Annotated in this window: 50 protein-coding genes, 2 tRNA genes and 4 pseudogenes (2 of these 56 only partly in view); 23 read left to right on the top strand and 33 right to left on the bottom strand. The window is 70.6% G+C overall.

The genetic code is table 11. The features are described 5' to 3' along the window. From sbnB to ACFV7R_RS08250, 4 genes are all read left to right on the top strand, one after another. Positions 1-515: the end of a 2,3-diaminopropionate biosynthesis protein SbnB gene (gene sbnB / locus ACFV7R_RS08265; RefSeq protein WP_385261290.1), read on the top strand. It extends 556 nt beyond the left edge of the window; the window shows 515 of its 1071 coding nt (coding positions 557-1071); its start codon lies off the left edge, out of view; its stop codon occupies positions 513-515. 79 nt (positions 516-594) lie between these two features. Beyond that, on the top strand, positions 595-1680 hold the full coding sequence (sbnA, locus tag ACFV7R_RS08260) for a 2,3-diaminopropionate biosynthesis protein SbnA (RefSeq protein ID WP_385261287.1): 1086 nt from the start codon (positions 595-597) through the stop codon (positions 1678-1680). A 16-nt stretch (positions 1681-1696) separates the two neighbouring features. Continuing rightward, complete coding sequence (locus tag ACFV7R_RS08255) at positions 1697-1948, top strand: holin (protein WP_385261285.1); 252 nt, start codon at positions 1697-1699, stop codon at positions 1946-1948. Beyond that, on the top strand, positions 1945-2202 hold the full coding sequence (locus ACFV7R_RS08250; protein WP_385261283.1) for a hypothetical protein: 258 nt from the start codon (positions 1945-1947) through the stop codon (positions 2200-2202). Before ACFV7R_RS08255 ends, ACFV7R_RS08250 begins: the two co-directional genes overlap by 4 nt. 65 nt (positions 2203-2267) lie before the next feature. Here the strand turns inward: ACFV7R_RS08250 and ACFV7R_RS08245 are convergent, their stop codons facing one another. Both ACFV7R_RS08245 and ACFV7R_RS08240 read right to left on the bottom strand, forming a co-directional pair. Then, positions 2268-3710, bottom strand: a complete 1443-nt coding sequence (locus ACFV7R_RS08245; RefSeq protein WP_385261419.1) for an amidase — start codon at positions 3708-3710, stop codon at positions 2268-2270. 25 nt (positions 3711-3735) lie between these two features. Continuing rightward, positions 3736-4704: a D-2-hydroxyacid dehydrogenase gene (locus ACFV7R_RS08240; RefSeq protein WP_385261280.1), complete on the bottom strand. Its 969-nt coding sequence runs from the start codon at positions 4702-4704 to the stop codon at positions 3736-3738. A gap of 153 nt (positions 4705-4857) precedes the next feature. Here ACFV7R_RS08240 and ACFV7R_RS08235 point away from each other — a divergent pair, with 153 nt between their 5' ends. The 3 genes from ACFV7R_RS08235 to ACFV7R_RS08225 all read left to right on the top strand — a co-directional run bounded on the left by ACFV7R_RS08235 (position 4858) and on the right by ACFV7R_RS08225 (position 7605). After that, on the top strand, positions 4858-5703 hold the full coding sequence (locus ACFV7R_RS08235; protein WP_385261279.1) for a decarboxylase: 846 nt from the start codon (positions 4858-4860) through the stop codon (positions 5701-5703). Beyond that, positions 5700-6431 carry an aspartate/glutamate racemase family protein gene (locus ACFV7R_RS08230; protein WP_385261277.1) on the top strand — a complete coding sequence of 244 codons (732 nt, stop codon included), beginning with the start codon at positions 5700-5702 and terminating at the stop codon, positions 6429-6431. Before ACFV7R_RS08235 ends, ACFV7R_RS08230 begins: the two co-directional genes overlap by 4 nt. An 85-nt stretch (positions 6432-6516) precedes the next feature. After that, the gene (locus ACFV7R_RS08225; protein ID WP_385261275.1) at positions 6517-7605 is read left to right on the top strand and encodes an LLM class flavin-dependent oxidoreductase; all 1089 of its coding nucleotides are present in this window, start codon (positions 6517-6519) and stop codon (positions 7603-7605) included. Here ACFV7R_RS08225 and ACFV7R_RS08220 read toward each other — a convergent pair. Next, positions 7584-9437 carry a putative bifunctional diguanylate cyclase/phosphodiesterase gene (locus ACFV7R_RS08220; RefSeq protein WP_385261273.1) on the bottom strand — a complete coding sequence of 618 codons (1854 nt, stop codon included), beginning with the start codon at positions 9435-9437 and terminating at the stop codon, positions 7584-7586. The two genes, ACFV7R_RS08225 and ACFV7R_RS08220, sit on opposite strands and share 22 nt — an antisense overlap. 353 nt (positions 9438-9790) lie before the next feature. On the opposite strand from ACFV7R_RS08220, the gene ACFV7R_RS08215 reads away from it, so the two are divergent. Beyond that, a complete protein-coding gene (locus ACFV7R_RS08215; RefSeq protein WP_385261270.1) occupies positions 9791-11053 on the top strand; it encodes a M6 family metalloprotease domain-containing protein in 1263 nt (420 codons plus the stop codon). Positions 11054-11112: 59 nt separating this feature from the next. On the opposite strand, the gene ACFV7R_RS08210 is transcribed toward ACFV7R_RS08215, so the two are convergent. The 7 genes from ACFV7R_RS08210 to ACFV7R_RS08180 form a co-directional block, all read right to left on the bottom strand. Continuing rightward, a tRNA-Lys gene (locus ACFV7R_RS08210) sits at positions 11113-11186 on the bottom strand. After that, on the bottom strand, positions 11177-11824 hold the full coding sequence (locus ACFV7R_RS08205; protein WP_385261268.1) for a bifunctional DNA primase/polymerase: 648 nt from the start codon (positions 11822-11824) through the stop codon (positions 11177-11179). Before ACFV7R_RS08205 ends, ACFV7R_RS08210 begins: the two co-directional genes overlap by 10 nt. 135 nt (positions 11825-11959) lie before the next feature. Further along, entirely contained in the window at positions 11960-12322 is a 363-nt protein-coding gene (locus ACFV7R_RS08200; RefSeq protein ID WP_385261265.1) for a hypothetical protein, read from the bottom strand. A 104-nt stretch (positions 12323-12426) separates the two neighbouring features. Then, positions 12427-13767 carry an AAA domain-containing protein gene (locus ACFV7R_RS08195; RefSeq protein WP_385261264.1) on the bottom strand — a complete coding sequence of 447 codons (1341 nt, stop codon included), beginning with the start codon at positions 13765-13767 and terminating at the stop codon, positions 12427-12429. Next, positions 13764-15359: a hypothetical protein gene (locus tag ACFV7R_RS08190; RefSeq protein ID WP_385261262.1), complete on the bottom strand. Its 1596-nt coding sequence runs from the start codon at positions 15357-15359 to the stop codon at positions 13764-13766. The genes ACFV7R_RS08195 and ACFV7R_RS08190 overlap by 4 nt, the downstream gene beginning before the upstream one ends. After that, the gene (locus tag ACFV7R_RS08185) at positions 15350-16516 is read right to left on the bottom strand and encodes a hypothetical protein (protein ID WP_385261417.1); all 1167 of its coding nucleotides are present in this window, start codon (positions 16514-16516) and stop codon (positions 15350-15352) included. The genes ACFV7R_RS08190 and ACFV7R_RS08185 overlap by 10 nt, the downstream gene beginning before the upstream one ends. Next, positions 16467-17456 carry a phosphatase PAP2 family protein gene (locus tag ACFV7R_RS08180; RefSeq protein ID WP_385261261.1) on the bottom strand — a complete coding sequence of 330 codons (990 nt, stop codon included), beginning with the start codon at positions 17454-17456 and terminating at the stop codon, positions 16467-16469. The genes ACFV7R_RS08185 and ACFV7R_RS08180 overlap by 50 nt, the downstream gene beginning before the upstream one ends. 227 nt (positions 17457-17683) lie before the next feature. Here ACFV7R_RS08180 and ACFV7R_RS08175 point away from each other — a divergent pair, with 227 nt between their 5' ends. Next, positions 17684-18277 carry a histidine phosphatase family protein gene (locus tag ACFV7R_RS08175; RefSeq protein WP_385261260.1) on the top strand — a complete coding sequence of 198 codons (594 nt, stop codon included), beginning with the start codon at positions 17684-17686 and terminating at the stop codon, positions 18275-18277. A 156-nt stretch (positions 18278-18433) separates the two neighbouring features. Here the strand turns inward: ACFV7R_RS08175 and ACFV7R_RS08170 are convergent, their stop codons facing one another. After that, positions 18434-19873, bottom strand: coding sequence for a hypothetical protein (locus tag ACFV7R_RS08170; RefSeq protein ID WP_385261258.1), 1440 nt, complete (start codon positions 19871-19873; stop codon positions 18434-18436). A gap of 297 nt (positions 19874-20170) precedes the next feature. Between ACFV7R_RS08170 and ACFV7R_RS08165 the strand changes: the two genes are divergently transcribed. Together ACFV7R_RS08165 and ACFV7R_RS08160 are read left to right on the top strand one after the other, a co-directional pair. Further along, positions 20171-20569: a hypothetical protein gene (locus ACFV7R_RS08165; protein ID WP_385261414.1), complete on the top strand. Its 399-nt coding sequence runs from the start codon at positions 20171-20173 to the stop codon at positions 20567-20569. A gap of 55 nt (positions 20570-20624) precedes the next feature. Next, on the top strand, positions 20625-21494 hold the full coding sequence (locus tag ACFV7R_RS08160; protein WP_385261256.1) for a spermidine synthase: 870 nt from the start codon (positions 20625-20627) through the stop codon (positions 21492-21494). A gap of 10 nt (positions 21495-21504) precedes the next feature. On the opposite strand, the gene ACFV7R_RS08155 is transcribed toward ACFV7R_RS08160, so the two are convergent. After that, complete coding sequence (locus ACFV7R_RS08155; protein WP_385261253.1) at positions 21505-22029, bottom strand: hypothetical protein; 525 nt, start codon at positions 22027-22029, stop codon at positions 21505-21507. A gap of 128 nt (positions 22030-22157) precedes the next feature. Between ACFV7R_RS08155 and ACFV7R_RS08150 the strand changes: the two genes are divergently transcribed. The 7 genes and pseudogenes from ACFV7R_RS08150 to ACFV7R_RS08120 form a co-directional block, all read left to right on the top strand. Continuing rightward, the gene (locus ACFV7R_RS08150) at positions 22158-22862 is read left to right on the top strand and encodes a response regulator transcription factor (RefSeq protein ID WP_129803825.1); all 705 of its coding nucleotides are present in this window, start codon (positions 22158-22160) and stop codon (positions 22860-22862) included. Continuing rightward, positions 22859-24268 (top strand): sensor histidine kinase, encoded by a 1410-nt coding sequence (locus ACFV7R_RS08145; protein WP_385261250.1) that lies wholly within the window; start codon positions 22859-22861, stop codon positions 24266-24268. The genes ACFV7R_RS08150 and ACFV7R_RS08145 overlap by 4 nt, the downstream gene beginning before the upstream one ends. A gap of 111 nt (positions 24269-24379) precedes the next feature. After that, the gene (locus ACFV7R_RS08140) at positions 24380-25840 is read left to right on the top strand and encodes a cellulose binding domain-containing protein (RefSeq protein WP_385261247.1); all 1461 of its coding nucleotides are present in this window, start codon (positions 24380-24382) and stop codon (positions 25838-25840) included. A gap of 212 nt (positions 25841-26052) precedes the next feature. Continuing rightward, positions 26053-26445 (top strand): hypothetical protein, encoded by a 393-nt coding sequence (locus tag ACFV7R_RS08135; RefSeq protein ID WP_385261244.1) that lies wholly within the window; start codon positions 26053-26055, stop codon positions 26443-26445. Next, positions 26432-27058 (top strand): annotated as a pseudogene (locus ACFV7R_RS08130) (caspase domain-containing protein); the annotation flags it as partial. The gene ACFV7R_RS08135 and the pseudogene ACFV7R_RS08130, both read left to right, overlap by 14 nt. 321 nt (positions 27059-27379) lie before the next feature. Further along, positions 27380-28813 (top strand): annotated as a pseudogene (gene dnaK, locus ACFV7R_RS08125) (molecular chaperone DnaK); the annotation flags it as partial. 33 nt (positions 28814-28846) lie between these two features. Next, positions 28847-29776, top strand: a pseudogene (locus ACFV7R_RS08120) (serine hydrolase domain-containing protein); the annotation flags it as partial. 323 nt (positions 29777-30099) lie between these two features. Here the strand turns inward: ACFV7R_RS08120 and ACFV7R_RS08115 are convergent. The 4 genes from ACFV7R_RS08115 to ACFV7R_RS08100 all read right to left on the bottom strand — a co-directional run bounded on the left by ACFV7R_RS08115 (position 30100) and on the right by ACFV7R_RS08100 (position 34879). Beyond that, positions 30100-31527, bottom strand: a complete 1428-nt coding sequence (locus ACFV7R_RS08115) for a GH1 family beta-glucosidase (protein WP_385261241.1) — start codon at positions 31525-31527, stop codon at positions 30100-30102. Between the two features lie 99 nt (positions 31528-31626). After that, positions 31627-32529 carry a carbohydrate ABC transporter permease gene (locus ACFV7R_RS08110; RefSeq protein ID WP_385261238.1) on the bottom strand — a complete coding sequence of 301 codons (903 nt, stop codon included), beginning with the start codon at positions 32527-32529 and terminating at the stop codon, positions 31627-31629. 11 nt (positions 32530-32540) lie between these two features. Next, positions 32541-33551 (bottom strand): carbohydrate ABC transporter permease, encoded by a 1011-nt coding sequence (locus ACFV7R_RS08105; RefSeq protein ID WP_385261235.1) that lies wholly within the window; start codon positions 33549-33551, stop codon positions 32541-32543. Positions 33552-33556: 5 nt separating this feature from the next. Continuing rightward, a complete protein-coding gene (locus tag ACFV7R_RS08100; RefSeq protein ID WP_385261233.1) occupies positions 33557-34879 on the bottom strand; it encodes an extracellular solute-binding protein in 1323 nt (440 codons plus the stop codon). A 321-nt stretch (positions 34880-35200) separates the two neighbouring features. Between ACFV7R_RS08100 and ACFV7R_RS08095 the strand changes: the two genes are divergently transcribed. Together ACFV7R_RS08095 and ACFV7R_RS08090 are read left to right on the top strand one after the other, a co-directional pair. Beyond that, positions 35201-36244: a LacI family DNA-binding transcriptional regulator gene (locus ACFV7R_RS08095; RefSeq protein ID WP_385261231.1), complete on the top strand. Its 1044-nt coding sequence runs from the start codon at positions 35201-35203 to the stop codon at positions 36242-36244. Between the two features lie 89 nt (positions 36245-36333). After that, positions 36334-36630 carry a hypothetical protein gene (locus ACFV7R_RS08090; protein WP_385261229.1) on the top strand — a complete coding sequence of 99 codons (297 nt, stop codon included), beginning with the start codon at positions 36334-36336 and terminating at the stop codon, positions 36628-36630. A 33-nt stretch (positions 36631-36663) separates the two neighbouring features. Here the strand turns inward: ACFV7R_RS08090 and ACFV7R_RS08085 are convergent. From ACFV7R_RS08085 to ACFV7R_RS08070, 4 genes are all read right to left on the bottom strand, one after another. Beyond that, positions 36664-36736 (bottom strand) — tRNA-His (locus ACFV7R_RS08085). A 108-nt stretch (positions 36737-36844) separates the two neighbouring features. Further along, positions 36845-37447 (bottom strand): oligoribonuclease, encoded by a 603-nt coding sequence (gene orn, locus ACFV7R_RS08080; protein ID WP_385261227.1) that lies wholly within the window; start codon positions 37445-37447, stop codon positions 36845-36847. Positions 37448-37652: 205 nt separating this feature from the next. After that, positions 37653-38903 carry a helix-turn-helix domain-containing protein gene (locus ACFV7R_RS08075; RefSeq protein WP_385261225.1) on the bottom strand — a complete coding sequence of 417 codons (1251 nt, stop codon included), beginning with the start codon at positions 38901-38903 and terminating at the stop codon, positions 37653-37655. 377 nt (positions 38904-39280) lie between these two features. Then, complete coding sequence (locus ACFV7R_RS08070; RefSeq protein ID WP_385261222.1) at positions 39281-39610, bottom strand: hypothetical protein; 330 nt, start codon at positions 39608-39610, stop codon at positions 39281-39283. Between the two features lie 340 nt (positions 39611-39950). Here ACFV7R_RS08070 and ACFV7R_RS08065 point away from each other — a divergent pair, with 340 nt between their 5' ends. Together ACFV7R_RS08065 and ACFV7R_RS08060 are read left to right on the top strand one after the other, a co-directional pair. Further along, positions 39951-40478: a universal stress protein gene (locus tag ACFV7R_RS08065; RefSeq protein ID WP_129802469.1), complete on the top strand. Its 528-nt coding sequence runs from the start codon at positions 39951-39953 to the stop codon at positions 40476-40478. A gap of 150 nt (positions 40479-40628) precedes the next feature. Continuing rightward, on the top strand, positions 40629-41195 hold the full coding sequence (locus ACFV7R_RS08060; RefSeq protein WP_385261219.1) for a GPR1/FUN34/YaaH family transporter: 567 nt from the start codon (positions 40629-40631) through the stop codon (positions 41193-41195). 149 nt (positions 41196-41344) lie between these two features. On the opposite strand, the gene glmS is transcribed toward ACFV7R_RS08060, so the two are convergent. The 9 genes from glmS to ACFV7R_RS08015 all read right to left on the bottom strand — a co-directional run bounded on the left by glmS (position 41345) and on the right by ACFV7R_RS08015 (position 51622). Beyond that, positions 41345-43162, bottom strand: coding sequence for a glutamine--fructose-6-phosphate transaminase (isomerizing) (glmS, locus tag ACFV7R_RS08055; RefSeq protein WP_129802471.1), 1818 nt, complete (start codon positions 43160-43162; stop codon positions 41345-41347). Positions 43163-43177: 15 nt separating this feature from the next. Next, positions 43178-43435, bottom strand: coding sequence for a hypothetical protein (locus ACFV7R_RS08050; protein WP_129802545.1), 258 nt, complete (start codon positions 43433-43435; stop codon positions 43178-43180). An 86-nt stretch (positions 43436-43521) separates the two neighbouring features. Next, complete coding sequence (locus ACFV7R_RS08045) at positions 43522-44406, bottom strand: DUF4429 domain-containing protein (protein WP_385261216.1); 885 nt, start codon at positions 44404-44406, stop codon at positions 43522-43524. A 116-nt stretch (positions 44407-44522) separates the two neighbouring features. Next, entirely contained in the window at positions 44523-46292 is a 1770-nt protein-coding gene (locus ACFV7R_RS08040; protein ID WP_385261214.1) for an IucA/IucC family protein, read from the bottom strand. Next, the gene (locus ACFV7R_RS08035; protein WP_385261211.1) at positions 46289-46837 is read right to left on the bottom strand and encodes a GNAT family N-acetyltransferase; all 549 of its coding nucleotides are present in this window, start codon (positions 46835-46837) and stop codon (positions 46289-46291) included. Before ACFV7R_RS08035 ends, ACFV7R_RS08040 begins: the two co-directional genes overlap by 4 nt. Beyond that, positions 46834-48138, bottom strand: coding sequence for a lysine N(6)-hydroxylase/L-ornithine N(5)-oxygenase family protein (locus ACFV7R_RS08030; protein WP_385261209.1), 1305 nt, complete (start codon positions 48136-48138; stop codon positions 46834-46836). Before ACFV7R_RS08030 ends, ACFV7R_RS08035 begins: the two co-directional genes overlap by 4 nt. Then, positions 48095-49537: a lysine decarboxylase DesA gene (gene desA / locus ACFV7R_RS08025; protein WP_385261206.1), complete on the bottom strand. Its 1443-nt coding sequence runs from the start codon at positions 49535-49537 to the stop codon at positions 48095-48097. The genes ACFV7R_RS08030 and desA overlap by 44 nt, the downstream gene beginning before the upstream one ends. A 154-nt stretch (positions 49538-49691) precedes the next feature. Further along, positions 49692-50549, bottom strand: coding sequence for a siderophore-interacting protein (locus ACFV7R_RS08020; RefSeq protein WP_385261203.1), 858 nt, complete (start codon positions 50547-50549; stop codon positions 49692-49694). A 26-nt stretch (positions 50550-50575) separates the two neighbouring features. Then, positions 50576-51622: an ABC transporter substrate-binding protein gene (locus tag ACFV7R_RS08015; RefSeq protein ID WP_385261201.1), complete on the bottom strand. Its 1047-nt coding sequence runs from the start codon at positions 51620-51622 to the stop codon at positions 50576-50578. Between the two features lie 825 nt (positions 51623-52447). On the opposite strand from ACFV7R_RS08015, the pseudogene ACFV7R_RS08010 reads away from it, so the two are divergent. After that, positions 52448-52897 (top strand): annotated as a pseudogene (locus ACFV7R_RS08010) (pyridoxal-phosphate dependent enzyme); the annotation flags it as partial. Positions 52898-52975: 78 nt separating this feature from the next. On the opposite strand, the gene ACFV7R_RS08005 reads toward ACFV7R_RS08010, so the two are convergent. From ACFV7R_RS08005 to ACFV7R_RS07990, 4 genes are all read right to left on the bottom strand, one after another. Beyond that, positions 52976-53914 (bottom strand): hypothetical protein, encoded by a 939-nt coding sequence (locus ACFV7R_RS08005; protein WP_385261198.1) that lies wholly within the window; start codon positions 53912-53914, stop codon positions 52976-52978. Positions 53915-54016: 102 nt separating this feature from the next. Beyond that, complete coding sequence (locus ACFV7R_RS08000; protein ID WP_385261197.1) at positions 54017-55177, bottom strand: acyl-CoA dehydrogenase family protein; 1161 nt, start codon at positions 55175-55177, stop codon at positions 54017-54019. 6 nt (positions 55178-55183) lie between these two features. Then, entirely contained in the window at positions 55184-56131 is a 948-nt protein-coding gene (locus tag ACFV7R_RS07995; protein WP_385261196.1) for a hydroxymethylglutaryl-CoA lyase, read from the bottom strand. Further along, positions 56128-56255: the 3' end of an acetyl/propionyl/methylcrotonyl-CoA carboxylase subunit alpha gene (locus tag ACFV7R_RS07990; protein ID WP_385261193.1), read on the bottom strand. It continues 1789 nt past the right edge of the window; the window shows 128 of its 1917 coding nt (coding positions 1790-1917); the start codon falls outside the window, past its right edge; its stop codon occupies positions 56128-56130. Before ACFV7R_RS07990 ends, ACFV7R_RS07995 begins: the two co-directional genes overlap by 4 nt.

The following is a 56255-nucleotide window of genomic DNA, read 5'->3' as shown; positions in this document are numbered from 1 at the left end:
ACGACCTGTCCGCCGACAGCGCGGCCGGGTTCCGCTGCTATCTCGAGCAGTCGGGCACCACAGGCCGGATCACGGTGCACGACAGCGCCGAGGGGCTGATCTGCTTCAGCGACCTGGTGGTCTTCGCCACCGTCGCCGGTGAGCCGCACGTCAGCGACCCTACGTGGTTCTCGCACAATCCTGTGGTTCTGCACGTGTCGCTGCGCGACCTCGCGCCGGAGATCGTTCTCGCCTCGACCAACATCGTCGATGACGTCGAGCACTGTCTGAAGGCCGACACCTCGCCGCACCTGACCGAGCAGCTCACGGGCAACCGGGACTTCCTGCAGGGCACGTTGGACGACGTGATGGCCGGGCGGGTGACGGTGCCGGCGGACCGGCCGGTGGTGTTCTCGCCCTTCGGCCTCGGGGTGCTCGACCTCGCGGTCGGCAAGTACGTCTACGACGAGGTGGTCCGCTCCGGAGAGCTGCACGTCATCGACGACTTCTTCCACGAACTGCGCCGGTACGGATGACCGTCCGAGAGGCCTTCAGCTCTGGCCACGGCCGGAGGGACGTTCCGAAAGTCCTGCTGCAGATGAGGAGGAGGCCGTCGTGCCCGTCATATCCGCTCCCCATGCCTTCAACGAAGCACAGCTCTATGTCGACCTTCGGCCCGTCTTCGGGCGTTCCCTGTTCCTGAAGTGTGAGGGCTTCAACTTCGCCGGCTCGATCAAGCTGAAGGCCGCGACCGAGATGGTGGAGGCCGCCGAGCGGCACGGAGTCCTCAAGCCGGAGTCGATCCTGGTCGAGTCCTCGTCGGGCAACCTGGGCGTGGCGCTGAGCATGATCGCGGCAAGCAAGGGCTACCGGTTCCTGTGCGTGACGGACTCCCGCTGCAACTTGTCGACCAGACTGCTGATGGAGGCATTGGGCAGCCGGGTGCACACCATCGCCGACCTGGACGCCGGCGGCGGCTTCCTGTGCGCGCGGATCAACTACGTCCGCGCGCTGTGCGATTCCGATGACCGGTACGTGTGGCTCAGTCAGTACACCAATCCGGGCAACTGGAAGGCGCATTACCACAAGACGGCGCCGGAGATCACCCAGTGCTTCCCGCGCCTGGACGTACTGTTCGTCGGCGCCGGCACCACCGGGACTCTGATGGGCTGCGCACGCTACTTCCGCCAGTGGCACCGGCCGGTGCGGATCGTCGCAGTGGACAGCGTCGGCTCGGTGATCTTCGGTGGTGCGCCGGGCCGCCGCATGATTCCCGGTCTCGGCATGAGCATGCGTCCGCCGCTGCTCGACGAGTCCTACGTGGACGAGGTGATACGTGTCGAGGAGACGGACACCATCCGTGCCTGCCATCGTCTGGCCAGACGCGGATTCCTGTTCGGCGGCTCCACCGGCACGGTCGTCAGCGGCGCGATGCGTTGGCTGGCCGACCATGACACGCGTGAACTCACCGCGGTGGCCATCGCCCCAGACCTCGGCGAGCGCTACCTCGACACCATTTACCAATCCAACTGGCTGCGGGATCTCTATGGCGAGGACGTGCTCGACTCCGACGAAACGGCCGACGGTTCCTGGGCAGCCAGCCCCGTGCCAACGCGGCAAGGGAGCCGCCCACCGCACCACCCGCAGACCGGCGACGGCGGCGGTAACCAGCACCGTCGGCACCAGGACCGTAAAGCGTAGGTGTTCTGTCCACGCAGTGGCGGGGTTGCGTCCAGTGAAGTTCCTTGATCTCGATCCTACCGCCCAGACCCTCCTGGCCTTGCCCGGTCTCGACGCCACCGACCTGCTCGCCCTCCCCTGGGAACGCGCCTTCGCCCTTGCCGGCGTCGCCGCCGTCCTCTCCGTGGCCACCTCCCTCGTCACCGTGGGCACGGGCAGCGACGGCCCCGGCGTCACCGAGACCCCCTACGACACGCGCCCGACCACAGCCACGGGCGGTAACCCGTGACCGACGAGCAGCCCGCCCCGGTCGTCACCATCACCGCTGCTGAGATGTACGGCGAGCTGCGCGCCACCCGCGAGAGCGTCAGCCGCATCGAAGGCAAGCTCGACGGCCTCGCCGGCATCAACGAGCAGCCCGACGACCACGAGGAACGCCTCCGCCGTCTCGAATCCCGCCAGTGGCCCTGGCCCACCATCGCCGCACTCGCCGCCGCCGTCGCCGCGGTCCTCGTCGCTCTCCTCCAGCACTGTGAGCCTTGAATGTGCGGAGCCGGTCCCTGATGTGCTACGAGTGCCGCAAGATGGTCACCGCACCTCGGTCCGAGCTAAGAGGGGGAAGGCTCGGACCGCTCGTCGTACCTGGTGACCTGCGGAGACGGAGTTGCGACCCCGGCCACCCCGGCCTCGTACAGCGCATGCGCCGTCTGCAGCACCAGGTCGTCCCTGTGCCGGGCCGCCACGATCTGCATCCCCACCGGCAGCCCGTCCCCGTCCGCCCCCACCGGCACCGTCGCGGCCGGCTGCTGCGTCATGTTGAACGGGTACGTGAACGGCGTCCACCCCGTCCAGCGCCGGTGGCCCGAGCCCTTCGGTACCTCGGCGCCCGCCTCGAACGCCGTGATCGGCACGGTCGGGGTGACGAGCAGGTCGTAGGACGTGTGGAAGCGGCCCATCCGGCGGCCCAGGTCCATACGGACGTCCACCGCGGCCAGGTAGTCCAGCGCCGAAAGGCTTTCACCGGCCGTGCAGATCTCCCGCAGGCCGGGGTCGAGCAAACCCCGCTGGTGCGGCCCGAGATGCTGGATCACCCGGGCCGCCCCGGTGAACCACAGGGTGTGGAAGGCGTCCACCGGGTCGGTGAGGTCGGGGTCGGTCTCCGTGACGTACGCGCCGAGGTCGGCGAGCCGCTCCACCGCCCGCCGTACCGCCGTCGCGACGGCCGGGCGCACCGCGACCTGGCCGCCCAGGCAGGGCGAGTAGGCGACCCGCAGCCCGTGCACGCCGCCGCGCAGCCCCGCGGTGAAGGAACCGGGCGGCGGGCCGAGCGCCGACCAGTCGCGCTCGTCGGGCACACCGATGACGTCCAGCAGCAGCGCCGCGTCGGCGGCGTCCCGGGTCATCGGCCCCACGTGCGCCAGCGTGCCGAAGGCGCTCGCCGGGTAGAGCGGGACCCGGCCGTACGTCGGCTTCAGCGCGAAGATCCCGCAGAACGCCGCCGGGATACGCACACTGCCCCCGCCGTCCGTGCCCAGCGCCAGCGGCCCCGCGCCGAGCGCCACGGCCGCCGCCGCGCCCCCGCTCGATCCGCCGGCGGTGCGGGAGTGGTCGTGCGGGTTGCGGGTCACCCCGGTCAGGGGGGAGTCCGTGACGCCCTTCCAGCCGTGCTCGGGTGTCGTGGTCTTGCCGAGGAACACCGCGCCGGCCTCGCGCAGCCGGGCGACGGAGGGCGCGTCCTCGTCCCAGCGGCCCTCCGGGTCGATGGTCCGCGAGCCGCGCAGGGTCGGGGTGCCGCGCAGCAGCAGCAGGTCCTTGACCGTGACCGGGACCCCGTCCACCGCTCCGGCCGGTTCCCCGCGCCGCCAGCGCTGCGCCGACTCCGCTGCCCGGGCGAGGGCGTCCTCGGCGGTGAGGTGGACGAAGGCGTTCACCTCCGGCTGGATCCGCTCGGCCCGCTCCAGTGCCGCGCGGGTCGCCTCCACGGGGCTGAACTCGCCCTTGCGGTAGCCGTCGACGAGTTGTACGGCGGTCAGTTCGGTGAGCTCGGTCAGCTGGGTCATCCACCCTCCCGGGGCGTCAGTGTCCGGGTACGTATCCGCGCTTCTTGTCGACCACGTTCGACAGCGGCCTGCCCGCCTCCCATCGCTCGTACAGCTCCACGAACTGGGCGCCCAGCTCGTCCCGCCAGCCGACCGTGTCGCCGCTCATGTGCGGGGACACGATCAGGCCCGGCGCCTGCCACAACGGGCTGTCCGCCGGAAGGGGTTCGTCCGTGAAGACATCCAGTGCGGCGCCCGCGATCCAGCGCTTGGCCAGCGCCTCGGCCAGCGCGTCCTCGACGACCAGCTGCCCGCGCCCGACGTTGACGAACCGGGCGGAGGGCTGCATCACCCCGAACCGGCGCGCGTCGAACATGCCCCGGGTCTGCTCCGTCAGCGGCGCGGCCGCGATCACCCAGTCGGCGCGGGAGAGCAGCCGGTCCAGGTCGTCGGGGCCGTGGACACCGGGGCGCGGAGTGCGGCCGACCAGCGCGGTCGTGATGTCCAGCGCCTTGAGCGTACGGGCGATTCGGCGGCCGATCGGGCCGGAGCCGACGACGCAGGCCCGGGTCCCGGCGACCTTCCGGGACTCGCGGTGCCGCCAGGTCCGCTCCCGCTGCAGCTCCCAGGTGCGGGGCAGGTCCTTGGCCATCGCCAGGACGAGCGCGGCGACGTACTCGGCGATCGGCTGGTCGAAGACGCCGCGCGCGTTCGTGACCACCGTGTCCGAGGCGACGAGCTCGGGGCACAGCAGATGGTCCACACCCGCGCTCGCCGTGTGCACCCAGCGCGGTCGCGGCCCGCCGCCCGGCCAGGCCTTGCGGACCGCGTGCGAGGTGAAGTCCCACACCAGCAGCACATCGGCGTGCGGCAGCCGCTCGGCGAGCCCCGACTCGTCGGTGTGCTCGATCCTGGCGCGGCCCGTGAGACGCCCGAGGCGGGGGAGCGGATCGGCGTCCAGGACGAGCAGGGTGGGAGTGCCGGTGGGCGGGGGAGCGGCGGTCATGCGGAAGCCGTTTCTCGGGGCGAAATGGAGGGGTGGCGGCCGTCTGACATGCGAGGTTTGACCACGCTCGCACCCGAACCTACCTTCGTCAACACGGGCGTGCGTGCAGTCTGTTGCTCACCCCCTTTTCTCTGTGTGAGGGAGGTGCCTGCCATGGACGTCTCCTTTCTCGGCGGACCAGGCCCACAGCGCGGTGTCGGCGTCGTCGCCCCGTTCGACTTCGCGCTGGACCGGGAGCTGTGGCGCTGGGTGCCGGACGAGGTGTCACTGCACCTGACCCGGACACCGTTCGTGCCGGTGGAGGTCAGTCTCGACCTGGCGCGCCTGGTGAGCGAGCACGAGACGCTGGGCGACGCGGTGCGCACGCTGAACACGAACACGCCCGAGGTCGTCGCCTACGCCTGCACCTCGGGCAGCTTCGTCGGCGGGATCGCCGGTGAGCGCGCGATGCGCGAGGCGATGACCCGGGCGGGCGCGGTGCCCTCCGTCACCACCTCGGGCGCCCTGCTGGAGGCGCTCGGGGAGCTGGGCGTGCGCCGGGCGGCCCTGGTGACGCCGTACACCGTGTCGGTCACCCGGTCGCTGGAGAAGTACGTGGCCGAGGCGGGCCTCAAGGTCACCGGATGTGCGTTCATGGGGCTGACGCGGGGCATCTGGAAGGTCCCCTACCGCGCCGTGGCCGACATGGCGCGTCAGGCGGTGTGCCGGGGGGACGGCGCGGAGGCCCTGTTCATCGCGTGCACCAATCTCCCGACGTACGACGTGATCCCTCAGCTGGAGGCCGAACTGCGGATGCCGGTCCTCTCGGCCAACCAGGTGACCGTGTGGGCGGCACTGCGCCGGCTGGGTACCTGGGCGGTGGGGCCGTATCAGGCGCTGATCGACCCGGCGGCACGCACCGGTCTGGTACTGCCGGAGGCTGCCGGTGCCGTACAGCCCGAACCCGTACTGCCCGAACCCCTGCCCGAAGAAGAGCAACAGCAGGAAGGCTCGACATGACCGCACTCGGATTTCTCTACCCGGGCCACTCCGCCGAGGACGACTATCCACGCATCGAGCAGCTGCTGGGGAGCGACATCCGGGTCGACCTCGTCCACACCGACATCGGTGAGGACGCCCACCGGGTGGATGCGCTGCGCGAGATGGGCTCGGCCGAGCGGCTCGCGGCGGGCGTCGAGGAGTTGCGCCTCGCGGGCGCCGAGGCGGTGGTGTGGGCCTGCACCAGCGGCAGCTTCGTGTACGGCTGGGAGGGCGCCCACGAGCAGGTACGCACCCTGGCCCGCCGCGCCGGCATGCCGGCCTCCTCGACCGCCTTCGCCTTCGTGCACGCCGTGCAGGAGCTCGGCGTGCGCCGGGTCGCGGTCGGGGCGACCTACCCGGACGACGTGGCGTCGCTGTTCGCGGACTTCCTGCGGGCGGGCGGTGCGGAGGTGGTCGCGGTCCGTCCTTCCGGCATCGTCACCGCCGCCGAGGTCGGCACCTGGGGGGAGACGGAGCTGCTCGCCCTGGCCCGCGCGACCGACCACACCGACGCGGAGGCGGTACTGCTCCCCGACACGGCCCTGCACACCGCCGCCCACATCCCGGCCCTGGAGAAAGAGCTCGCCAAACCCGTCCTCACGGCCAACCAGGTCACCGTCTGGGAGGCCCTGCGCCTGACCGACCGCCGGGTGAACGCGCCGGAGCTGGGGTCGCTGTTCACCAGGGAGCCGATCGTCCAGGTGTGACGAATATATGCACAGGAATAGATGGGGACATCTGTCTGTTGCCGCTGGGAAGACCCGAGAACGGCGCAACACGCAGGAGGACCCCGTGACGGCAGACGACATCCGCGGTACCAGCCAGGGCACCGCCCCCGTGCCCCTCTCCGTACTGGACCTGGTCACCGTGGGCGCCGGCCACACCGCCACCGACGCGCTGCGCACCGGCGTCGCGATCTCCCGCCTCGCGGAGTCCCGCGGCTTCCACCGGTACTGGGTCGCCGAGCACCACTCCATGCCGGGCGTCGCCTCGTCCTCCCCCGCCGTGATCCTCGCCCACCTCGCCGCCCACACCGACCGCATCCGGCTCGGCTCGGGCGGCGTGATGCTGCCCAACCACGCCCCGCTGGTGATCGCGGAGCAGTTCGGCACGCTGGAGGCCATGGCCCCCGGCCGTATCGACCTCGGCCTCGGCCGCGCTCCGGGCACGGACGGCGCCACCGCGGCCGCCCTGCGCCGCACCGACAACCCGCACGACGTCGCCGACGCCTTCCCCGAGCAGCTCGCGGAGCTGACCCGCTTCCTCGACGACGACTTCCCCGACGGCCACCCCTACCGCCGGATCCACGCCGTCCCCGGCCCCGTCCAGGCCACCTCTCCGGGCGGCGTCCAGTCCCCGCACCGCCCGCCGGTCTGGCTGCTGGGCTCCTCCGGCTTCAGCGCCCGTCTGGCCGGCCTGCTCGGCCTGCCCTTCGCCTTCGCGCACCACTTCTCGGCGCAGAACACGATCCCCGCCCTCGACCTGTACCGGGAGACCTTCAAACCGTCCGAGGTGCTCGCCGAGCCGTACGCTCTCATCGGCGTCTCCGCGCTCGCGACCGAGGACGAGCGGGAGGCCCGCCGGCAGGTCCGCGCCGCCGCGCTCAACATGATCCGGCTGCGCAGCGGCCGCCCCGGTCTCGTCCCCACCCCCGAGGAGGCCGAGGCGTACGAATTCAGCCCGCTGGAGCAGGAGTTCGCCGACTCCTGGAACGCCAACGTCATCCACGGCACCCCCGACGAGGTCCGTGCGGGCCTGGACGACCTCCAGAAGCGCACCGGAGCCGACGAGCTGATGATCACGGCCAACGCGCACAGCGGCGAGGTACGGCTGCGTTCCTACGAACTCATCGCCGACGCCTACGCGTTGCCGACCGCCTGACCCGTCTGATCCGCCTGGTCCGACGGACAGTCCAGCAGCTCGGAGATGCGATCCGGCGACACCGGCCGGGAGTACAGCCACCCCTGCCCGGTGTCGCATCCGATCCGGCGCAGCCGCCCGGCCTGCGCGGAGGTCTCCACGCACTCCGCGGTGACGGTCAGCCCCAGCCGATGGGCCAGCTGGATCATCGCCTCGACGATGACCTCGTCGGCCGGGTTGGGATGGGCCCCGGAGTCCTCGTACTGGAATCCCCGTACGAAGGATCCGTCCAGCTTCAGCACGGACACCGGCAGCCGGCTCAGATACGCCAGGTTCGAGTAGCCGGTGCCGAAGTCGTCGATGGCGATGCGCACGCCCATCTCGCTGAGCGCCTGCAGGGCCTGCAGCGGGCGGCCCGCCGAGCCCATTACCGCGGACTCCGTGAGCTCGAGCTGGAGCAGGTGCGGTTCCAGGCCGGTCTCGGCGAGGATCTCCGCCACGTCCTCGACCAGGTCGGAGTCCCAGACCTGGCGCACGGCCACGTTGACCGACACGAAGATGGGCGGCTCGTCGGGATGCTCCAGCTGCCAGCGGCGGGCCTGACGGCAGGCGGTGGCGAGCACCCAGCGGCCGAGCGGGACGATCGCGCCGTCCTCTTCCGCCAATCCGATGAACCGATTCGGCGTCAGCATCCCGAACTGCGGGTGGTTCCAGCGCACCAGCGCCTCCACCCCGCTCAGCCGCCCGTTCGCCATGCCGACCAGGGGCTGGTACTCGAGGGTGAACTCGCCGCGGTCGATGGCCGGCCGGAGCGTGGAGGCGAGCGCCTGACGGGTCATGCGGTGCGCGTTGCGCTCGGGGTCGAACAGCGTCCAGCGGGACTTGCCGTCCGCCTTCGCCCAGTACAGCGTCGTGTCGGCGGCCTGCATCAGACCGGTGGCGGTCGTCCCGGCCGCCTGTCGCTCCACGACCCCGATCGACGCCGACAGCGACAGCCGCTGGCCGGCCAGGTCGAACGGGGCCTGAAGGGCCGTCAGCGCGGACTCGGCGAGGTCGGCGAGCTGCTCGGTGCCCGTCGAGTCCTCGACCAGCAGAGCGAATTCGTCGCCGCCGAGCCTGGCCACGAGCGGCGCGCTCGCCCTGCCGTACCCGGCCTCGTCCGCGCAGCGCGACAGGCGTTCGGCCACGGCCGCCAGCAGCCGGTCGCCGACGCGGTGGCCGAGGGTGTCGTTGACCGCCTTGAAGCCGTCCAGGTCCAGGTAGCACAGGCCGATCCGGCCGGTGCCGCCGCGCTCGTACGCCTCCACGTCCAGCGCGGCCGACAGGCGCTCGAAGAACAGGGTGCGGTTGGGCAGCCGGGTCACCGGGTCGTGCATCTGCAAGTGCCGCAGCCGGGCCTGGAGTTCACGCCGGGCGCTGATGTCGGCGGCGGCCAGCAGCACACCGTCCGTGCCCTGGGGGAGCGGGGAGACGGTGACCTGCACCCAGACGCTGTGCCCCTCGGGCTGTTTCAGGCGCCGGGTGCAGCGCAGCCGGGCCTCACGGCCGCGCAGCAGCTCGCGGTACGCGTGCCAGGTGCGGGCGTCGGACGCCAGGTCCACCAGATCGGCGGCGACCCGTCCCGCCAGTTCCCCGGGGTCGGTGCCCAGCAGGTCGGCCAGCGCGTCATTGGCGGTGACGACCAGGCCCTCGCGGTCGACGACCGCCATCGCCAGTGGGGCGGAGACGAAGGCCGACCGCAACGGGTCGGAGACCTCGCCATTCGTACGACGAGACGCTTGTTGGTTACTGTCTGTGACGGCCGGCCGGATGAGGTCTGCCGCGGGCGTCGACCCTTCGGACGTTCCGCTCACCGCTCGCTCCCGCAGTGCACTCGATCTGCTCGATCTCTGCTCGATCTCTGTCCGGGCAGGAAAGGTCAGGAAAGTGTGCCGATCATAGAGGTTCGCCCCGGACCCTTGCAGCCACTGTCCAGTGTCCCGGAACCGACGCGGAACCACCCGTCGTCCTGACAGATCGTTTCTGCCCGCCAGAGCACCGGTTTCATCGGCGACGGACCGGTTGTGACGGTCCGTGAGCACTTCCGGAGACGCTGCCGCCGTTCCCCCGAACGGCCGTCACTCGTCCGATGCAGACAAACAGGGCATACAACATGTAATACGCACAGTCTGGGTGCGGTGTCCCATAACCGCACCCGGAGGTCCCCGTGCCGCGTCTGCTCCCGCGTCCCCGACTGCGCAGCACCGCGGCCGTGTTCACCACCCTCTCGGCGCTCGCCGCGACCTCCCTCGTCACCGGCCCCTCGGTCGCCGAGCCCCTCTGGGCAGCACCCTGCGCGCTCACCCGCACCGAGGCCCACCACTCGGAGGGCCTGGACACCTGGAACGCCGACTATCCCCGGCCGACCCGCACGCTGGACGCGGTGATGGTCTTCCTCTCCTTCCCGGACTCGGACCCGACGGTCACCCCCGCAGAGCTGACCGCCGACCACTTCCCGGCCACCAGCCGCTACTTCACCCGCGCCTCCTACGGCAGGTTCCGGCTCCGCCCGCACCCGCTGCGGCACTGGATCCGGATGCCCCGGCCGTCCACGGCGTACGGCATACAGCGCGACTGGTCCGCTCCGCACCGGACCGCCTACCTGCGCGACGCGCTCGCCGCCGCCGACGGCCGGGTCGACTTCTCGCGCTACGACATCGTCTACCTCGTCGCCGATCCGGACGCGCCCGGAGTGGACTCGGACGCCACGAAGGTGGTCAACCTGGACGGCCCGCTGCGGGTGGACGGCACCGACATCCGCCGGGTCGTCACGGTGTTCGAGAACCATCCGCCGGACCGGCTCGTCCTCGCCCACGAGACCGGCCATGTCTTCGACCTGCCGGACCTCTACCACCGCCCGGCGGACGGCAAGGGCGACTGGGACACCCACGTCGGCGACTGGGACCTGATGGGCAGCCAGTTCGGGCTCGCCCCCGATCTCTTCGGCTGGCACAAGTGGAAGCTGGGCTGGCTGGAGCGGCGCCAGGTGACGTGTGTGCAGGGCGCCGGGCCGGTGCGGCTGACACTGGAGCCGCTGGGCGCCGGGCCGGGGATGCCCATGACGGCCGCGGCGGGCGCCCCGGCCTTCGGGCTGGGCCGGGGAACCAAGCTGGCGGTCGTGCGCACCGGGGCCGACAGCGTCCTCGCCTTCGAGGCGCGCGGCTCGTCCGGCAACGATCACGGCGCCTGCCGGCAGGGCGTCCTCGTCTACCGCGTGCACAGCGGCGCCGAGTCCGGCGGCGGCCCGGTCCAGGTGATCGACGCCCACCCGCACACGGAGGCCTGCTGGGAGAACTCGGTCTACCCGCCCCTCGCGGACGCCCCGGTCGACCTGGGCGAGGCCTTCACGGTCCCCGGCGAGGCCGTCCGCGTCGAGGTGGAGGGGCGTACGGCGACGGGGGCGTGGACGGTGAAGATCACAGTGGGGTGAGCGGTCGGCCGACGGCATGCAAAAAGCCCCTCGCCTGCGCGAAGGGCTTCTCACTGTCGTGCGCCGCCAGGGACTCGAACCCCGGACCCGCTGATTAAGAGTCAGCTGCTCTAACCAACTGAGCTAGCGGCGCCTGCTGACGTCGTAGACATTAGCACCCTGGTCGGGGGGAGGAAAAATCGATATCCGTACGGCCGAACGGGCGGCCCGCACGGCCGCCCACAGCAGGATCTCCGGGCCCGGCAGCCAGGGGTGACGGGTGTCCGGGGCAACCAGCCAGCGGGAGTCGGGCGGGTCGGTGGGGGCGGACGGGGCGGTGGAGGCGCACGGGGCGGTGGGGGCGGAGCGATCGGGGCAGGTGGGCCGGCCGGGGCGGGTGGGCCGGCCGGTCGGGGCGGGTGCGGGCACGGTGATCGCGTCGCCGGTGCCGTGGCACAGCAGCGGTGGGATGGCCGCGGTGCGGCCGTGGGACCCCCACTCCTCCCACTCCAGCAGGGAGGGGAGCCGCTGGGCGGTGCCCGGCGCGGCGAACAGCAGCATCCGCCCCCGGAACGCGGCCACCGGCCCCGACCCCGGCCCTTCGTCCCACAACCGGTCCAGCATCCGGCGCCCGAAGATCGCGGGCGTGCTCACCACATCGAAGGCGGAACCGCAGGGCAGGACGACCGGGGCGTCCGGACGCTCCTCCCAGAGGGCGAGCGTGCTGCGCGGATACGCTCCGGCCGAGGCGAGCCAGGCGGCGCCGTCCGAGGTCAGTGTGCTGCTGCTCATACACCCACATCTACGGGGTGTGAGCATTCCCCTCCTGTGGGTTGCCGGAAATCGGGACGCGCGAGGGGGAAGGGGAGTATCTTGCGCGCCCGGCATATGCCAGCAGGGGTGGCCACCCCTGCAGCCCCCGGCCGCTCACACGGGATCGGGTCCCCGCCCGTCGGCCCCCCGCATCAGGTCCCGCCCGAACTCCACCATCTTCTTGGCGTAGTCCTCGGTCCACTCGGCCCGCTCGGCGATGTCCGCGGGCGTCAGCCGGTCGAACCGCCGCGGATCGGCGAGCTGTGCCGCCGCGATGGCCTGGAACTCCACCGCCCGGTCGGCCGCCGCCCGGAAGGCCTGCGTCAGCTCCGTCGCCCGCGCCAGCAGCTCGCGGGGGTCGTCCATCGACTCCAGGTCGAAGAAGTGCTCCGGGTCGCCGGCCGCTTCCGCGGGCTCGAAGAGCAGGGGCGCGGGGCGTAGCCGCGGTTCGTTCCGACGCGGCGTGGGCTCCGCCATGTCTTGTCTCCTCCTCGTACGGTTCCGATGGCGCCGCCTGTGGGGGTGGGCCACCCTCAATTGTCTCGCGCCTGCGCAAGAGGGCCCTCGGTCACCTCTGGCGTTCAGCGTCGCCAGGCCACCCGATGTTCCGCCAGATGCGCGAGCACCGCGTGGTTCGCCTCCCATCCGTCCGGAAACTTCACGACCGTGCCCAGCTGGACCGGCTCTGTCGACGGGTAGTCGTCCAGCAGGTCGCTCACCCCCGCCCGGCACACGACGATGCACGCGTGCCGGTGGCGGGAGGCCAGGACGCACAGGCGGCCGGTTTCCAGGTGGAAGGCGGTGGCGTCGGGGCGGCCGGACAAGGGGTGCAGGACCACGGTGACGTCGTACTCCCGGCCCTGGAGGCGGTTCGCCGTGTCGACAGTGACGTCCGACACGCCCAGTTCGGCCAGGGCCGCCCGGACCGCCGCCGCCTGGTCCCGGTGGGCCGTGCCGACGGCGATCCGGTCGGCGGTCAGCGGCGCAGCTTCGGGTGAGCGCTCCGACGTGGCCGCCCCGCCCCGGTCCAGCAGGCGTCGTACGACCGTCGCCACCGCCCGCACCGCCTCCGGGTCGGTACGCGGCGTGTGCCGGGCGGGCAGCTCCAGCAGGCCCCAGCCCGACTCCGCCGCCTCGTCGATCACCCGGTCGGGGCCGGAGCCGTCCGACGGGACGCCGAAGGTGAGCCGTCGGTCGCCGTGGCCGGTCCCGCTGCGGAACGGCGTGTACGGATAGAACGCGTCCGAGACCAGGGGCGCCGCCGAGGCGGGCAGCCGCCAGGAGACCGGCAGGCGGTGCTGCGGCAGATCGGGGTTGTGCGCGAGCAGAGTGCTCACCGCGGAGGCCGAGGGGTCGTACGACAGGCCTGCCCACTGCTCGCTGCCCACGATCGCGAACGGGTCCAGCTGGCCCGGGTCGCCCACGAACAGCGCCCGCTCGAAGAGACCGGCCACGGCGAGCAGCGAGTCGGAGCGCATCTGGTACGCCTCGTCGACGATCGCGTGCCGCCACGGTCCGTCGACCTTGACGTGGCCCCATTTGGCGGCGGTCGAGATCACGACGGGCAGTCCCGTCAGCTCGGCCGCCTTCGCCGACTTCCGTACCTGCGGCAGATCGTCGAGCGCCTTGTCGTACGGGTCGGCGTCGCTGCTGTGCAGGCGGCCCACCGGCAGCTCGGGATTCTTCTCGGCGAGCCTCAGCACCAGGTCGTCGACCTGGGCGTTGGTCTGCGCGATCACCATCAGTGAGCGCCCGGTGCCGGCGAGTTCGAGCGCGGCGCGGACCACGAGCGTGGACTTTCCGGCGCCGGGCGGAGAGTCGACGACGACGCCGCGATGCGGGCCGTGCAGCGTGTCGTGGAGGATCGCCTCGGTGGCCCGCGCCGCCGCGGCACCGGGGTCGAAGGCGGTCTGCGTGGTCACAGGACATCTTCCTCGGTGACGGGGTCGGCGGGCTCGGGGGCGGTGTCCGCGCCGGGCGGCCCGCCGTGCGTCCACGGCGTGTCCTCCGGGTCGGGGAGCTTCGCGCCGCCCCGCTGCTCGTGCTCGAACAGCGTGAAGCACACCGCGTCGCCCTTCTCCGGCACGGACCCGGCCTCGGGCTCCTTGCCGCGGCCCATCTTGTCGAGGATGCGCAGGACGACCAGCGTGCCGTCCTCCTCGTACCCCACGAACTCCGCCGCCTGCGGCTTTCCGTTGTACGACCGGTACACCTTCGCCCGTTCGCCCAGGTGGGGCCGGTCGTCCGTGCGGACCGTGACGAGGGGGCGCGGGCTCGGGCGCCTGCCCTCGCTGTACGCCATGACGACATCCGTGACCTCGCCCGCGAACGCCTCCCCGGTCAGCCGTCGCCCGGCCATCACCAGCGGGTCGTCGAGCGCCTCCTGGGCCTCCAGGCGGGCCTGTTCGCGCTCGCGCGCGGCGAGCTTGTTCGCCGCGGTCACCGCGTCGTCGCGGCGCGGCTGCGGGGGCTCACCGGCCAGGACGCGGTCCCGGTGGCCGGTGAACGACCAGCGGTCGCGGGTCCACCGCTCCTCGACGTGCGCCCCCTCGGGCAGCTCCCGCAGCAGGTCGAGCCCGCGCCACACCGCGTCCCAGGTGGGCCGGGTGACCCGCTCGACGAGGGCGCGGATCTCCCGCTCGGCGGCGGTCAGGTCACCGAGCCGGTCGTCCGCCGCCATGCCGTCCTCGGCGGCGGCCAGGGCGGTGCGGGCGCGGTCGTAGCGCTCGATGGCCGGGGCGAGGAGCTTGTTGTCGAACGCCGGGTCGGTGGCGGGGCCCGCGGGCGGGCAGACGAGCTGGCCCTGCGCGTCCCTGTGCAGCTCGGCCCGCAGGGCCGCCTCGGCACCGGTGGCGCCCTCCGGTGGGTCGATCCAGGCGAGCAGGGCACCGAGGTGCTGGTCCTCCAGGCTGGACTGGCCGGTCGCCCAGTGCCGGGCGAGCACGTCCGTCAGGGCCAGCAGCAGCGAGGAACCTGGGACGCGGGCGCGCTCCCCGTAGTGGGTCAGCCACCGGCCGAGCAACGGCACCCTCGGTGGCGCGGGATGGGGCGTTTCCGGGTCCTGTTCCGCCGTACGGCGAAAGCGCATCGAACGCCCCAGCAGCCGTACGAAGTCGATGCCCGCGCGACTCGGCACGATCAACTGCGGGGCGTCCGCGCACAGTTCGACCTCGACCTTGACCCGCTTGCCGGTCTCCGGGTCGGTCTCGGTGCGCTCGGCCGCCTCGACGCTCTCCGCGTGCGCGTCGATGTACGGCAGGACCACGTCGGCCAGTTCGGCCAGGAACGCGAACCTGAGGTCGCGGTCGCGGGGCTGTGGGACGACCAGCAGCCGCGGCGCGTCCGGGTCGGTGCCGACGAGCGCGCCGAGCGGGGCGCCGGCCTCACCGGCGGTGGTCAGCGGCACGAGGACCAGCGGACGCTCGGACAGATGCCGGTGCCGGACCGTGGCGGTGGGCTGCGCGCGTCCGGTGTCGACGGCCTCGAGACGGGCGAGCGTGGAGATCAGCGACACGGGGCTGCCTCCACGGACTCGGGGTGCTCCGGGGCATCGGCGTGCTGCCGCCGGCCCAGTGCCTCGGCGCGCAGGTGGGCCGCCCGGCGCAGGGCCGCCACCGCCGGGTCCTGGGGATCCCCGGCCTCCCCGCGGGCCGCCGCGAGGACGTCCCCGACCGTCGACAGGCCGCCCAACTCGGCGCGGACCGAGCGGCCGAGGGAGGTCACCGCGCCGGCCGCGCGGGAGCGGTCCCGGCAGTGGAAGGCCAGCTCGCACGCCGACAGGCACTCCGGCGCGTACGTCGCCGGCACCGCCTCGACCGCGGTGGTCAGCTCGGCGGCCGGCAGTTCGGGGGAGAAGCACGTGCCCTCGGGGAGCGCGTCGGCGATGTCCTGGATGCGGGTGAGGCGGGCCAGCTGGCGGCGGGTGACCGCGCGTTGCTTGCGCACGTCGACGGCGGAGGCGGTGGGGAGGTTGGAGAAGTCCTTGGGGCAGACGAGCAGGATCCGGTGCCGGACCGGCGGGTCCGGCCGGAGCTTCGCGGCGACCTCCTCCAGTGCCAGCACGTACACCGCCGCCTGCCGGGCCGCCGCGCCCACCTTCGCCGGGTCCGCCGAACCGTCCAGCATCGGGAACGACTTGATCTCCACGACCGTCCAGCTGCCGTCCGGGTGCACGACCACCGCGTCCGGCTCCAGGAACGCGGGGGTACCGGCGACGTCGAGCGCGAGCATCGGATGGTCGAGCAGCGTCCAGCCGCCCGCCTCGACGGCCTCGCGCAGCGCCAGCGCGGTGCGGGCGGCGCGGCCCTCCGGGCCGATCGCGGACAGCTCCGGCACCCGCGCGTGTGCGGGCGGTTCGGCGCCCGGGTCCAGCTTCTCGTGCGCCAGCCGCAGCAGTTCCGCGCCGCCGTCCGCCTTGACCCGGCTCTCGAACGCGTTGCCGCGCGTGAAGGCGAACTGGGACTGCCCGAACACGGACGGCGAGCCCAGCGCACCGGCCAGCGCCGCCTTGTTCACCCCGGCGCCGTCGAGGATGGCGCGCCGCTTGCAGCCGGGATTGGCAGCCAGGGCCGCGAGGGCGCGCGCATCAAGTGCCTTGGCCGGTACGTCGGGACCGCGCAGCTCAGCGAGCTGCTGCCGGAGCGCCGCCCCCCGTGTCCGCGGGGGAGGCACCCGGCTCGGCTCCCGGTCCGAGCCGTGACTCGCGCTGCCGTGGAATTCGCTCACCCGCCGAAGTCTGGCATCCGCCACTGACAATTGAGGCACGTGCGGCACGAGAGGCCGGTGTGGAGGAGGCGGAACCCGCGACCGGCGAAGCGGCACCCGCCGAGGTGGCGACGCGCGCCACCAGCCGCGTCCGGACCCGGTTCGCACATCGCATCACATACGGCGCCAGCAGCAGCCCGGCACCCATGACGGCCGCACCCGCGACCGCGTCGAGGAAGTAGTGGTTCGCGGTGCCCATCACCACGATCGTCGTCACCAGCGGATACAGCACGCCCGCCACCTTCGTCAGGCGCGTCCCGCCGTACCGCCACAGGATCACCCCGCACCACAGTGCCCAGCCCACGTGCAGGCTCGGCATGGCGGCGTACTGGTTGGTCATGCCGCCGAGCCCCCGCGGCGCGCTCGCCTCGCCGGCCCACCAGCCGTACGAGCTGTACTGGGCCATCGTGTCCACGAAGCCGTACCCGGCCGACAGCAGCCGGGGCGGGCAGGTCGGCATCAGCGTGAAGCCGATCAGGCCGATGAACGTCGAGGTCATCAACCAGGTGCGGGCCGCGCGGTAGTGCTTGGTGCGGGATCTGAACAGCCAGATCAGCAGGGCGGGGGTGACCAGGTAGTGCAGCGACGCGTACCAGAAGTCGGCCGGTATGCCGAGCCAGGCCTCGCGCGTGAAGAGGCGGTTGAGGGGGTGCTCGGCGTTGATGTGGAGGACCTTCTCGATGCGCAGGATCGCCAGGCCGTGGTCGACGGCGGTGGAGACATCGCCCCGGGCGAGGAGCCGGCCCGCCGAGTAGCAGGCGTACACCAGGAGGATCAGCGGCAGTTCGGTCAACCAGCGGAGCCGGGGGCGCGGGGCTGCCTCGATGCCCGGTGTCACGGCCTGCATCCGATCGCCCTCCCCCTTCTCGTCGCGCGGCGCCCCGGCCGTCGGACCGGCCGTACACCACAGGGCGTACGGGCGGGCGCCTCGAGGGGCGCGCCTCCCGGCCCTGATAGACGCGGAGATCGCCCCCCGGGTTGCCCCCGGACAGCGTGCGCGATGATGGAGGGGTTCCGCCTCCGATTTCTCCGTTCTCCCGTTTCTCCGTTCTCCCGGAAAGGTCCCGTCCTCTCATGGCACCGCGCATCCTGCTGGCCCGGCACGGACAGACGCAGTGGTCGCTGTCCGGCAAACACACCGGCAGGACCGACGTCCCCCTGCTCGACGAGGGGCGGCGCGGCGCGAAGCTGCTGGGCGAGCGACTGCACCAGGCGCCGTACGACGGGCTCCCCGGCGTCGAGGTCCGCACCAGTCCGCTGGCACGCGCGCGTGAGACCTGCGAACTCGCCGGTTTCGGCGCACGCGCGCGTACCTGGGACACGCTCATGGAGTGGGACTACGGCGCCTACGAGGGCATGACCCCGGCCGACATCCAGGCCGTCCGCCCCGGCTGGCTGATCTGGCGCGACGGTGTGCCCGAGGGCGAGACCCTGGCCGAGGTGACCGCCCGCGCGGACGAGGTCGTCACCTGGGCGCGCTCACAGGACCGCGACGTCCTGCTCTTCGCCCACGGCCACATCCTCCGCTCGATCGCCGCCCGTTGGCTGAGCCTCCCCCTCGACTTCGCAGCCCGCATACGCCTGAACCCCACGTCACTGTCGATCCTGGGCTGGGCCTACGGCGAACCGGCAATCGAAACCTGGAACGACTACGGCCACCTGGCGTAGCTGCGGGCAGCCCCGCCGCCGTAGCTGCGGGCAGTCGTGCCGCTGGGGCGGCACGGGTGGGCGCAGCGGCACCCCGCAACGCCGGGCAGCGCAGCCCACCCCACCCCAGCGACAACGCCGAGCACCCCGCTAACCCCGCCCAGCCCAGACGCCCGCTCAAACCGACCGCGGCAAAGAAGCATGCCGCTCCAAGAAATCCCCCACCCCCGAAGCCCGCCGATGCGGCAGCAACACCCGCGCCGTCCCCGCCAACATCGCCTGAATCCGCGACGACTGAACCTCGTCCAGCAGATCCAGCACCTGCATCCCCGCAACAGCCGCCTCATCCGGCCGCCCCCCGCGCGCGAGATCGTCCGCAAGCTCCGCCGTGTACAACGCGATGTTCCTGCTGAAGTGCGGATCCTGCAGATGCGCCGCCCGCCGCGCATGCCGCGCCGCCCGCGGCCAGTCGCCCAGCGTCGACCAGCACTGCGCCTCCAGCGCCTCCAGTTCGGCCTCGCCGTAGAAGCTCATCCACTCGGGGTCGGCGTCCGAGGCGCCCCGCTCGTAGAGGGCATGCGCGCGGGTGAGCGCCTGTGCGCAGCCGGTGCGGTCGGCGAGCCCCGCCCAGCCGCCCGCCTCGCGCAGCGCGAGCAGCGACATCAGCCGGTCGGAGCCCAGCGGGCGCGCGATGCGCTGCGCGGCCTGCGCCGCGCGCACCGCCTCGCGGGGGCGCCCGGCGTCCCGCGCGAGGAACGCCGTGTTGCAGAAGGCGTGCGCCTCCAGTCCCGGGTCTCCGGTCATCCGGGCGGTCGCGAGCGCCTCCGCGTAATGCGAACGCGCGTCGTCGAACCGACCCGAGTCGTGCGCCAGCCAGCCCACGGAGATCGCCAGTTCACCGGCGCCCGAGTGCAAGCGGTCGGCGGTCGCCTGCCGCGTGGCGCCGGCGTCCAGCAGCGCGTACGCGGCGCGCAGCGGTGCCGCCGCGCGCCGGTAGAGGCCGTCGGCGCCGTGCCGGTCGTCGAGCAGCCGGATCCTGCGGACGGCCTCTTCGAGGGCGCCCACCTCGCTCGCCCCGACCCGGCGCACGGGGCGCTCCGCGGCCGACGCGTCGAAGGCGAGCCCCAAGGGGCCCAGTGAGGCGGCGGCAACCGTGGCGCCGCCGCCGGTCATGAATGCGCGACGCAGCACGTCGCTCTCCTCGTAGTTGATGTGCGTGTCGTACGGGTCCTGCGTGTCATACGGCTCATGGGCCCCGCGCGCCTCAGTGGTGGGCGCGGAGCTCGGGGTGGGCATGGGGGGCGGGTCGGCGGCGGTGCGCGCGCCGCGTCCGCGTACGGAGGCGCGGGGCGCGAACCCCAGGTCGGTGAGCGTGTGTCCGGGGAACATGTGCAGGAACACCCGCTCGTAGGCGTAGTTGGGGCAGCGGATCTCGCCCGCCTCCACCCGGCCGATGTAGCGCGCGTCACAGCTGACCTGCTCGCCGATCTCCCGGGCGGCCCGACGGACCGCCGCGGCGAACTCGGCGGGCGAGCGCTTGCCGCGCAGACGCCGGAAGGCGAGGTTCGGCCGCGGTGGCCGGTTGGGCTGGGACGAGGTCACCGTTGACGACGCCATGGCCGGGTCCTCTCGTGCGAACCGTCGAACCATGCCGGATCGGGGTCTAGTTGACTCGAGTGGTCACTGTGGTGCCCTGATTTCCGGCGGGCAAGAACGTACCTGCTGTGACGGGTCCGGCACGCAGTGTTTAGCTACAAACCGGATATCTCATACGTGATCTGCCATGAACTGCCATCCTTTGCGGCACACTTCCGCCGTAGCCGTTGACGCCGCCACGGCGTTGAACCCTGTGGACCGGGAGCCGCCCGACTCCCGACCTGCTCGCCCAAGGAGGATTCCGTGGTGGAGGCCGGGATGGAGACCAGCCGGAGCATCGATCCTCGTACGCCGCTGCCCGCATGCGATCTTGTGACGGTACCCGCCCGGCAGGGGCTGGAGGCGGTCGACATTCTCCGGCGCGGCGAGGCCGAGGCCGTCGGGCCCGTCCTGCACGACGACAGCGGCGACACCCTCGGCTTCGTGGTGCCGGCAGGGACGGCGGCGGCGTGGGACGTCCCGGGCAGTACGTGTACGCAGACCAACGGGCGCGGTCTGAGCCTGGCCCCCGAGCCGCCGGCCGGCGAGGCGGAGGCCGCCGGTTCGGAGTGGCTGCTGCCCCCGGACGAGGCGGAACTGGCGACGGATCCGGCGGTGCTGAGGCGGGCGCTGGGCGAGGCGGCGCGGATGATCGAGGCGGCGGACAACTGTCGCTGACGTGCGCCGGCCGGCCGGGCGGGCGCGGCCGCTCGCGGCTTGCGAAAATGGCCGAATGGGAAAGTCCAGGAAGGCTCGCGGAGCGCAGGCCGCCGTCGCAGCCGTCGCCGAGACCGTCGACGGTGGACTCGCTCAGCTGATCCCCGACCGGGACCGGGCACGGGCCTGGACACTGCTGATCGACGGGGCGCCGCAGTCGCACGTCGATCTCGACGATCCGGTGTATCTGTCCTTCGAGTACCAGCGGCGCCTCGGCCATGTCGTCGACCTCGCCGCCCCGCCCGGCAAACCCCTTCAGGCCGTGCACCTCGGAGGCGGCGCCCTCACCCTCGCCCGCTACGTGGCCGCCACCCGCCCCCGCTCCACCCAGCAGGTCGTCGAGCGGGACGCGCCCCTTGTCCAACTGGTCCGCCGTGAGCTGCCGTTGGCGCCGAACGCCCGCATCCGGGTGCGGTCCACGGACGCCCGCGAAGGCCTCGGCAAGGTGCCGGACGGCTGGGCCGACCTCGTGGTCGCCGATGTGTTCAGCGGGGCCCGTACGCCCGCCCATCTGACCTCGACGGAGTTCCTCGACGAGGTGCGCAGGGCGCTCAGGCCCGGCGGGCTGTACGCCGCCAACCTCGCCGACGGGCCGCCCCTCGCCCACCTGCGCGGCCAGATAGCCACCGCGGCCGCCCGTTTCGCCGAACTCGCGCTGGTCGCCGACCCGGCCGTACTGCGCGGCAAGCGTTTCGGCAACGCGGTCCTCGTCGCCTCCGACCATCCGCTCCCGCTCGCCGAACTGACCCGCCGCGCCGCCTCCGACCCGCACCCCGCCCGGGTCGAGCACGGCCGCACACTCACCGACTTCACGGGCGGCGCCGTACCGGTCACGGACGCGGCAGCGGTCGCGTCCCCCGCACCACCGGCGTCGGTGTTCCGCTGAGCCAGCAGCGCTAGTAGGTGCCGATCTCCACCCGAGGCGGACCGTCGTGCCAGGTGCAGAACACCGACACCCGCTCGGCGCCCGCACCGAACTCCACCCGGATCCACGTCTCCGTCTTCCACACCTGCATCGACCAGCCGGCGTCCGGGGTGGCCGACACCAGCGTCGCGGAGCTCTTGCCGAGATCGAAGACGACCCGGCCGCCTTCGGTGGCGTAGCTCTTGACCTCTCCCGAGGTGGAGGCGGCGGCCGTGGGGGTGGGGCTCGCGTCCCCGGCGGTCGGGGTGGCGGACGGTGTCGGGGCCGGCTTGCGGGTGGCCGACGGGGTCGCGCTCGGCGACGGCTTCGGCCGGCGTGTGCTCGCCGACGTGGACCGCGGCTCGGGCGCGGTCGGGTCGGCCGCGGTGACCGGGAGGGCGCGCGGGGGGTCGTACGCGGTGTCCGCCATCACCGTGTGGACACCCCACCACGACAGCGTGGTCGCCGCGCCCGTGGCGAGCGACCAGGCCAGTACGTGTACGACTCCTCTGAGCATCGCGGGCCATACTGCCTCACGCGGGTCACGGGCGTCCCACCGGTCACGAACGGTGTGGAGTTTTCCACAGGTCGGAGTTGTCCACAGGCGCCGGACCGCTCTCTCCCGCATGGCGTACGGTGCGGCGCATGGCAAGTGTGCTCGTGGTCGAGGACGACCAGTTCGTACGCTCGGCGCTCATCCGGCATCTGACCGACGCCTCGCACACCGTGCGCAGCGTCGGTACGGCACTGGAGGCGCTGCGCGAGGTCGCCCATTTCCGCTTCGACGTGGTCATCCTCGACCTCGGACTGCCCGACCTGGACGGGTCCGAGGCGTTGAAGATGCTGCGCGGCATCACGGACGTACCGGTGATCATCGCCACCGCACGGGACGACGAGACGGAGATCGTCCGGCTGTTGAACGCCGGCGCGGACGACTATCTGACCAAGCCGTTCTCCGTCGAGCACCTGTCCGCCCGGATCGCCGCCGTGCTGCGCCGCTCCCGCGCCGCCGCCGGCGAGGCCCCGCCCTCACCGGTGCTGCGGGTCGGCGGACTGACGGTGGATCCGCTGCGCCGCCAGGCCGAACTGGACGGCGTACGACTGGACCTCACCCGGCGCGAGTTCGACCTGCTGGCCTTCCTGGCCGGGCGGCCCGGCGTCGTCGTCCCGCGCCGGGAGCTGCTCGCCGAGGTGTGGCAGCAGTCGTACGGCGACGACCAGACCATCGACGTCCATCTGTCCTGGCTGCGCCGCAAGCTGGGCGAGACGGCGGCGCGGCCGCGCTATCTGCACACCCTGCGGGGCGTCGGGGTGAAGCTGGAGCCACCGGGAGCGGAGGCGCAGCCATGAGGTGGGCCCTGGTCAAGGTCTCGCTCGCCGTCACCGCCATGGTCGTGGTCGCCTTCGCGGTGCCCCTCGGGCTGGTCATCAAGGAGATGGCCCGTGACCGCGCTTTCTCCGACGCCGAGCGGAACGCCGCGGAGATCGCCCCCGCGCTGTCCATCACCACCGACCGTGCCCAGCTCGAACGGGTCGTCGCCTCCGCGGGCTCCGACGCCGGGATGGCCGTGCACATACCGGGCGGCGACGGCACGGACGCCGTGGAGATCGGGCGGCAGCGCGCCGCCGACGCGGACGTGGCGGCCACCCGGGAGACGGGGCGCGCCTCCACCGCCGAGGTGCCCGACGGCTCGGCCCTGCTCCAGCCGGTCGCGTTGAGCTCCGGTCAGATCGCCGTCGTCGAGGTGTTCATCCCCGACGCCGCGGTCGCCAAGGGCGTGGGCACGGCCTGGGCGGTGCTGGCCGGAGTCGGTCTCGCGCTGATCGTCGGCTCGGTCGCGGTCGCCGACCGGCTGGGTGCACGGATGGTGCAGCCGGCGCAACGCCTGGCCGAGGGCGCGCACGAGCTGGGCGAGGGCAAGCTGGGCGCCCGGGTGCCCGAGGCGGGGCCGAGAGAACTGCGGCTGGCAGCCGCGGCGTTCAATTCGATGGCGGACCAGGTCGTCCAACTTCTCTCCAACGAGCGTGAGTTGGCGGCCGACCTGTCCCACCGGCTGCGGACCCCGCTGACCGTGCTGCGGCTGAACGCGGCCTCCCTCGGCGACGGACCGGCCGCCGAGCAGACCAGGGCCGCGGTGGCCCAACTGGAGCGGGAGGTCGACACCATCATCCGGACCGCCCGCGATGCCAAGCCGCAGACCGCGGCGGCCGGTCCGGGCGCCGGATGCGATGCGGCCGAGGTCGTGCGGGAGCGCATGGAGTTCTGGTCGGCGCTGGCCGAGGACGAGGGCCGCAAGGTGCGCATGGCCGGCGTCGACCGGCCGGTGCGGATACCCGTGGCCCGCGCCGACCTGGCCGCCGCGCTCGACGCGCTGCTCGGCAACGTCTTCCGGCACACCCCGGAGGGCACCGCCTTCGCGGTCGACGTGCACAACGGCGAGGACGCGGTGATCGTGCTCGTGTCCGACGCGGGGCCCGGCATACCCGACCCCGAGGCGGCGATGGCGCGCGGCCGGGGCTCCGGCAGTGACGGCTCGACCGGACTCGGGCTGGACATCGTGCGCCGGCTCGCGGAGTCGACCGGCGGCGACGTACGCATCGGGTCGTCGGTGCTCGGCGGCACGGAGGTGCGGATCTGGATCCAGCTGGACGGGCGCGAGCCGGCGCCCCTCCGGCGCGGTCACCGGGGGTCCGTCAGACGCCGCCGACGGGGCGGATCGCGCTCCGTCTTTAACCGTCCCCGATCCCTTCCTTAAGCGGACCCTAAGATCGCCAACCCCCGTCCGGATCAGGCCGTTTGCCCGATTCCGGCTCGCTAGCGTGCTGCCGCACCCACCCCCTCCGTGAACAGCAAAGGCAGGCACGCGATGAGCACGCACCGGCGCAGGATCAGTGGCAGGAGCAAGGCGATCGGTGCGGTGGTCGCCGCGTCCGCCGTCGCAGGCGGGGCCGTCCTGTTCACCGGCACCGCGCAGGCGGCCGGGGTCGGCGCCGCGTACACCAGAACCAGCGACTGGTCGACGGGATACACGGCGCAGTACGTCGTCACCAACAACAGCGGCGAAGCGAAGGCCGACTGGGCACTGACGTTCAACCTGCCCTCCGGTGCGAAGCTCAGCTCCCTGTGGAACGGCGAGTCGAGCGTGAGCGGGCAGCGCGTCACCGTGCGGCCGCCGGCCTGGGACAAGGACGGCCTGGCCGCCGGTGAGTCGGTCACCGTCGGGTTTGTCGTCAACGGCTCCGCCGACCCGACCGGCTGCCTCATCGACGGCGCGAAGTGCTCCGCGGACGAGGCCGCCACCCCCGAGCCGACCGGCCGCCCCACCGACTCCCCGACCCCGACGGCGGCCCCCACCCCGACGCAGACCGCCACCCCGACCAAGACGCCCACCCCCACCGCATCCCCGTCGGAGAGCACTGGCAACGGCACGACCGCCGGCGCCGGCTTCGCCCCGTACGTCGACACCTCCCTCCACCCCGCGTTCGACCTGGTCGCCGCCGCCGACGCCACCGGCGTGAAGGAGTACAACCTCGCCTTCATCACGGACGGCGGCGGCTGCACCCCGAAGTGGGGCGGCGTCACCGACCTGGCGAGCGACGCGGTGGCCGGGCAGCTCGGCGCGCTGCGCGCCAAGGGCGGCGACGTGCGGGTCTCCTTCGGCGGAGCCGCCGGCACCGAACTGGCCACGGCGTGCTCGTCGGCGGACGCGCTGGCTGCGGCGTACGGCAAGGTCGTGGACGCGTACAAGCTGACCAAGGTCGACTTCGACGTGGAGGGCGGCGCACTGCCGAACGCGGCCGCCAACACCCGCCGCGCCCAGGCGATAGCCAAGCTCCAGCAACAGCACCCGAACCTGGACGTCTCCTTCACACTCCCGGTGATGCCCGAGGGCCTGACCCAGGACGGCGTGAACCTCCTGTCGAACGCGAAGCAGAACGGCGTCGCGATCAACACGGTCAACATCATGGCGATGGACTACGGTCCGGCGTACAGCGGCGACATGGGCACGTACGCCGAACAGGCCGCCACCGCCACCCAGGCCCAGATCAAGAGCGTGCTGGGCCTGTCGGACAGCGCGGCCTGGAAGACGGTGGCCGTCACCCCCATGATCGGCGTCAACGACGTCACGACCGAGATCTTCAAACCCGACGACGCCACCCAACTGGTCAACTTCGCCAAGTCCAAGGGCCTCGCCTGGCTCTCCATGTGGTCCTCCACCCGCGACAAGGCCTGCCCGGGCGGCCCGAAGCCCTCGGCCGACGCCACCTGCAGCTCCATCGACCAGGCGGAGTTCGCCTTCACGAAGGCGTTCGCGTCCTACAACTGAGCCGCACTCTGGTCCACTTCGAGCTACGGGGAGCGCGCCCCGGCCGGTCTTCCCCCATCCGGCCGGGGCGCGTGCGTTCCGGGCCGACGGCGTTGTGAAGAGCCTGGATGGGCATGAGTGCGTGATCGGCACCGTCTTTACGCTTTTTGCGCGACGTCAGACGATGCTCTCGTAAGGTGCCGTCGTAGCAACTCTTGGCTCAGGGGGCGAAGTTGGAGTCCAAACTGCTCATCGACAATTCCGACAAGGGGGTGGCGGCTGCACAGCTCGGCGAGCTGGCCGAGTGGCTCCGCCATGAGCGGGAGCTGCGCGGGCGGATCCGGCTGGAGCAGGGCGAGCCGGGGCGTGACGAGATGAGCGGTGGGCTGGTCGAGGCCCTCGTGGTCGCGCTCTCGACCGGCGGGGCCGTCACCGTGCTCGCGCGGGCGGCCGTCGAGTGGGTCAAGCACCGCACGCGGGACGTGACCCTGAAAGTGGAAAAGTCGAACGGGGAGAGCTTCGAGGTCAGCGTGCAGCGCGCCACCTCGGACGACGCGCTGGTCGCTCAACTCCTCGACTTCCTGGGGCCGGACGAGCAGACCGCGGGCCCCGATGAGACGCCCTGACAGCGCCAGATCGCGTGTCGTGCTCGTCGGCACGGCCACCTACTCCGCCGATCGCTCCCTGCAGGACCTGCCCTCCGTACTGAACAACCTCACCGACCTGGTGAGCGCGCTCCGTGAGCCCGCCCACGGCTGGTTCACGGAGGAGAACTGCACGGTCATCCGCGACCCCGCCCGCGCGGAGGACGTGGCCCGACGGCTCGCCGAGATCGCGCCGCAGGCCGAGGACCTCCTGCTCGTCTACTTCGCCGGGCACGGACTCCTCGACAGCCGCGGCAACCTGTACCTGGGGCTCTCCGAGACCCGCCGCGACCTGCTGCGGTACACGGCCATGCCCTTCGACGGGGTGCGCGAGGTCGTCACCGACAGTCCCGCCCGCAACCGCGTCGTCATCCTCGACTGCTGCTACTCGGGACGCGCCATCGATGTGCAGGCATCCGACGACGTCGTGCTGGACCAGACGCAGATCACCGGCTCGTACACCCTCACCGCGACCGCGAGCGGAGTGACCGCGCTCGCGCCGAGCGGGGAGCGGAACACCGCCTTCACGGGGCAGTTGCTGAAGCTGCTGCGGGAGGGCGATCCGCGCGCGCCGGAGCTGTTGACGCTGGATCACGTCTACCGGTCCCTGTACCGGGGGCTGATCAGCCGGGGCCTGCCGGAGCCGCGCCGGCAGGGCACGGACACCGTCGAGGACCTGGTCCTGGCCCACAATCTGGGCTTCCGCGCGCCCACCGACGCAGGCCCCCGGGAGGAGGCCCACGCGGGCCGGCTGCTCGTCGACGACGCCGAGCAGCTCGGACACGCCGGGGACCCGGTGGGGGCGGTGCAGCGGTACTCGGAGATCCACCGGCTGCTCACGAGGCTCTACGGTGCCGACTCGCCGAACGTGCGCAGCGCATGGGCGAGCGTGGTCTACTGGGGACAGCGGTCCCCGATGGCCACCAGCGCACCCACCCCCGTCGGCCGGGCCGTCGGCATCGACTTCGGCACCACCAACTCCGTCATCTGCGCCCTGGAGGGCGGCGAGCCCACCGTCATCGCCAACGCCGAGGGCTCCAGGACCACGCCGTCCGTCGTCGCCTTCGCCAAGAGCGGCGACCTGCTCGTCGGCGAGGTCGCCAAGCGCCAGGCGGTCACCAACCCGGACCTGACCGTCCGCTCCGTCAAGCAACACCTGGGCACCGACTGGACGTTCACGGTCGACGGCAGGGAGTACGGCGCACCGCAGATCGCCGCCCTCGTCCTGCAGAAGCTGAAGCGGGACGCCGAGGCCTACCTGGGCGAGCAGGTGACCGGCGCCGTCCTCACCGTCCCCGCCTACTACGGCGACACCGAGCGCCAGGCGGTCAAGGAAGCCGGTGAAATGGCCGGCCTGAACGTCCTGCGGATCGTCAACGAACCCACCGCGGCCGCCCTCGCGTACGGCCTGGAGGAGGATGCGGATCACCGGATGGTCCTCGTCTTCAGCCTCGGCGGCGGCACCTTCGACGTGTCGGTGCTGGAGATCGGCGACGGCATCGTCGAGGTGAAGGCCACCAACGGGGACACCCATCTCGGGGGTGAGGACTGGGACCAGTGCATCGTCGACCACCTGGTCCAGCGGTTCCACTACGGCCACGGCGTGGACCTCAGCAAGGACAAGATGGCCATGCAGCGTCTGCGTGAGGCCGCCGAGAAGGCCAAGATCGAGCTGTCCTCCGCCACCGAGACCTCGATCAGCCTGCCCTACATCACCGCCTCCCGCGAGGGTCCCCTCCACCTCGACGACACGCTCACCCGCGCCCAGTTCCAGCGGATGACGGCCCACCTGCTGCACCGCTGCCGCACGCCGGTCCACACCGTCCTCCAGGATGCGGGACTCGACGCCTCCCGCATCGGCCACGTCGTACTCGTCGGCGGCGCCACCCGGATGCCCGCAGTCGCCGAGCTGGTGAACGGGCTGACCGGCGGCACGCGGACCAAGCGGGGCGTGAACCCGGATGAGGTCGTCGCGGTCGGCGCCGCACTCCAGGCGGCGTACCTCCATGGGGAAGTCTCCGAGGCCCTGGTGTTCGACGTGGCCCCGCAGTCCCTCGGCATCGAGACCAAGGGCGGCGTCATGACCAAGCTGATCGAGAAGAACACCCCGATCCCGACGAAGCGTTCGGAGATCTTCACCACGGCCGACGACAACCAGACATCCATCATGATCCAGGTCTTCCGGGGCGAGCACGAGATGACGGCCCACAACGAGAGGGTCGGCACGTTCGAGCTGACGGGTCTGGCACCGGCCCCGCGAGGCGTGCCACAGATCGAGGTCACCTTCGAGATCGACGCCGACAACGCGGTCCACGTGTCGGCGAAGGACTTGGCCACCGGAAAGGTCCAGCACATCCAGCACCACTGATCCCGGTGCGGGACGGGGCTCGATGCGCCGATCGGCGGCTATCTGCCGCAGCTGGTGCCGGGAGAGCGCGGCAGGAAGATCACGGTTCGGATGCTGCTCAACCACACCAGCGGCATCCCTGATTACATCCCTTACGCGTTCCCGTCCCTCCAGGGGTTCCCTTCTCTGCCGGACATGTCGCCCGAGAGCCTGGACGACAACCGGTTCAGGCAGTTCAGCTCGGCCGAGCTGATCGAGATGGGGCTCACGGCGCCTCCCGCCGGCGAGCCCGGAGGCCCCACAGGGGTGTACTCCAACACCAATTACCTGCTCCTCGGCCAACTCCTGGAGCCGGTGACCGGCACCACGGCCGAGGAGTACATCACCCGGAATGTCATCGAGCGTGCTGGGCTCCGGCACACCGGGTTTCCGGCCGGGCCGCGTATCAAGGGACCGCACTCGCGGATGTACGAGGCTTTCTACGGCTTGATCGACCCGCCGCGCGACTACAGCGTCCACAACATGTCCTGGGTGGGGCCGGGGGCCGCACTGGTATCGACCATGGAGGACCTCAACCGTTTCTACGGCAAGCTGCTTGCCGGCGAGATCGTCAACCAGGCGTCGCTGGCGCAGATGCAGCGCACGCTCCCGGTCCGCGCCCTGGACGGAACGACGATCGACTACGGCCTCGGACTGCACAAGGTCAGCATCCCGGGTTGCGGCACCTTCTGGGGCCACGACGGCACGGTCTGGGGAGCCGGAACGATGTCCCTGACCCGGGCCGACGGCCAGCGTCAGATATCCGTCGCGATCAACCTCATGAGGTGGAACAAGCTGGACTCCTCGGGGAACCCGCAGCACCACCCCATCGACGACGCGCTGTCGACGCTGTACCGGCAAGCGATGTGCGGCAACGGAAACGCCCAGGCCAAGCGTGCCTCGCAGATCCCGGCGTTCGTCCCGTAGCCGGAGTGCCGCAAGCTCGCGGGACGTCGTCTTCGCGGAGGTGGATGCGGTGTGGGGTGGATGCCGCCGGCTCTACGCCCTCGCCCTCGCCGCCGGTGCTGAACGACGACTTCTGCCGGACGAGTTCGCACGAGCAGCCTGCTGGGACCCTGTACTACGAGGAGGCAGCGACCCGCGCGGCAACGTTCTGGCACATGGCGATCCGCTCCTACGATGCGAGCCTTCGCGACACAGCTCGCGTTCTGAACACCTGGCGCGCCCGACGTTCCCGTCTCTGCCGGGGCGCGGCACGCCCCCTCGACGTGCCGCGCCCCGCCCCCCGTTTAGGCCTCCGCGACCGGAGGCAGCACCCCCGTCCGCGCCGCCTGGGCATACCACCGTGCGCTCGACTTCGGCGTCCGCTCCAGCGTCGCGTAGTCGACGTACACCGCGCCGAAGCGCTTGCCGTAGCCGTACGCCCACTCGAAGTTGTCCATCAGGGACCACAGGTAGTAGCCGCGTACGTCCGCGCCGTCCGTGATCGCGCGGCGGACCTCCGAGAGGTGGCCGTGCAGATACGCGATGCGCTCCGGGTCATGGACGCGACCCTCGGGGTCGGGCTTGTCGTCGTATGCCGCGCCGTTCTCGGTGATGTACAGGGGCAGGCCCGGTGCCTCCCGCGTGTAGCGCATGATCAGCTCGTGCAGGCCGGTCGGGTCGATGGTCCAGCCCATCTCCGTGCGCTCACCCGGCGACTGATGGAACATCACGTCGTCCGCGCCCGGCCACGGCGAGTGCGCGCTCGCCCCGTGGCCGTCCGCGCGCGGGCCGGTCACCTCCGGGTCCCCCGCCGAGACAAGCGTCGGCGTGTAGTAGTTGAGGCCCAGCGCGTCGAGCGGCTGGTTGATCGCGGCCAGGTCGCCGTCCTGTACGTGCGACCAGTCGGTCACCAGCTCCGTCGCCGCGAACAGCGTCTCCGGGTACGCGCCGTGCAGGATCGGGCCGTGGAAGACACCGTTGGCCAGGTCGTCGATCCGCCGGACCGCCGCCAGGTCCGCCGGATCCTGCGAAAGCGGCCGTACCACCGAGGAGTTGAGGCTGATCGCCACCGAGTTGCGGGCCGGCATCACCGAGCGCAGGGCCGAAGCGCCCAGTCCGTGTGCCAGGTTCAGATGATGGGCGGCGCGCAGCGAGGCCGCCGGTTCCGTACGGCCCGGCGCGTGCACCCCGGAGCCGTAGCCCAGGAAGGCGCTGCACCAGGGCTCGTTCAACGTGATCCACTGCTCCACCCGGTCGCCCAGCGCCTCGCCGACGATCTGCGCGTACTCGGCGAACCGGTACGCGGTGTCACGCTCCGGCCAGCCGCCCGCGTCCTCCAGTTCCTGCGGCAGGTCCCAGTGGTAGAGGGTGACCGCCGGCTTGATGCCATGGGCCAGCAGCTCGTCCACCAGACGGCGGTAGAAGTCCAGGCCCACCTGCACCGCCGGGCCCCGGCCCGTCGGCTGCACCCGTGACCAGGAGATCGAGAAGCGGTACGCGGTCAGGCCGAGCTCGGCCATCAGCGCCACGTCGTCGCGGAAGCGGTGGTAGTGGTCGACAGCGATGTCACCGGTGTCGCCGTCGGCCGTCTTTCCGGGCGTATGACTGAAGGTGTCCCAGATCGAGGGGGTGCGGCCGTCCTCCCGTACCGCCCCCTCGATCTGGTAGGCGGAGGTGGCCGCGCCCCAGAGGAAGGCGGAAGGGAAGGACACCGGCGTGTGGGGCTCAGGCATGGAAGCGCTCCCATTGGGGGTCGTGGAGACCGACAGGTAGGGGGGAAGGGGGAGGAAAAGGGGCCGAGGCGGCGGTGACCCGGCCCCCTGGAGAAGCGGTCAGCCCTTGACCGCGCCCTGCATGATGCCGCCGACGATCTGCTTGCCGAAGATCGCGAAGACCACCAGCAGGGGCAGCGTGCCGAGCAGCGCGCCCGCCATGATCAGGGACTGGTCGGGCGTGTAGCCGCGGCCCAGACCCGCGACCGCGACCTGCACGGTCGGGTTGCCGTTCTGGGTCAGGACCAGGAACGGCCACAGGAAGTCGTTCCACGTCTGCACGAACATCAGCATGCCGAGCACGGCCATCGCGGGGCGTGCCGCCGGGAACACGATGTGCCAGATCACCCGCCAGCTGCTCGCGCCGTCCACCCGGGCCGCCTCGATCAGTTCGTCCGGCAGCGCCTGGATCAGGTACTGCCGCATGAAGAACACGCCGAACGCGCTGACCAGCGAGGGCAGGATCACCGCCTGCAGCTGGTCGGACCAGTCGAGCTTGGCGACCATCATGTACAGCGGGATCACGCTCAGCTGCGGCGGCACCATCATCGTGCCGATCACGATCAGCATCATGGCGTTGCGGCCCTTGAAGCGCAGCTTGGCGAAGGCGAACCCGGCGATCGTGGACAGGATGACGATGGTGATCGCCGAAACCCCCGCCACGAACGTGGTGTTGATGAAAGCCTCGCCCAGGTTGGCGTCGGTCCAGGCGATTTCGAGCTTGTCGAACAGGCCGGAGCCGAACCAGAACGGCGGCGGGTTCTGTGCCAGCCGCTGGTTGTCGCGCGAGGCGGCGATCGCCGTCCACACCAGCGGGAACAGCGAGCCGATGGTGAACAGGGCGAGAATGAGGTACGCGATCGGCCCGGCGTGCAGGGTGCCGCCGGCACGGGCGGCTTTGGAGCGCCGTACGCGCCCCGGCTTCTGTTCCGGCGGGGTCGGCGGGGTCAGTGTCGTCGTCACGGCCGGTTCTCCTAACTACTGGCGCGCAGCCGGCGCGAGATGACGTAGTTGATGATCCCGATGACGATGAGGATCAGGAACATCGTCCAGGCGATCGCGGAGGCGCGGCCCAGGTGCTGGTTGACCCAGCCCTGCTCGTACAGATACAGGCCGAGCGTCTGGAACTGGTGCTGGGCTCCGCCGGAGGCGCCCTTGTTGGCGTCGAACAGCAGTGGTTCGCCGAAGAGTTGGGAGGCGCCGATGGTCGAGACGACCACCGTGAACAGGATCGTCGGCCGCAGCGACGGCAGCGTCACATGGAAGAACTGCTGCCAGCGGTTGGCCCCGTCCAGGGCCGCGGACTCGTACAGGTCCTGCGGGATCGCCTGCATCGCCGCCAGGTAGATCAGGGCGTTGTATCCCGTCCACCGCCAGATGACGATGGTCGACACCGCGATCTGCGAGGCCCACTTGTCGTTCTGCCAGTCGATGTTGTCGATCCCGACGGCCCCCAGCGCCCAGTTGATCATGCCGTAGTCACGGCCGAAGAGCAGGACGAAGACGAGCGAGGCGGCGGCGATCGACGTCGCGTACGGGGCGAGCATCGCGACCCGGTAGAAGGTCGAGGCACGCAGCTTGTAGTTGAGGATGTGCGCCAGGCCCATCGCCATCAGCAGCTGCGGGACCGTCGAGATGATCCCGATGGTCAGCGTGTTCTTCGCCGCGTTCCAGAAGAAGTCGTCGTCGAAGATCCGCGTGTAGTTGCGGAAGCCCACCCAGCTCATGTCGGTGGGCGCGGTCAGCTCCACCTGGTGCAGCGAGGCCCAGCCGGTGTAGATCAGCGGGAACAGGCCGAAGGCGAGAAACAGCAGGAAGAACGGCGAGACGAAGGCGTACGGGCTCCAGCGCATGTCCCGCTGCCAGCGGCGGGACAGCCGGGCGCGGCGGCGCTCGTCGGCGGAGGGCCCCGCGGGCGGGCGGGCCGGGGCCGCGCCCCCCTCCTTGGCGGGGGGCGCGGCAGCGGTTTCGTGCCCAGTGGTCATACGGGTCACTGGTCCAGGTTGTTGTCGATGGTCTTGACGGCGTTGTCCCAGGCTTCCTCGGGAGACTTGCCCTGGGTCACCAGGATGACGCCGTTGTCGGTCAGGCCCTGCTGGATGATCTGGTCCTTCGGGCCGATCGTCTGGACCGGGATGTTCTCGGCGGCCTGGGCGAAGATCGTGCCGATCGGTGCGTCACCGGTCATGTCGTTCTTCGCGCTCTTCACCTCGGTCGAGTCGTACGCGGCCGGGGTGCTCGGGAAGCTGCCCTGTACGCCGAACAGCTTGGCCTGCTGCTCGGGCGCGGTCAGCCAGGCGGCCAGCTTCGCCGCCTCCTCGGTGTTCTTGCCGGACTTGGGCACGGTCAGGAAGGAGCCGCCCCAGTTGCCGGCCTTCGGCGCCTGGGCGATGTCCCACTTGCCGGCCGACTCGGGCTTCGACTTGCCCTTGATGTAGCCGAGCATCCACGGCGGGCAGGACATCGCGGCGAACTTGCTGTTGGCGATCGTCGTGTCCCAGGCCGGCTGGAACTGCGTCTGGTTGCCGATCAGTCCGTCCTCGGCGGCCTGCGCGGTGAGGTCGAAGGCGTCCTTCACGGCCGGGTTCGTCTTGTAGATGACCTTGCCGGAGGAGTCGTAGAACCGCTCCTCCTCACCGCTGAGGATCGCCTGGATCAGTCCGCCGGGGGAGTCCAGGAAGGTGGTGCCCTTGGGCGCCTTGTCCTGGTACTGCTTGCCGACGTCGACGAACTTGTCCCAGCTGCCGGCCCACAGCTTGCCGACCTCCTCACGGTCGGTGGGCAGACCGGCCGCCTTGAACAGGTCCGTGCGGTAGCAGATGGCCATCGGGCCGATGTCGGTGCCGACACCGATGGTCTGGCCGTCCTTGGTGGTGGCCTGCTGCCACTTCCACCCGAGGTAGTCGCTCTTCTTGCCGTACTTCGACAGGTCGAGCAGCTTGTCCGACTGGGTCTCGACGATCTCGGCGATGTTGCCGACCTCGACCATCTGGATGTCCTGGAGGCCGCTGTTGGTGGTGAGGTGGTTGATCAGCGCCGGGTAGTAGTTCTCGTTCCGCTCCACGACGGTCTGCTGGATGTCGATGTCCGGGTGGAGCTTCTCGTACTCCTTGTACAGGCCGGACTCCTCGAAGCCGGCGGTGCCGAAGAGCCCGAGGGTGATCTTGGTCTTGCCTCCGCTGCCGCCCTCCGACGACGAGCCTTCCTCGTCTTTTCCGTCGTCGGCACAGCCGGCCAGCAGCCCGGCGCCCAGCGACGCGACGGCCGCGAGGACCACCACCCTGCGACGGGCGGTTCGGGTACGTGCTCGCATTGCGTCCTCCTGTTGCCCTGACGTGCCGACCCCCCGGCCAACTGCATTGCTGGGCCCGTTGGTTCTCGCTGCGGCTCGGGCGGGGAACGTGCGGGATGTGTATGTGTCAGGTACCGTGGGAGCGCTCCCACAAGTGATGTGTTGAAGAGTCGTCGGTTCCAGCGGGGGTGTCAAGGGAGCGGACAGGGCGAGATGCGTTCAGTTATCGGGCTGTTAACTGGATGCCGAAGCGGGGGGCGGCAGCCCCAGCGAAGGTCACTCCAGCACAGGGGACTGTTACATTCCAGGCCAGGTGATGAACGGCGGCGAAAGGCGGAGCCCATGGTGCGGAGCCGGAGCGGTGGCCGGCCGACCCTGGAGGAGGTCGCCGCGCGCGCCGGTGTGGGCCGCGGCACGGTCTCCCGGGTGATCAACGGCTCGCCCCGGGTCAGCGACGCGACCCGCGCCGCCGTGGAGGCGGCGGTCGCCGAGCTCGGTTACGTCCCGAACACGGCCGCCCGCGCCCTGGCCGCCAACCGCACGGACGCGATCGCCCTCGTCGTCCCCGAGCCGGAGACCCGGTTCTTCGCGGAACCGTACTTCTCGGACATGCTGAAGGGTGTCGGCGCCGAGCTGTCCGACACGGAGATGCAGCTGCTGCTGATCTTCGCCGGCAGCGACCGGGAGCGGCAGCGGCTCGCCCAGTACCTGGCGGCGCACCGGGTGGACGGCGTCCTGCTGGTCTCGGTGCATGCCGACGACCCCCTGCCGGATCTGCTGGCCCAGCTGGAGATCCCGGCGGTGATCAGCGGCCCGAGATCGGCGCAGGAGACGCTGACCTCCGTCGACTCGGACAACTACGGCGGTGCCCGCTCGGCCGTCGAGCATCTGCTGGGCCGGGGCCGCCGCCGCATAGCCCACATCACCGGCCGTCTGGACGTGTACGGCGCCCAGCGGCGTATCGACGGCTACCGCGAGGCGCTGCGTGACGCGGGCCACGCGGTGGACGAGGACCTGATCGAGCCGGGTGACTTCACCGAGGAGGGCGGCCGGCGCGCGATGACCGAGCTGCTGGCCCGCTGCCCCGACCTGGACGCGGTCTTCGCCGCCTCGGACGTCACGGCGGCCGGCGCCCGCCAGGTCCTGCGCGAGGCGGGCCTCCGTACCCCCGAGGACGTCGCCCTCGTCGGCTACGACGACTCCGCCATCGCCCGTCATATGGAACCGCCGCTGACCAGCGTCCGCCAGCCCATAGAGGAGATGGGCCGCAGGATGATCGACCTGTTGCTGACCGAGATCGCGGACCGGCGGCCCGCGGTGTCCCGGGGGCTGGAGCGGCGGCAGGTGGTGCTGGCCACGGAGCTGGTGGAGCGGACGTCGTCGTAGAGCCGGGTGTGCGCCGGGTGAGTCAGGCCCAAGCGCGCGGACGGCCGGTCGGAGCGCGCGCCTGCGGGGGTCGTGCTTAAGATCCGTGCGTGGCACACACCTTCGAAGAACTTGTGGAGATGCAGCGGGCCGCGGACGAGGCGCACACGAAGGTCCTGGAGCTTCGGGACGCCTACGGTCCGCCGACCCAGAAGGGCGGCTGGACCGAGGTCCAGACCGAGACGTACGAGACGGCGTGGCGCGCCTGGCGTGATCTCGACCGCGACCTCGGCGCCACCGTCTCCGAGTATGCGAAGGAAGTGGGGCGGACGCGGCCGGGGATCGAGGCGGAACTCAGGAAGATCCTGCCGGATCCGGAATCGGGCCGGGGAAGGACCGAGGGCTGATCCCTTTTCAGGGATCAGCCCTCGGTCCTCAAGGGTGAGTGACGGGACTCGAACCCGCGGCATCCTGGACCACAACCAGGTGCTCTACCAGCTGAGCTACACCCACCATGACCGGCGGTTCTCGCAGTGGTTTCCCCGACCGGCCGAGAAAAAGTGTACAGGGTCCGCAGGGGTGCTCGCGCCCGGCTTTTCCAGGGCCCTCCGGTGGCGGCGCCTACTGCGCGGGCAGGACGTGCTTCGCGGCGATCGCTCTGGCGGTGTCCGAGTCCGGGCCGGGCTGCGGTACGAAGACGGCCTCCCGGTAGTAGCGCAGTTCCGCGATGGATTCGCGGATGTCGGCGAGGGCGCGGTGGTTGCCGTTCTTCTCCGGGCTGTTGAAGTACGCCCTCGGGTACCAGCGCCGGGCCAGCTCCTTGATGCTGGAGACGTCGACGATCCGGTAGTGGAGGTAGTTCTCCAGGGTCGGCATGTCGCGCAGCAGGAAGCCGCGGTCCGTGCCGACGGAGTTGCCGCACAGCGGGGCCTTGCCGGGTTCCTTGACGTGTTCGCGGACATACGCCAGGACCTGCTCCTCGGCGTCCGCCAGCGTCGTGCCGTTCGGCAGCTCGGCGAGCAGTCCGGACGCGGTGTGCATCTGACGTACCACTTCCGGCATCGTCTCCAGCGCGGAGTCCGGCGGACGGATGACGATGTCGACACCCTCGCCGAGTACGTTCAGCTCGGAGTCGGTGACGAGGGCGGCCACCTCGATGAGCGCGTCGTCGGACAGCGAGAGGCCGGTCATCTCGCAGTCGATCCACACCATGCGATCGTTCATGCGACCACCCTAAAGCCGACGTCCGTTTATGAGGTCCCCGCGTCGGCGCCGGTCTCGCTGGGGGCTGCGGCCGCCAGGTCCCGCTTTCGGCCTGGACGGCCTCGTCTTCGAACGGCCGGCACCGGTTGATTTCTGTCGGCCTGCGCCGAAAAGTGTGGCGGGGTCCACAGGGCGTTGCTGCCCCGTGGACCCCGTTGTTACGTGATCACGTCCCGCTGCGCTGTCCCGGCAGGCTTGCCCGGGCGTAGGCGTCCCGGGCGTGGTCGGGCGACAGGGGCGCCGATGAGCCGACCGCGCTCGCGGCCGTGCGGCGGGTCTGGAGCGGGACCGGGGCCTCCGGGTGCAGGGGCGAGGCCGGAAGGCCCGCCTGGGACGGCGGTCCGGTCATCGGTGGGGGCGGGCCGGCCGGGCCCTCGCTGTCCGACGGGCGGTCGGACTGCGGGCGCCGGGCGCGGTACGCCGCCCGGTACGCGGCCGGGGACGAGCCCAGCTGGCGGCGGAAGTGGCCGCGCAGGGCGACCGGCGAGCGGAAGCCGCAGCGGCCCGCCACCTCGTCCACCGAGTAGTCCGACGTCTCCAGCAGGCGCTGCGCCTGCAGCACTCGCTGGGTGATCAGCCACTGCAGCGGCGCGCTGCCCGTCAGTGAGCGGAACCGGCGGTCGAAGGTGCGCCGGCTCATGTACGCACGCGCGGCCAGCGTCTCCACGTCGAACTGCTCGTGGAGGTGTTCCAGCGCCCAGGCGACGACCTCGGCGAGCGGGTCGGCGCCGATTTCCTCTGGTAAAGACCGATCGAGGTAGCGCTCCTGACCGCCGCTCCGGCGCGGGGGGACCACCAGACGCCGGGCCAGCGCGCCGGCTGCCTCGTTGCCGTGGTCCGTCCGCACGATGTGCAGACACAGGTCGATCCCGGCCGCCGTGCCCGCGGAGGTCAGTACGTCTCCGTCGTCGACGAACAGCTCACGCGGGTCGACGTGCACCGACGGGTAGCGCTTGGCCAGGGTCGGTGCGTACATCCAGTGGGTCGTGGCCGGGCGGCCGTCCAGCAGGCCGGCGGCGGCCAGCACGAACGCGCCGGTGCACAGGCCCACGATGCGGGCACCCTCCTCGTGCGCCCGGCGCAGCGCGTCGAGCGCCTCCTCCGGTGGCGGTGAAGTGATCGAACGCCAGGCCGGCACGACCACCGTGCCCGCCCGGGCGATCGCCTCCAGGCCATGCGGTGCGCTGAGTTCCAGGCCCCCTGTGGTCCGCAGTGGGCCTTCCTCGCCGCCGCACACCAGCAGTCGGTAGCGCGGCACGCCAGCGTCCTGGCGGTCGATCCCGAACACCGACAGCGGTATGGAACTTTCGAAGATGGGGCCGCCGCTGAACAGCAGCACCGCGACGATCTCCTTGCGGCGTCGCCCGGAGAGTTTCCGGACTGCGGCATCGGGCGCGGCGGTGGAGTCGTGGCTCATACTGCTAAGCCCCCCTTGGTGGTCGCGGCTCCTCGGTTGTGTCGCTCCTGCACGTTTCCCCTTGGTCCTGCACGAGTCCCCCGCCGTAGACAGTCAAGATCGAATCTACTGTGTTCCGCCGTGCCGGCGTGGCCGGTTCATCACCGGGCACATTGTCGACTTGGCAACTTGGCGTAAAGCATTCGATCACGAAGCGTTGCACTCCCGGGCCGTGCAGGGAAGTGCGCCTTGTAGCAGTGGCCAATCCACGTAGGGTGCGCGAGCCCCCCGAGACCCTTTCCGTGCAGGTCGAACGGGGGTTGAGGGGTGCTTGAGGTCGGTGATGCACACCCTTGAGAAGTTGGCTGAAAAGATACGGGCGCGTGCGCGGAAACCGGTCAACCGGCCGGAGTATTTCCGCCGGACCGGCGTCCGCCCCGGTGCGCCCCCGGTCCGGTCCGGTGATGCCGGCCCCGCTGGGGCGCGCCCTCCTCGGCGAGCAGCCGGGCGCCGCGCTCGGAGCGGCGCAGCAGAAGCCGGCAGACGGCGGTGACGACCGCGAGACCGAGGGCGGTGCCGGCGGCGCCGGCCAGGGAGGTTCCGTACCAGAGCAGGACCACCGGGACGAGGGCACAGCTGAAGGCGGCCCAGCGGATCAGGTCGGTCACCGGGTCCGGGCCGGGCGGGGTCCCGGGGTGCGCCTCGGGGGGCGTGGGGGGTGCGGACATCGGGCTCCCTGTGGCGATGGTCACGGGGTTCAACGCCTGTTCGACCGGTCGGTCACTCCCGGCTTCGGGCGGGGCCTGATCTGGGTCGTCGCCGGGCGGAAGGCCCACCCTCATGTAATTGAATGCTGTGCAAACCGCCTGTACGGGGCAGCAACCATTGCGTTACGGGCGCCCCCTCGTGCATGCTCCGGGGAACCCGCCGCGGACGTGCGCGGGATCTGGGCTAAGGAGGCGTGCCGCCGTACCCTTGAGGGTATGGGGTCGGGAAGATGATTCCCGGACACAGCTCCGCCGCACACTGTCGTCCCTCCCATATAAGGATCACAACGCCGAGACAGCCATGGCCGGTCACGAATTCTTCGAACCCGCGGACCGCAAGCGGCCGGTTGCCGACCCGACGGCGGCCGATCCCCTGGCGGCGGAAGAGTCACGCCATGCGTGCGACCCCGCCTTCAAGCACGGCGTCGTCGTCGGCTTCGACGGCTCGACCTCCAGCGAGCGGGCCCTCGCGTACGCGATCGGCATGGCCCAGCGCTCCCGTGCGGGCCTGATCATCGTCCATGTGGCCAACCGGCTGCCCACCACCGTGTGGGCCGGCTGCGAGCCGCCCGTGTTCGTGGATGTTCCCGACCACCGGACCGAGGTCCTGGGGCTGGAACTCGCCTGCGCGGACTACCTCGCCGAGGTGCCCTGGATCCTGGTCGAGCGCGGCGGTGACATCTGCCACGAACTCGAGGAGGTCGGGCGGGAGTACGAAGCGGACGCGATCGTCGTCGGCTCCACGCACGGCATCGTCGGGCGCATCTTCGGCTCGGTCGCCGGGCGGCTCGCCAAGCGGGCCAAGCGGCCCGTCGTTGTGATTCCGTAACTCGCCGTTGGTCCAGGTGAGATGCCCGGTGGGCAGGGCGAACCCCCTTTGTGCGCTGGAAAAATCTACTCGCGCGTAGATGTGTTTGTGTCTTTGTGAAGGGCATATACCGGTCACCGCACAACTGCACATGCATGAAGGGAGCCCGCCGTGGACAACGACGTCTCTGCGGGAAGCGGAATCACTACCGTGGTCGGCCGACTCGCCCTGGGTATCACCCTGTTGGCCTTCGGGCTTGGCCACACCGGCGTGATCGACGGTGTGTCGGCTGCTGACGCCGTATCAATCGCCCAGTACGTGGGCGGCATTGCCCTCTTCGTCGCCGGGCTGATGGCCTTCCGTGAGCGGGACTCCGTCAGTGGTACGGCGTTCTCGGTGCTCGGCGCGCTGTGGTTCACGTGGGCCGTATCCGTCGACAACCAGGTATCCGCCAACGCGGCGGGGCTCTTCCTGCTGCTGTTCGCTCTTGTGGCGCTGTCTCTCACCCTCGCGGGTGGGGACCAGCTCGGGCAGGGTGCGTACGGGCTGTTCTTCGTCGCCCTGTTGCTCATGGCGATCGCCGGCTTCGCCGACAGCGACGGTCTGACCAAGGTGGGTGGCTGGTTCGCCGTGGCGGCGGGGGCGGTGGCCTGGTACGCCGCGACTGCGGCACTTGCGCACTGGCCGACGGCTCTTCCGCGACGTGCGGCGGGCCGGGGAGTGACGGCTACCGGTTAGCTGCGCAGGCTGGGGGGTTGGGCGGCTCCCCGGCGAGTAGGGCGGACCCCCCGTGTTTGGTGGCAACACGTGGGGGCCCGTCCTCTTTGTATGGCCTCTGCGGGTGCGTGGGGGCTTGTCGCGCAGTTCCCCGCGCCCCTTTAGGCCAACTACTCGACCGTTACTGACTTGGCGAGGTTCCTGGGCTTGTCGATGTCCCGTCCGAGGGCCAATGCCGTGTGGTACGCCAGGAGCTGGAGCGGGATGCCCATGAGGATCGGGTCCAGTTCGTCCTCGTTCTTCGGGACGACGATCGTCTGGTCGGCCTTCTCCTGTTCCTGGTGGGCCACCGCGAGGATCTTGCCGCTGCGGGCCTTGATCTCCTCCATCGCGGCGCGGTTCTTCTCCAGCAGGTCGTCGTCGGGGACGATCGCGACCGTCGGAAGGGCGGGCTCGATGAGGGCGAGCGGGCCGTGCTTCAGCTCGGAGGCGGGGTAGGCCTCGGCGTGGATGTAGGAGACCTCCTTGAGCTTCAGGGAGGCCTCACGGGCCACGGGGTAGCCACGCACACGGCCGATGAAGAGCATCGAGCGGGCGTCGGCGTACTGCTTGGCCAGCTTCTCGATCTCCTCCTCCTGCTTCATGATCTCGGCGATCTGCTCCGGCAGCCTGCGCAGACCCTCGATGATCCGCTTGCCGTCCCGGACCGAGAGGTCGCGGGTGCGGCCGAGGTGGAGGGCGAGGAGGGCGAAGGCGACCGTGGTGTTCGTGAAGCACTTGGTCGACACCACGCAGACCTCCGGGCCCGCGTGCACGTAGATGCCGCCGTCGGCCTCGCGGGCGATCGCGGAGCCGACCACGTTCACGATGCCCAGCACCCGCGCGCCCTTGCGCTTCAGTTCCTGGACGGCCGCCAGGACGTCGTACGTCTCGCCGGACTGCGAGACGGCGATGTAGAGGGTGTCGGGGTCGACGACCGCGTTGCGGTAGCGGAACTCCGAGGCCGGTTCGGCGTCGGCGGGGATGCGGGCCAGTTCCTCGATCATCTGGGCGCCGATCATGCCCGCGTGGTACGAGGTGCCGCAGCCGAGGATCTTCACGCGGCGGATCCGGCGGGCCTCGCGGGCGTCCAGGTTCAGGCCGCCGAGGTGCACGGTGGAGAAGCGGTCGTCGATACGGCCGCGCAGCACGCGGTCCACGGCGTCGGCCTGCTCGTGGATCTCCTTGTGCATGTAGGTGTCGTGGCCGCCCATGTCGTACGAGGCGGCCTCCCACTCGACGGTGGTCGGCTCGGCGGTGGTGCGGGTGCCCTCGGTGGTGTACGTGCGGAAGTCGTCGGCCTTGAGGGTGGCCATCTCGCCGTCGTCGAGGGTCACTATCTGGCGGGTGTGGGTGACCAGGGCGGCGATGTCCGAGGCGACGAACATCTCCTTCTCGCCGATGCCGAGGACGACCGGGGAGCCGTTGCGGGCGACGACGATCCGGTCGGGGAAGTCGGCGTGCAGGACGGCGATGCCGTACGTGCCCTCGATGAGCCGGAGGGTCTCGCGGACCTTGTCCTCCAGCTTCTCCGCCTGGGAGCGGGCGATGAGGTGGACGAGGACCTCGGTGTCGGTCTCGGAGAGGAACTCGACGCCGTCCGCCTCCAGCTTGCGGCGCAGGTCGGAGGCGTTGTCGATGATGCCGTTGTGGACGACGGCGACCTTGCTCTCGGCGTCGAGGTGCGGGTGGGCGTTGACGTCGGAGGGGGCGCCGTGGGTGGCCCAGCGGGTGTGGGCGATGCCGGTGGTGCCCTTGAAGCGGGCCGGCACCTTGGCCTCCAGGTCCCGGACCCGGCCCTTGGCCTTGACCATCTTCAGGCCGGCCGCCTTCGGGGACGTGACGACGATGCCCGCCGAGTCGTAGCCGCGGTACTCCAGGCGCTGCAGGCCTTCCAGGAGCAGGGGGGCGACGTCACGCTTCCCGATGTATCCGACGATTCCGCACATATGTATACGTATTCCTCAGCCGTAGACGATGCGCCGGAGCTGCCTGAGTGTGAGCTCGGGCGGCGCCACCGCGCGATATTTCAGGTCCGCCTCGATCCGTTCGAAGATCGTCGCGTTCACCAGGCCCTGCGCCTGGAGCTCGCGGTGGCGGCGACGGACGTATTCCTCGGTCGTCTCGTCGAAGTAGGCGAGCACGTCCTGGATCACGCGCAGCGCCTCGCCCCGGCTGAGGGGCGAGGACCGCGTCAGATGATCAACGAGTTCGTCGTGCACCCGGTAGATCCTGGAGTACGGGAGACGGTTTCGCAAGATTCCTGCCCGCTTCCGGGCAGGAGCTGTGTGTGACCCGTGTGTGACCTTCACTGCATCCGTTTCAGGACCGCCTGCTTGGCCAGCGTGAACTCCTCGTCGGTGAGCACCCCCGAACGGTGCAGCTCGCCCAGCTCGCGCAGGCGGCGCAGCAGCGCGTCATGGTCGTCCTCGGTCGCGGGGGCGGCCTGCGCGGGCGGTGCCGCATCCGGAGCGGGGGCGTCCGCGGCGGCCGCGGCCGGATGCGGGAGGCGGGCCTGTACGGCCGCCGCGACCAGGGCCATCAGCGGGTCCTTCTTGAAGCCCCACAGCTCCACGGAGTTGGGGTCGTACTTCGGCGGGGCCTTGGTGGGGGCGTTCTTCACGGTGAAGCGGAGGTAGCCGTTCTCCAGGCCGGCCGCCGGATGCCACTCCACGGCCGCGATGTCGGTGACCGCCAGGACGCGGGTGCCGACGGCCGACTTGGCGTCCTCCGTCTTCCAGTTCCACTCCAGGCGCACCTGCTCGCCGTCGAAGCTCGCGGTGCCGTCGCCGGCGGCAGCCGACAGCGGGACCGCCGGGCCCGGCAGCAGGTACTGGGAGACCGGGTCGGAGGGCACCTGGTCCAGCAGAAGGGCGTTGCGCACCTCCTCCACGACGTACTCGGCGACGCCGTAGCGGTCGGAGTCGACGATCAGCTGGTACGGGTCGTGGGGTTCGGTCAGCCGGCCGCCGGTCGCGTGCAGCAGCGGATCGGCGCCGTCCCGCAGCCGCAGCCGGAGCCGTCCCGTCTTACGGCCGTGCTCGAAGGATATGCCTGCCAACGCCCCCAGAGGTACGACGAGTTCACCCAGTGCCTTGCGCAGCAGACCGACGTTCTTGTCCCGCCCCGGGGTCAGCCGCAGGGCGTCGCCGTCGAAGACCCATGTGCCGTCCTTCTGGATGATTTCCACCATGAGGGGGATTGTTCCACCCGGCTCACGAGAGAGTGGTCCACACCTGTGGGACCTCAGAGAACGCTGACGGGCACCCCGGAGGACCGTACTCCGGGGTGCCCGTCCGTCCGAGGGGCTCAGCGCCCTGCGATGGGGTTCTTCAGGTTGCCGACCAGCTGGAGTGCGCCGGACGGGTCCGCGAGGTCCACCATCTGCTCGTTGTTGCGCAGCTGGAGCCGGTTGAGGCAGGACAGCGCGAACTCGGGGGCGAACATGTCGTACTGCCGGAACTTGTCGGCGAGTTCGGGCATCGACGCCTGGTACTCACGGGTGACGTCGGCGACCGTGCCCCAGAAGTCGTCCTCCTCCAGAATCCCCTCGGTGGCGAGGTTCGCGGCGAGGAAGCGGAAGAAACAGTCGAAGACGTCCGTGAAGATGGACAGGAGTTTCTTGTCCTCGGGGACGTCCACGCGCAGTCGCTCCACCGTCGGCGGCAGTACCGCCTCCCGGTCCATGACCGCGATCTCCTCGGCGATGTCCTTGTAGATCGCGCGCTGGACGGCGCCGTCCTTCAGCACCAGGATGACGTTCTCGCCGTGCGGCATGAAGACCAGGTCGTAGGCGTAGAAGCTGTGCAGCAGCGGGGTGAAGTACGCCCGCAGGTAGCGGCGCAGCCACTCCTGCGGCGCCAGCCCCGACTGCTCGATCAGCGCGCCCGCGAAGGAGGCGCCCTCGTGGTCCAGGTGGAGCAGGGAGGCCATGGTGGCGAGGGACTCGCCCTCCTGGAGCGACGGCACCGGGCTCTCCCGCCACAGTGCGGCCAGCATCTTGCGGTACGGCGAGTAGCGGTCCGTCGCCTTCTCGTACTCCAGGTGCCGGTAGCCGACCGCCGCCCGCTCCCGGATGATCGACAGGCCCGTCGACTTCAGCACCGGGTCGCCCTCGATGAGCTGGGCGAGCCAGTCGTTGATCGCCGGGGTGGCCTCCATGTAGGCGGCGGACAGTCCGCGCATGAAGCCCATGTTGATGACGGACAGGGCCGTCTTCACGTAGTGCTTCTCGGGGTGGGACCTGTTGAAGAAGGTGCGGATGGACTGCTGGGCCAGGTACTCGTCGTCGCCCTCACCGAGGCACACCAGGTATCCGCGCGCCACCTCGGCGGCGAAGGTGACGGTGAGCTTGTTCCACCACTGCCAGGGGTGGACGGGGATGAGGAGATAGTCGGCGGGGTCGAGGCCCTGGTCCGAGAGTGTGTCGCGGAAACGGTTCAGCGTCACATCGCCCAACTCGTCCCGCAGAAAGGACTCGTACTCGATCCCGATGCCGGCCGTGAACGCCGCCCGCGACCGGTGCGCGGCCAGCCACACCAGCCGGACCGGGCTCGCGGTCTCGGGGGCGTACGACAGGTACTCGTGGATCCCGAAGCCGAGCCGCCCGTTGTTGGCGACGAAGCAGGGGTGGCCCTCGGTCATGCCGGTCTCGATGTCCTGGAAGCCGCTTTTCGCGAGCTCGGCGACCGGGACCTGCGGCTTGGTGAGCTTGTAGCAGGTGCCGGAGAGGGTGGAGGAGATCTCCTCCAGGTAGACGGGGAGGATCTCCTTGCTCAGGCCGAGCGCCTGCTTCAGCTCGATGAAGAAGTCCAGTGCGGCCAGCGGGAGTTCGCTGCCGTCGCGGTGCCGGCTGATGGAGTCGGCGTCGACCTGCCAGTGGTCGAGGGCGCGGCGGGTGGCGGTGAAGCGGTACCGCGTCAGCCCGTCGTCGCTGCGGACGACGTACTCGTCGCCGTCCTGCTCGGGGGTGATCAGCCGCTCGTGCGCGAACTCGGCGAGGGCCTTGCGGACCAGCAGGCGGTTGGCCTGCTCCCAGCGCTCGGGGGAGAGGTGGGCCACGGCGTCGGCGAGGCTCATACGGTCACCCCCGTCGCCACCAAGCTGTGTTGAATTTTAAAGAATTGCTCACGGGTGCAGAAGCTCAGCAACGCCTTCTTCTCCGGCTTCTGGATCTCGCGCTCGGCCACGAAGCCGACGGCCTCGTTCAGGGCGTGCACGGCCTTGTTGGAAACGTCCGGTTCGACGACGACGCGTTCCACCGCCGGGTCCTCGAAGAGGTGCGCCATCACGGCGGTGATGACGGCCCGGGTGAACCCGTGGACCGGTGTGTCCGTCGGCGGCACCAGGAAGTGCATGCCGACGTCGCCGGGCCGGGGCTCGTAGAGGCCGACCAGTTCGCGGTGGGCGGGGTCGTACTTCTCCATGAGGAAGGCGGGCTCGCCGTCCTGCAGCCCGAGCAGCGCATGGTGGTGCTCGTCGGCCGCGATCCGCATGTACTCGCGCTCGACGTCCTCCAGTCTGGCGCCCTGCATCATCCAGAAGGCCGCCTTGGGGTGCGTGACCCAGGCGTGCAGGAGCTCCGCGTCCTTCAGCGGGTCGAGGGGGCGGAAAGTGAAGGTCATACGGCGAACTCCTGGAACGCGATGGTCTTCTCGACCGGGTAGTACTCCGAGCCGAGCAGCTCGCGGATGATGTAGCTGTTGCGGTACGCGCCCATGCCCAGGTCGGGGGACGTGATGCTGTGGGTGTGGACGCCGGCGTTCTGGAGGAAGACGCCTCTGCCGGTGACATCGACGGCGTAGTTGCGGGCGACGTCGAAGTTGCCCTGGGAGTCGTAGACGAGCCGGTCGCGGATCGGCGCCAGGAACTCCGGCTCGATGTACTTGTAGCCGGTGGCGAGGACCAGGCCCTGCGAGTCGATCTCGAAGTCCCGCTCCTGCTCCTCCTGACGGAAGCCCAGGGTGTACGTGCCGTTGTCGTACGACGCGCTGTTCAGGGACGAGTTGGTGAGCAGCCGCGTCGGGACCGGGCCGCCGAGGTTCTTCTGGTAGAGCAGGTCGAAGATCTCGTTGATCAGGTCGCCGTCGATGCCCTTGAACAGGCCCTTCTGCTCGGCCGTGAGACGGTAGCGGGTCTTCTCCGGCAGCGCGTGGTAGTAGTCGATGTACTCCGGGGAGGTCATCTCCAGCGTGAGCTTGGTGTACTCGAGGGGGAAGAAGCGCGGGGAGCGCGTCACCCAGTTCAGCTGGTAGCCGTGGACGTCGATCTCGCTGAGCAGGTCGTAGTAGATCTCGGCGGCGGACTGGCCGCTGCCGACCAGCGTGATCGACTCCTTCTGCTGCAACTCCGCCTTGTGCTGCATGTAGCGCGAGTTGTGGAGGAAGTCGCCGCCCAGGTCACGGCAGGCCTCGGGGAGGTACGGCGAGGTGCCGGTGCCGAGGACCAGGTGGCGGGCGCGGTACACGTCGCCGGTCTGTGTCTTCACGACGTACAGGTCGTCCTCGTACGTCACCTCGGTGACCGTCGTGTTGAAGCGGATGCTGCTCGCTCTGTTCGCGGCCCAGCGGCAGTAGTCGTCGTACTCGACACGCAGCGGGTAGAAGTTCTCGCGGATGTAGAACGAGTACAGCCGGCCCTGCTCCTTCAGGTAGTTGAGGAAGGAGTACGGGGATGTCGGATCGGCCAGGGTGACCAGGTCCGACATGAACGGCGTCTGGAGATGGGCGCCGTCGAGGAACATGCCGGCGTGCCACTCGAAGTCGGGCTTCGACTCCAGGAAGACCCCGTCGAGTTCGGCTATGGGCTCGGTGAGGCAGGCGAGGCCGAGGTTGAACGGGCCGAGCCCGATCCCCACGAAGTCGTAGGTCTTGTTCGTGGTGTCAGGAAGCGCGGTCAAGGGATTCTCCCAGGTACTGCTCGGCATGGCCGGCGATCAGATCGAGGACGGCGGCGATGTCGGACGCCTTCGTCTCGGGGTTGAGCAGGGTGAACTTCAGGTAGTGACGGCCGTTCACCTTGGTGCCCGCGACGATGGCCTCGCCGGAGGCGAACAGGGCCTTGCGGGCGTAGAGGTTGGCGCGGTCGATCTCGGCGGGGTCGGTGACGGACGCCGGGATGTAGCGGAAGACCAGGGTGGACAGGGTCGGCTCGACGACGACGTCGTAGCGCGGGTCGGCGGCGAGCAGTTTCCAGCCCTCCTCCGCCAGGTCGCAGACCTCGTCGAAGAGCTGCCCGATGCCGTCGGCGCCCATGACGCGCAGCGTCATCCACAGCTTGAGGGCGTCGAAGCGGCGGGTGGTCTGGAGGGACTTGTCGACCTGGTTGGGGATACGTTCCTGCACCATGCGGCGCGGGTTGAGGTACTCCGCGTGGTAGGTGGCGTGGCGCAGCGTGGCCGCGTCGCGGACCAGGACCGCCGACGAACTCACCGGCTGGAAGAAGGACTTGTGGTAGTCCACGGTGACCGAGTCGGCCCGCTCGATGCCGTCGAGGAGGGCGCGGCGGGTGAGCGAGGTGAGCAGTCCACAGCCGTAGGCGGCGTCGACGTGCATCCAGGCGCCGTACTGGGCGCACAGCTCGGCGATCTCCGGCAGTGGGTCGATGGAGCCGAAGTCGGTGGTGCCGGCGGTGGCGACCACTGCCATGGGGACGAGACCGTCCCTCTTGCAGCGCTCCAGCTCATGGGCGAGCGCGACCGTCTGCATGCGCTTGTCGTGGTCGACGGGGATGGAGACCACGGAGTCCTGGCTCAGGCCGAGCAGTTTCGCCGACTTCTTGACGCTGAAGTGGCTCACCTCGGAGGCGAAGATGCGCAGTTCGGCGAAGGAGTCGGTCTTGGCCTCCTCGCGGGCCAGCAGCAGCGCCTGGAGGTTGGACTGGGTGCCGCCGGAGGTGAACACCCCGTCGGCGGCCGGGCCGAGGCCGATGCGCTCGGCGGTCCAGTCGATGAGCTTGCGTTCGATGAGGGTGCCGCCGGCCGACTGGTCCCAGGTGTCGAGGGAGGAGTTGACGGCGGAGAGGATCGCCTCGCCGAGCACGGCCGGGATGACGACCGGGCAGTTGAGGTGGGCCAGGTAGCGGGGGTGGTGGAAGTAGATCGCGTCCCGGAGGTAGACGTCCTCCAGCTCGTCCAGGACCGCGGCGGTGTCGTGCAGCGGCTTGTCGAGGTCGATCTGCTCGATGCGGGGAGAGAGGGCGTCGACCGTGACGCCGGTGAACGGACGGGTGGTGGTGGCGAGTTTGGCCGCCACCCGCTCGACTCCCTCGGTCACGGAGCGGCGGTACTGCTCCGCGGTCGTGTCATTGAGCAGGTGCGAGCGCATGTGGGGGTCCTCCGGTGGGGACGGTCCGTGCGGGACGGGTGAGAGGCGGGGCCCGCCCGGCTTAACTTAGGTTAGCCTAACCTAAGTATCACTTGCGAAACGTCGGCCCCACCGTGATCACGATCACTCCGAACCGCGGCCTGCGGGGCAGCGGTTACTCGCCCTGCTCGCGCAGCTGCTCCTCGGTCAGCCCCTGCCGCCAGTAGCCCACGAACGTGACCCGACGGCGGTCGATGCCGCGTTCGCCGACGAAGTGCCGGCGCAGCTGCTTCACGCAGGACGACTCGCCCGCGATCCACACGTACGGGTGCTCGGCGGGCGGGAGTTGGGCATCCCTGAGCGCGGCGAGGGCCATGGGGGACCCCTCGCTGCGCGACTCGTCCTGGACGAGCCAGGTGACCTCGGCGTCGGCCTCGGTCCCCAGGTCCTGGATGTCCTCGGCATGGTGCACCTCCAGCCAGACCCGGGCGCGGGTGCCGGCCGGCAGCGACTCGAGGATGGCGGCGGCGGCCGGTACGGCGGTCTCGTCACCCCAGATCACCACCAGGTCGGTGTCCTCCGGCGGCCGGAACCGGATCGCCCGGTTGTCCGCGATCGCCGGGCCGAGCAGCAGGACCCGGTCACCGGCGGCGGCCCGCGCGGCCCACCGGGAGGCGGGACCGGCGGGCACGGCGGCGCCGGCTTCGACACCGTGGAGCACGAAATCGATGTCGATCTCATCGGGGTCGCGGCGCAGCGCCCGGAGCGTGTACGAACGCATCACCGCCCGTACGTCATCGGGCAGCGCGCGCCAGCCCTGCCACCAGTGGTCACCGAGCTCGAGGGGCACCTGCGGCTCGCTCTGCCCCGGGTGGGGCAGGAACAGCGACAGGGACTGATCACACCCGTCGGAGTGGAAGTCCCTCAGGTCGCTCCCGGCGAAGGTGACCCGGACGAGAGACGGCCCGAGCCGCCTCGTCCGTACGACCTGGAGAGAGAAGAAACGGAAGGGGGCGGCTACGGCCGTCGACATCAGGGCTCCTGAGTCGTCGTCAGGGGTCAGCTGACCTTCTTGGCGTTCTCGATGGCCTCGGCGAGGTTGTCGAGCAGCGGAGTGCACTTGTCGTAGGACAGGATCGGCTCGGGGGACCGGGAGATGACCTGGCCGGCCTTGACCGCGGGCAGTGCCTTCCAGGTGCCCTCGGTGATGTCGGCGGGCTGGATGGTCGAGGCGCGGTCGTCCATGATGATGACGTCGGCCGGGTACTTGTTGGCGTTCTCCCAGCTCAGGCTCTCGAACCAGCCGCCGGTGGCCTTCTTCGCCTCCTCCGAGGGCTCCACCAGGTTCACGCCGAGGGCCTTGAAGTACTCCAGGTCGATGGAGTAATTCGAGCCGGAGACGTAGAAGACGTCCTGCGCGGCGGAACCGGCCAGCACCTTGATCTCCGGCCGGGCCTTGGCGGCCTTGCGCAGCCGCTCGGCGGCGGCCTCGAACTGCTTCTTCGCCTCGACGACCTTCGTCGCCTTCAGGTCGGCGCCCAGCGACTCGGCCAGCTCGGCCATGCGCTGCAGCGGCTCGGGCATCTGGCGGTCGTACACCGAGATGGCCACGCTCGGGGCGAGCTTGGCGATCTTGTCCTTGGAGGCCTCCGGGACGTACCAGAGCGTGCCGGCGTCGTCGAACGTGGTGGAGATGAGCACCTCGGGCTGGAAGGCCGCGTACTGCTCGACGTTGAACTGGTCGAACTTGTTGCCGAAGATCGTCAGCTTGCTGACGTCCATGTCGCCCGCCTGGACGTCGGCCTTGCCGTCCAACGTCTTGGTCGGGCCGAAGACGCCCTTGACCTGGATGCCGTAGTCGTAGAGGGCGGCGGCGACACCGGTGAACGCGACGATGTTCGCGGGCACCTTGTCGAGCTTCACCGTGGTGCCTCGGTCGTCCTTGAAGGACCAGGGGCCGGAGGCCTTGGCGGACGCCGTCGAGTCCGAGCCGCCGCTGTTCGTGTCTTCGTCGCCGCAGGCTGCGAGCACGGCGCCGAGGCCGAGGGCACCACCGGCGGCGAGTATGCCGCGGCGGGTGAGGTGGGTGGCACGGGCGTTGGGCATGGGTGTGGCTGCTTTCGAACAGGGCGGAGCGCCGCCGGACAATTCGAAAGGTAGGTTAGCCTAACCTCAGATCTTGTCCAGGGGTGGGCCCCTGGCAATCGAAACCTGTGAGTCCCTCATAGGCTTTGCTGCTTCACGGGGCGAGGCCCAACTTCATTGGAATCAATGGTCGTTGGGATTCAGGCCGCCTTTCCCCTCTCGACCAGGGCCTGGCCCGGCCGGAGCCGTTATTGCCGCAGGGCATCAAGCCGGGCCGTCCGCCGGTGTGGACGCGGCAGTTGATGGACGGCCATACGGTGTGACCGGTGAGCCCGCGCCCGCCGGGTGTCTGGCAGTCATGTCGGGTCCCCCTTGCGTGCTTCACGTGAGTTCGGTCTTTCCCGGGCTCAGCAGCCCGCTCACGCTCGGACCTTTTCTGTGCGAAGTGCGACATCGTGCCGAGCCGGAGGGAGAGTCCGTCGCGGCAGTTGGTCGGGGCACGACTGCTTGTCACGGCGTGTTTGGGCGTCACGGCGGTCCTGCCTGGATGAGTCGCTCGAAGAGCTCATGACGCACTGTGAGGAGTATCGGCAGGCGGCAGCCCAACACCTGCTCCGGGCGCTGTGGCACCCATGGCAGACGCGGTTGCGGATGCGCGCGCACCTTCGCACGTTGCGCCAGGACGTCGACGCGCTCCATCGCAGACAAGAAGCGGCGATGTCCGTCCTGGCTCAGCCGGAGTACAGCGCTGCCCTCGCCGAGCGACTCGGTCGCCTTTCGGATCAAGACCCATAACGCAGCAACAATGGGTGAAGATCCGGTGGGCTATGGCCGCTCGGGCAGGCCACCGTGGCGGCCGAGATCGTGGCCGACGCACCCGGTGTCGACGCGATCGCGACGGCCGTCGGCGGCGGTGGTCTTGCCGCCGGTACCGCACTTGCGAGTGCCGGGCGCCGTGTCGTCGCCGTCGAACCGGAGCGCTGCCGCTGCCTGCACGACGCGCTCGTCGCGGGAGAGCCGGTGGACTCGGCCGTGGACTCCGTCGCCGCCTCCGCGACCGGTGCGAGCCGGGTCGGAGTGGTCCCCTTCGGTGTGCTGGCCGCGCACGACGTGTCGTCCGTGCTGGTCGGCGATGAGGAGATCCTTGAGGCGCGCGACCGGCTGTGGGAGGAGTGCCGGATCGCGGTCGAACCGGCTGCGGCCGTCCCGTTCGCCGCGTGGCTGGCCGGCCGGGTTCCCGGAGACCTGCCATGCCTGGTCCTCTGCGGCGCGAACGCCGACTGGACCGCCGAGTGAGGGGACGTTCACGCACCGGGGACGTACGGGTGGGTGGCGCACCCGGCCGGCGCCTTGGCTGCGTTACGGCGCTTGCGGCTACGCCTCCCCGAACAGCTCTTCCGCACTGGCGGCGGTGAGCGCCCGGTCGAACCAGGCGCCGAGGGTGTCCAGGTCGGTGCAGCTGGTGATGCGCTCCCGGGCGGCTTCGGGGATGTCGATGCCGCGGAGCTGGAGGATACGGAGGATGTCCTCGGCGCGGCCCTCGGCGCGGCCTTCGGCGATGCCCTCGGCGCGGCCCTCGGCGATGCCCTTGGCCTTGCCCTCGGCGATGCCCTTGTTGATGGATTCCTCGATGATTGTGCCGCGGCCCGGGAAGCGGGGGGTGTACGTGGCCAACAGGTGCCTCCAGAATGCGCGGGTCTGGGCGTCGCCCAGGCCGATCTCGGTGTATTCCGCCCAGTTCTGCGCGGTCTCGCCACCGGTGTTGGCGAGCGCCGTTGCCAGCGCGTCAAGTATCGCAGGGAGGGCGGGGTCCTTGGCGTGGGTGAGGGCGGAGAAGACGGAGAGGGGGAGGTCGTGCGCCGCCACGTCCGGGTCGGTGATTGCCGGGAGGTTGTCCGGGCCCAGGACCAGCGGGAAGACCGCCATGCTGGTGCAGGTGGGCAGGCCGATCCGGATCGGTTCCGCGGCCCAGGACGCGGTGGCCTTGTCCTGACACATGACCAGGAGGATCGGTGGCAGTTCGTACTTGGCGTAGAGGTGTGCCAAGTAGTACGTCCAGCTGTTGAGCTTGTCCGGGTCCTTCCTGCCCTGGGACTCCACGGCGAGCAGATAGCTTCCGGTGTCCGCGGTGTCGAACCGGAACAGGGTGTCCACACGGCGTTCCAGCGGCTTGATCTCCGTGAGATCGGTGTCCAGACGCTGGATCGCCATGGGTTCCGGGAAGGCGATGCCGGCCTTCGGGAGGGCCCGGGCGAGCAGGCCCGGGTCCTCCCTGAAGATCTGGTGCAACGCCTCGTGTGCTGAGCTGACCATGTGACGGAACGTAGTGGGACGCGTGCGTTCCGGCGGGTGAACGGAGCGGGTTCAGCCGTATGGGTGACTTTGCCTGTGGCCTATGCCGAGACCGCTGGGTGTTCAGCCCGCCAGCCCCAACTCCCGCGCGATCAGCATCCGCTGCACCTCGCTCGTCCCCTCCCCGATCTCCAGGATCTTGGAGTCGCGCCACATACGGGCCACGGGGTACTCGTTCATGAAGCCGTAGCCGCCGTGGATCTGGGTGGCGTCGCGGGCGTTGTCGACGGCGATCGTGGAGGAGTAGAGCTTCGCCAGGGCCGCCTCCTTCTTGCAGGGTTCGCCGGACACCAGGCGGGACGCCGCGTCGCGCCAGGCCAGGCGGGCCGTGTGGGCCTTCATCTCCATGTCGGCGATCTTGAACTGGATGGCCTGGTTGGCGCCGATCGGGCGGCCGAAGGCATGACGTTCCTTCGCGTAGGTCACCGACTCGTCCACACAGCCCTGCGCCAGGCCGGTGGCGAGGGCCGCGATGGCGATCCGGCCCTCGTCGAGGATGCGCAGGAACTGGGCGTAGCCGCGGCCCGGTTCGCCCAGCAGGTTCGCCGCGGGCACCCGGACGTCGGAGAAGGAGAGCTCCCGGGTGTCCGAGGCGTTCCAGCCGACCTTCGAGTAGGGGGCCGCGACCGTGAAGCCAGGGGTGCCGGACGGGACGATGATCGCCGAGATCTGCGGTCTGCCGTCGGCGTCCCGGCCCGTCACGGCCGTCACCGTCACCAGACCCGTGATGTCCGTACCCGAGTTGGTGATGAAGCACTTGGTGCCGTTGATCACCCACTCGTTCGTCGACTCGTCCAGCCGGGCCGTCGTACGGGTCGCGCTCGCATCCGAGCCGCCGTCGGGCTCCGTCAGGCCGAAGGCGCCCAGGATCTCGCCCGTGCACAGGCGGGGGAGCCACTGCCGCTTCTGCTCCTCGGTGCCGTAACGGAAGATCGGCATCGCGCCCAGCGAGACGCCTGCCTCCAGGGTGATGGCCACCGACGAGTCGACGCGGGCCAGTTCCTCCAGCGCGACACCCAGGGCGAGGTAGTCGCCGCCCATGCCGCCGTACTCCTCCGGGAACGGCAGCCCGAACAGGCCCATGCGGGCCATCTCGCGGACGATCCCGTACGGGAACTCGTGCCGCTCGTAGTAGTCGCCGATCTTGGGGGCGACCACATCGTGTGCGAACTCCTCGACGGTACGGCGGAGTTCTTCCAGCTCGGGGGAGAGTCGGTGGTCCATGGTGCGTCACTGCTCCTGGTGGGAGAGGGCTCGTACGGTGCGGGACGGGCTGGGTCGGCCCAGGTGGTCGGCCATCCACACGCTGGTGGCGGTGAGACGGCCGAGGTCGACGCCGGTGTCGATGCCGAGGCCCTGCAGCATCCACACGAGGTCTTCCGTGGCGAGGTTGCCGGTGGCGGACTTGGCGTACGGGCAGCCGCCGAGGCCACCCGCGGAGGCGTCGACGGTGGTGACGCCGTGCTGGAGGGCGGCCAGGGTGTTGGCCAGGGCCTGGCCGTAGGTGTCGTGGAAGTGCACGCCGATCGCCGAGGTCGGCACGCCCTCCTTGTTCAGCTGGGACAGCAGGTCCTGCACATGGGCCGGCGTCGCCACGCCGATCGTGTCGCCCAGGCTCAGCTCGTCGCAGCCCATGTCCATCAAGGCCTTGCTGACGCGCACGACCTGGTGGATCGGGACCGGGCCCTCCCACGGGTCGCCGAAGCACATCGACAGATAGCCGCGGACGTGCACCTGCTCGGCCTTCGCCCGCGCGACCACCGGCGCGAACATGGCCAGCGCCTCGTCGACCGTGCGGTTGAGATTGGCCTTCGCGAAGGACTCGGTGGCACTGGCGAAGACGGCGATACGGGTCGCGTTCAGCGCCAGTGCCCGGTCGAGTCCGCGGGCGTTCGGCACGAGGACCGGGAGCTCGACCGGCACATCCCGGACGAGCGGGAACAGCTGCTCCGCGTCCGCCAGTTGGGGCACCCACCGGGGATGGACGAAGCTCGTGGCCTCGATGGTGGTCAGGCCCGCGTCGGCCAGGCGGCGGATGAACTCCGCCTTCACCTCCGTCGGGACGGCGCCCTTCTCGTTCTGCAGTCCGTCGCGGGCGCCGACCTCGTGGATCCGCACCCGGGCGGGCAGGTCCGGGGCCGGTACGACCATGGGGAGGCCCAGTTCCGGGGTGCTCATGGCGTCTCCTCCGCTGCCGGGGCGATGACCGCCAGCACCTGGTCCATGGCGACCGTCGTGCCGGGCGTGACGTCGAGTTCGGTGACGGTGCCGGCGTGCGGGGCGGAGATGACGTGCTCCATCT

It is taken from the genome of Streptomyces sp. NPDC059866 (assembly GCF_042731325.1).
GTDB lineage: Bacteria > Actinomycetota > Actinomycetes > Streptomycetales > Streptomycetaceae > Streptomyces > Streptomyces flavusporus.
The sequence above is the reverse complement of the archived record's forward strand: the minus strand, read 5'-3'. Positions and strand labels throughout refer to the sequence as shown.

Coding starts and splice junctions, on each gene's coding strand:
- ACFV7R_RS08240 (WP_385261280.1), bottom strand. CDS start 4,704: ATGACCGCCGCTCCCCCGCCCACCGGCACTCCCACCCTGCTCGTCCTG.
- ACFV7R_RS08235 (WP_385261279.1), top strand. CDS start 4,858: ATGGACGTCTCCTTTCTCGGCGGACCAGGCCCACAGCGCGGTGTCGGC.
- ACFV7R_RS08230 (WP_385261277.1), top strand. CDS start 5,700: ATGACCGCACTCGGATTTCTCTACCCGGGCCACTCCGCCGAGGACGAC.
- ACFV7R_RS08205 (WP_385261268.1), bottom strand. CDS start 11,824: ATGAGCAGCAGCACACTGACCTCGGACGGCGCCGCCTGGCTCGCCTCG.
- ACFV7R_RS08200 (WP_385261265.1), bottom strand. CDS start 12,322: ATGGCGGAGCCCACGCCGCGTCGGAACGAACCGCGGCTACGCCCCGCG.
- ACFV7R_RS08180 (WP_385261261.1), bottom strand. CDS start 17,456: ATGCAGGCCGTGACACCGGGCATCGAGGCAGCCCCGCGCCCCCGGCTC.
- ACFV7R_RS08175 (WP_385261260.1), top strand. CDS start 17,684: ATGGCACCGCGCATCCTGCTGGCCCGGCACGGACAGACGCAGTGGTCG.
- ACFV7R_RS08170 (WP_385261258.1), bottom strand. CDS start 19,873: ATGGCGTCGTCAACGGTGACCTCGTCCCAGCCCAACCGGCCACCGCGG.
- ACFV7R_RS08165 (WP_385261414.1), top strand. CDS start 20,171: ATGGAGACCAGCCGGAGCATCGATCCTCGTACGCCGCTGCCCGCATGC.
- ACFV7R_RS08160 (WP_385261256.1), top strand. CDS start 20,625: ATGGGAAAGTCCAGGAAGGCTCGCGGAGCGCAGGCCGCCGTCGCAGCC.
- ACFV7R_RS08155 (WP_385261253.1), bottom strand. CDS start 22,029: ATGCTCAGAGGAGTCGTACACGTACTGGCCTGGTCGCTCGCCACGGGC.
- ACFV7R_RS08150 (WP_129803825.1), top strand. CDS start 22,158: ATGGCAAGTGTGCTCGTGGTCGAGGACGACCAGTTCGTACGCTCGGCG.
- ACFV7R_RS08145 (WP_385261250.1), top strand. CDS start 22,859: ATGAGGTGGGCCCTGGTCAAGGTCTCGCTCGCCGTCACCGCCATGGTC.
- ACFV7R_RS08140 (WP_385261247.1), top strand. CDS start 24,380: ATGAGCACGCACCGGCGCAGGATCAGTGGCAGGAGCAAGGCGATCGGT.
- ACFV7R_RS08115 (WP_385261241.1), bottom strand. CDS start 31,527: ATGCCTGAGCCCCACACGCCGGTGTCCTTCCCTTCCGCCTTCCTCTGG.
- ACFV7R_RS08105 (WP_385261235.1), bottom strand. CDS start 33,551: ATGACCACTGGGCACGAAACCGCTGCCGCGCCCCCCGCCAAGGAGGGG.
- ACFV7R_RS08100 (WP_385261233.1), bottom strand. CDS start 34,879: ATGCGAGCACGTACCCGAACCGCCCGTCGCAGGGTGGTGGTCCTCGCG.
- ACFV7R_RS08095 (WP_385261231.1), top strand. CDS start 35,201: ATGGTGCGGAGCCGGAGCGGTGGCCGGCCGACCCTGGAGGAGGTCGCC.
- orn (WP_385261227.1), bottom strand. CDS start 37,447: ATGAACGATCGCATGGTGTGGATCGACTGCGAGATGACCGGCCTCTCG.
- ACFV7R_RS08075 (WP_385261225.1), bottom strand. CDS start 38,903: ATGAGCCACGACTCCACCGCCGCGCCCGATGCCGCAGTCCGGAAACTC.
- ACFV7R_RS08070 (WP_385261222.1), bottom strand. CDS start 39,610: ATGTCCGCACCCCCCACGCCCCCCGAGGCGCACCCCGGGACCCCGCCC.
- ACFV7R_RS08065 (WP_129802469.1), top strand. CDS start 39,951: ATGGCCGGTCACGAATTCTTCGAACCCGCGGACCGCAAGCGGCCGGTT.
- glmS (WP_129802471.1), bottom strand. CDS start 43,162: ATGTGCGGAATCGTCGGATACATCGGGAAGCGTGACGTCGCCCCCCTG.
- ACFV7R_RS08045 (WP_385261216.1), bottom strand. CDS start 44,406: ATGGTGGAAATCATCCAGAAGGACGGCACATGGGTCTTCGACGGCGAC.
- ACFV7R_RS08040 (WP_385261214.1), bottom strand. CDS start 46,292: ATGAGCCTCGCCGACGCCGTGGCCCACCTCTCCCCCGAGCGCTGGGAG.
- ACFV7R_RS08035 (WP_385261211.1), bottom strand. CDS start 46,837: ATGACCTTCACTTTCCGCCCCCTCGACCCGCTGAAGGACGCGGAGCTC.
- ACFV7R_RS08030 (WP_385261209.1), bottom strand. CDS start 48,138: ATGCCGAGCAGTACCTGGGAGAATCCCTTGACCGCGCTTCCTGACACC.
- desA (WP_385261206.1), bottom strand. CDS start 49,537: ATGCGCTCGCACCTGCTCAATGACACGACCGCGGAGCAGTACCGCCGC.
- ACFV7R_RS08020 (WP_385261203.1), bottom strand. CDS start 50,549: ATGTCGACGGCCGTAGCCGCCCCCTTCCGTTTCTTCTCTCTCCAGGTC.
- ACFV7R_RS08015 (WP_385261201.1), bottom strand. CDS start 51,622: ATGCCCAACGCCCGTGCCACCCACCTCACCCGCCGCGGCATACTCGCC.
- ACFV7R_RS08005 (WP_385261198.1), bottom strand. CDS start 53,914: ATGGTCAGCTCAGCACACGAGGCGTTGCACCAGATCTTCAGGGAGGAC.
- ACFV7R_RS08000 (WP_385261197.1), bottom strand. CDS start 55,177: ATGGACCACCGACTCTCCCCCGAGCTGGAAGAACTCCGCCGTACCGTC.
- ACFV7R_RS07995 (WP_385261196.1), bottom strand. CDS start 56,131: ATGAGCACCCCGGAACTGGGCCTCCCCATGGTCGTACCGGCCCCGGAC.